The organism is Massilia sp. NBRC 108631, assembly GCF_059704565.1.
In genome coordinates this window covers 1-57,671 of record NZ_BAAKJE010000019.1, presented here as the reverse complement: position 1 = coordinate 57,671, position 57,671 = coordinate 1, and the positions used below count along the sequence as shown (strand labels likewise).

The 57,671-nt window shown below is 65.9% G+C and carries 48 protein-coding genes (1 of these 48 running past the window's edge); 30 read left to right on the top strand and 18 right to left on the bottom strand.

Annotated elements, in window-relative coordinates; genetic code table 11:
- From AC6H42_RS01870 to AC6H42_RS01840, 7 genes are all read left to right on the top strand, one after another.
- Positions 1–384: the 3' portion of a LuxR C-terminal-related transcriptional regulator gene (locus AC6H42_RS01870; RefSeq protein ID WP_057156623.1), read on the top strand. The gene continues 294 nt to the left of window position 1, outside the view; the window shows 384 of its 678 coding nt (coding positions 295–678); the start codon falls outside the window, past its left edge; the stop codon is at positions 382–384.
- A 9-nt stretch (positions 385–393) separates the two neighbouring features.
- Complete coding sequence (locus tag AC6H42_RS01865; protein WP_057156624.1) at positions 394–1,836, top strand: catalase; 1,443 nt, start codon at positions 394–396, stop codon at positions 1,834–1,836.
- 159 nt (positions 1,837–1,995) lie between these two features.
- A complete protein-coding gene (locus AC6H42_RS01860) occupies positions 1,996–3,942 on the top strand; it encodes a serine protein kinase (RefSeq protein WP_497547293.1) in 1,947 nt (648 codons plus the stop codon).
- Complete coding sequence (locus AC6H42_RS01855) at positions 3,939–5,279, top strand: DUF444 family protein (RefSeq protein ID WP_497547292.1); 1,341 nt, start codon at positions 3,939–3,941, stop codon at positions 5,277–5,279. Before AC6H42_RS01860 ends, AC6H42_RS01855 begins: the two co-directional genes overlap by 4 nt.
- Positions 5,276–6,544 (top strand): SpoVR family protein, encoded by a 1,269-nt coding sequence (locus tag AC6H42_RS01850; RefSeq protein ID WP_497547291.1) that lies wholly within the window; start codon positions 5,276–5,278, stop codon positions 6,542–6,544. The genes AC6H42_RS01855 and AC6H42_RS01850 overlap by 4 nt, the downstream gene beginning before the upstream one ends.
- 80 nt (positions 6,545–6,624) lie before the next feature.
- Complete coding sequence (gene prsT / locus AC6H42_RS01845; protein ID WP_497547290.1) at positions 6,625–9,414, top strand: XrtA/PEP-CTERM system TPR-repeat protein PrsT; 2,790 nt, start codon at positions 6,625–6,627, stop codon at positions 9,412–9,414.
- Positions 9,415–9,629: 215 nt separating this feature from the next.
- Positions 9,630–10,577 (top strand): PEP-CTERM sorting domain-containing protein, encoded by a 948-nt coding sequence (locus AC6H42_RS01840; protein WP_497547289.1) that lies wholly within the window; start codon positions 9,630–9,632, stop codon positions 10,575–10,577.
- Here the strand turns inward: AC6H42_RS01840 and AC6H42_RS01835 are convergent.
- On the bottom strand, positions 10,574–12,220 hold the full coding sequence (locus AC6H42_RS01835; protein ID WP_497547288.1) for an FAD-binding oxidoreductase: 1,647 nt from the start codon (positions 12,218–12,220) through the stop codon (positions 10,574–10,576). The two genes, AC6H42_RS01840 and AC6H42_RS01835, sit on opposite strands and share 4 nt — an antisense overlap.
- A gap of 2 nt (positions 12,221–12,222) precedes the next feature.
- Positions 12,223–12,969 carry an N-acyl amino acid synthase FeeM domain-containing protein gene (locus AC6H42_RS01830; protein ID WP_497547287.1) on the bottom strand — a complete coding sequence of 249 codons (747 nt, stop codon included), beginning with the start codon at positions 12,967–12,969 and terminating at the stop codon, positions 12,223–12,225.
- Between the two features lie 288 nt (positions 12,970–13,257).
- Between AC6H42_RS01830 and AC6H42_RS01825 the strand changes: the two genes are divergently transcribed.
- From AC6H42_RS01825 to AC6H42_RS01810, 4 genes are all read left to right on the top strand, one after another.
- Positions 13,258–14,190 carry an EDSAP-1 family PEP-CTERM protein gene (locus tag AC6H42_RS01825; protein ID WP_497547286.1) on the top strand — a complete coding sequence of 311 codons (933 nt, stop codon included), beginning with the start codon at positions 13,258–13,260 and terminating at the stop codon, positions 14,188–14,190.
- Between the two features lie 129 nt (positions 14,191–14,319).
- Positions 14,320–15,843, top strand: coding sequence for an XrtA system polysaccharide chain length determinant (locus AC6H42_RS01820; protein WP_497547285.1), 1,524 nt, complete (start codon positions 14,320–14,322; stop codon positions 15,841–15,843).
- A 72-nt stretch (positions 15,844–15,915) separates the two neighbouring features.
- Positions 15,916–16,701, top strand: coding sequence for an XrtA-associated tyrosine autokinase (locus AC6H42_RS01815; RefSeq protein ID WP_497547284.1), 786 nt, complete (start codon positions 15,916–15,918; stop codon positions 16,699–16,701).
- Positions 16,685–17,806, top strand: coding sequence for a glycosyltransferase (locus AC6H42_RS01810; RefSeq protein ID WP_497547283.1), 1,122 nt, complete (start codon positions 16,685–16,687; stop codon positions 17,804–17,806). The genes AC6H42_RS01815 and AC6H42_RS01810 overlap by 17 nt, the downstream gene beginning before the upstream one ends.
- Positions 17,807–17,830: 24 nt before the next feature.
- Here AC6H42_RS01810 and AC6H42_RS01805 read toward each other — a convergent pair whose 3' ends face one another.
- The 5 genes from AC6H42_RS01805 to AC6H42_RS01785 are packed head-to-tail and all read right to left on the bottom strand — an operon-like array spanning position 17,831 to position 25,409.
- Entirely contained in the window at positions 17,831–19,045 is a 1,215-nt protein-coding gene (locus tag AC6H42_RS01805; RefSeq protein ID WP_497547282.1) for a hypothetical protein, read from the bottom strand.
- Between the two features lie 2 nt (positions 19,046–19,047).
- Positions 19,048–20,577 (bottom strand): MBOAT family O-acyltransferase, encoded by a 1,530-nt coding sequence (locus AC6H42_RS01800; RefSeq protein WP_497547281.1) that lies wholly within the window; start codon positions 20,575–20,577, stop codon positions 19,048–19,050.
- Positions 20,567–21,781 carry a glycosyltransferase family 4 protein gene (locus AC6H42_RS01795; RefSeq protein ID WP_497547280.1) on the bottom strand — a complete coding sequence of 405 codons (1,215 nt, stop codon included), beginning with the start codon at positions 21,779–21,781 and terminating at the stop codon, positions 20,567–20,569. The genes AC6H42_RS01800 and AC6H42_RS01795 overlap by 11 nt, the downstream gene beginning before the upstream one ends.
- A gap of 11 nt (positions 21,782–21,792) precedes the next feature.
- Positions 21,793–23,319, bottom strand: a complete 1,527-nt coding sequence (locus AC6H42_RS01790; RefSeq protein ID WP_497547279.1) for a lipopolysaccharide biosynthesis protein — start codon at positions 23,317–23,319, stop codon at positions 21,793–21,795.
- Positions 23,316–25,409, bottom strand: a complete 2,094-nt coding sequence (locus AC6H42_RS01785) for a glycosyltransferase (protein ID WP_497547278.1) — start codon at positions 25,407–25,409, stop codon at positions 23,316–23,318. Before AC6H42_RS01785 ends, AC6H42_RS01790 begins: the two co-directional genes overlap by 4 nt.
- Positions 25,410–25,538: 129 nt before the next feature.
- Here AC6H42_RS01785 and AC6H42_RS01780 point away from each other — a divergent pair, with 129 nt between their 5' ends.
- Genes AC6H42_RS01780 through AC6H42_RS01770 form a run of 3 tightly spaced genes read left to right on the top strand, consistent with a single transcriptional unit; the run spans position 25,539 to position 27,151 of the window.
- Positions 25,539–26,291: a GNAT family N-acetyltransferase gene (locus AC6H42_RS01780; protein WP_497547277.1), complete on the top strand. Its 753-nt coding sequence runs from the start codon at positions 25,539–25,541 to the stop codon at positions 26,289–26,291.
- Positions 26,270–26,515 (top strand): acyl carrier protein, encoded by a 246-nt coding sequence (locus AC6H42_RS01775; RefSeq protein ID WP_497547276.1) that lies wholly within the window; start codon positions 26,270–26,272, stop codon positions 26,513–26,515. The genes AC6H42_RS01780 and AC6H42_RS01775 overlap by 22 nt, the downstream gene beginning before the upstream one ends.
- A gap of 3 nt (positions 26,516–26,518) precedes the next feature.
- Positions 26,519–27,151 carry a tetratricopeptide repeat protein gene (locus AC6H42_RS01770; protein WP_497547275.1) on the top strand — a complete coding sequence of 211 codons (633 nt, stop codon included), beginning with the start codon at positions 26,519–26,521 and terminating at the stop codon, positions 27,149–27,151.
- 17 nt (positions 27,152–27,168) lie between these two features.
- Here the strand turns inward: AC6H42_RS01770 and prsR are convergent, their stop codons facing one another.
- The 3 genes from prsR to AC6H42_RS01755 are packed head-to-tail and all read right to left on the bottom strand — an operon-like array spanning position 27,169 to position 32,169.
- Positions 27,169–28,518 carry a PEP-CTERM-box response regulator transcription factor gene (gene prsR, locus AC6H42_RS01765; RefSeq protein WP_497547274.1) on the bottom strand — a complete coding sequence of 450 codons (1,350 nt, stop codon included), beginning with the start codon at positions 28,516–28,518 and terminating at the stop codon, positions 27,169–27,171.
- A gap of 37 nt (positions 28,519–28,555) precedes the next feature.
- Positions 28,556–30,772, bottom strand: coding sequence for an XrtA/PEP-CTERM system histidine kinase PrsK (gene prsK / locus AC6H42_RS01760; RefSeq protein WP_497547273.1), 2,217 nt, complete (start codon positions 30,770–30,772; stop codon positions 28,556–28,558).
- Entirely contained in the window at positions 30,769–32,169 is a 1,401-nt protein-coding gene (locus tag AC6H42_RS01755; protein ID WP_497547272.1) for a TIGR03013 family XrtA/PEP-CTERM system glycosyltransferase, read from the bottom strand. Before AC6H42_RS01755 ends, prsK begins: the two co-directional genes overlap by 4 nt.
- 223 nt (positions 32,170–32,392) lie before the next feature.
- Between AC6H42_RS01755 and nadB the strand changes: the two genes are divergently transcribed.
- Positions 32,393–34,006: an L-aspartate oxidase gene (gene nadB, locus AC6H42_RS01750; RefSeq protein ID WP_057156626.1), complete on the top strand. Its 1,614-nt coding sequence runs from the start codon at positions 32,393–32,395 to the stop codon at positions 34,004–34,006.
- On the opposite strand, the gene AC6H42_RS01745 is transcribed toward nadB, so the two are convergent.
- The gene (locus tag AC6H42_RS01745) at positions 34,003–34,770 is read right to left on the bottom strand and encodes a substrate-binding periplasmic protein (RefSeq protein WP_497547271.1); all 768 of its coding nucleotides are present in this window, start codon (positions 34,768–34,770) and stop codon (positions 34,003–34,005) included. The two genes, nadB and AC6H42_RS01745, sit on opposite strands and share 4 nt — an antisense overlap.
- A 69-nt stretch (positions 34,771–34,839) precedes the next feature.
- Between AC6H42_RS01745 and AC6H42_RS01740 the strand changes: the two genes are divergently transcribed.
- Complete coding sequence (locus tag AC6H42_RS01740) at positions 34,840–35,382, top strand: GNAT family N-acetyltransferase (protein ID WP_057156779.1); 543 nt, start codon at positions 34,840–34,842, stop codon at positions 35,380–35,382.
- Positions 35,383–35,389: 7 nt separating this feature from the next.
- On the opposite strand, the gene AC6H42_RS01735 is transcribed toward AC6H42_RS01740, so the two are convergent.
- A complete protein-coding gene (locus tag AC6H42_RS01735) occupies positions 35,390–37,477 on the bottom strand; it encodes a 3-hydroxyacyl-CoA dehydrogenase NAD-binding domain-containing protein (RefSeq protein ID WP_497547270.1) in 2,088 nt (695 codons plus the stop codon).
- 342 nt (positions 37,478–37,819) lie between these two features.
- On the opposite strand from AC6H42_RS01735, the gene AC6H42_RS01730 reads away from it, so the two are divergent.
- The 4 genes from AC6H42_RS01730 to AC6H42_RS01715 are packed head-to-tail and all read left to right on the top strand — an operon-like array spanning position 37,820 to position 42,550.
- Positions 37,820–39,514 (top strand): methyl-accepting chemotaxis protein, encoded by a 1,695-nt coding sequence (locus tag AC6H42_RS01730; protein WP_497547269.1) that lies wholly within the window; start codon positions 37,820–37,822, stop codon positions 39,512–39,514.
- A 3-nt stretch (positions 39,515–39,517) separates the two neighbouring features.
- Positions 39,518–40,348, top strand: a complete 831-nt coding sequence (locus AC6H42_RS01725) for a CheR family methyltransferase (protein ID WP_497547268.1) — start codon at positions 39,518–39,520, stop codon at positions 40,346–40,348.
- Positions 40,345–40,908 (top strand): chemotaxis protein CheD, encoded by a 564-nt coding sequence (locus tag AC6H42_RS01720; protein WP_497547267.1) that lies wholly within the window; start codon positions 40,345–40,347, stop codon positions 40,906–40,908. The genes AC6H42_RS01725 and AC6H42_RS01720 overlap by 4 nt, the downstream gene beginning before the upstream one ends.
- Positions 40,895–42,550 (top strand): chemotaxis protein CheW, encoded by a 1,656-nt coding sequence (locus AC6H42_RS01715; protein ID WP_229418265.1) that lies wholly within the window; start codon positions 40,895–40,897, stop codon positions 42,548–42,550. The genes AC6H42_RS01720 and AC6H42_RS01715 overlap by 14 nt, the downstream gene beginning before the upstream one ends.
- Positions 42,551–42,562: 12 nt before the next feature.
- Here the strand turns inward: AC6H42_RS01715 and AC6H42_RS01710 are convergent, their stop codons facing one another.
- The 6 genes from AC6H42_RS01710 to AC6H42_RS01685 form a co-directional block, all read right to left on the bottom strand.
- Positions 42,563–43,258, bottom strand: coding sequence for an ABC transporter ATP-binding protein (locus AC6H42_RS01710; protein ID WP_497547302.1), 696 nt, complete (start codon positions 43,256–43,258; stop codon positions 42,563–42,565).
- 41 nt (positions 43,259–43,299) lie between these two features.
- Positions 43,300–44,052 (bottom strand): ABC transporter ATP-binding protein, encoded by a 753-nt coding sequence (locus AC6H42_RS01705; RefSeq protein WP_057156629.1) that lies wholly within the window; start codon positions 44,050–44,052, stop codon positions 43,300–43,302.
- Positions 44,049–45,329 (bottom strand): branched-chain amino acid ABC transporter permease, encoded by a 1,281-nt coding sequence (locus AC6H42_RS01700; RefSeq protein ID WP_497547266.1) that lies wholly within the window; start codon positions 45,327–45,329, stop codon positions 44,049–44,051. The genes AC6H42_RS01705 and AC6H42_RS01700 overlap by 4 nt, the downstream gene beginning before the upstream one ends.
- Complete coding sequence (locus tag AC6H42_RS01695; protein WP_057156631.1) at positions 45,326–46,270, bottom strand: branched-chain amino acid ABC transporter permease; 945 nt, start codon at positions 46,268–46,270, stop codon at positions 45,326–45,328. The genes AC6H42_RS01700 and AC6H42_RS01695 overlap by 4 nt, the downstream gene beginning before the upstream one ends.
- Before the next feature lie 135 nt (positions 46,271–46,405).
- A complete protein-coding gene (locus tag AC6H42_RS01690) occupies positions 46,406–47,635 on the bottom strand; it encodes a branched-chain amino acid ABC transporter substrate-binding protein (protein WP_057156784.1) in 1,230 nt (409 codons plus the stop codon).
- Positions 47,636–47,692: 57 nt separating this feature from the next.
- A complete protein-coding gene (locus tag AC6H42_RS01685; RefSeq protein WP_497547265.1) occupies positions 47,693–49,342 on the bottom strand; it encodes a 3-(methylthio)propionyl-CoA ligase in 1,650 nt (549 codons plus the stop codon).
- Positions 49,343–49,541: 199 nt separating this feature from the next.
- Between AC6H42_RS01685 and AC6H42_RS01680 the strand changes: the two genes are divergently transcribed.
- The 10 genes from AC6H42_RS01680 to AC6H42_RS01635 all read left to right on the top strand — a co-directional run bounded on the left by AC6H42_RS01680 (position 49,542) and on the right by AC6H42_RS01635 (position 57,590).
- Positions 49,542–51,032 (top strand): protein adenylyltransferase SelO, encoded by a 1,491-nt coding sequence (locus AC6H42_RS01680; protein ID WP_497547301.1) that lies wholly within the window; start codon positions 49,542–49,544, stop codon positions 51,030–51,032.
- A gap of 14 nt (positions 51,033–51,046) precedes the next feature.
- Complete coding sequence (gene msrB / locus AC6H42_RS01675; RefSeq protein ID WP_057156634.1) at positions 51,047–51,445, top strand: peptide-methionine (R)-S-oxide reductase MsrB; 399 nt, start codon at positions 51,047–51,049, stop codon at positions 51,443–51,445.
- Between the two features lie 51 nt (positions 51,446–51,496).
- Positions 51,497–52,129, top strand: coding sequence for a septation protein A (locus AC6H42_RS01670; RefSeq protein WP_057156635.1), 633 nt, complete (start codon positions 51,497–51,499; stop codon positions 52,127–52,129).
- Positions 52,126–52,398, top strand: a complete 273-nt coding sequence (locus tag AC6H42_RS01665; RefSeq protein ID WP_057156636.1) for a BolA family protein — start codon at positions 52,126–52,128, stop codon at positions 52,396–52,398. Before AC6H42_RS01670 ends, AC6H42_RS01665 begins: the two co-directional genes overlap by 4 nt.
- Before the next feature lie 94 nt (positions 52,399–52,492).
- Entirely contained in the window at positions 52,493–53,272 is a 780-nt protein-coding gene (locus tag AC6H42_RS01660) for a peptidylprolyl isomerase (protein WP_057156637.1), read from the top strand.
- A gap of 90 nt (positions 53,273–53,362) precedes the next feature.
- Positions 53,363–54,139: a peptidylprolyl isomerase gene (locus AC6H42_RS01655; RefSeq protein WP_057156638.1), complete on the top strand. Its 777-nt coding sequence runs from the start codon at positions 53,363–53,365 to the stop codon at positions 54,137–54,139.
- Positions 54,140–54,218: 79 nt separating this feature from the next.
- The gene (locus tag AC6H42_RS01650) at positions 54,219–55,775 is read left to right on the top strand and encodes a methyl-accepting chemotaxis protein (RefSeq protein ID WP_497547300.1); all 1,557 of its coding nucleotides are present in this window, start codon (positions 54,219–54,221) and stop codon (positions 55,773–55,775) included.
- Positions 55,776–55,875: 100 nt separating this feature from the next.
- On the top strand, positions 55,876–56,535 hold the full coding sequence (locus tag AC6H42_RS01645) for a DNA alkylation repair protein (RefSeq protein WP_497547264.1): 660 nt from the start codon (positions 55,876–55,878) through the stop codon (positions 56,533–56,535).
- A gap of 80 nt (positions 56,536–56,615) precedes the next feature.
- Positions 56,616–57,395: a class II aldolase/adducin family protein gene (locus AC6H42_RS01640; RefSeq protein WP_497547263.1), complete on the top strand. Its 780-nt coding sequence runs from the start codon at positions 56,616–56,618 to the stop codon at positions 57,393–57,395.
- Positions 57,396–57,404: 9 nt separating this feature from the next.
- The gene (locus AC6H42_RS01635; RefSeq protein WP_057156642.1) at positions 57,405–57,590 is read left to right on the top strand and encodes a 4-oxalocrotonate tautomerase; all 186 of its coding nucleotides are present in this window, start codon (positions 57,405–57,407) and stop codon (positions 57,588–57,590) included.
- Positions 57,591–57,671: the final 81 nt, after the last annotated feature.

The following is a 57,671-nucleotide window of genomic DNA, read 5'->3' as shown; positions in this document are numbered from 1 at the left end:
CTGCAAGGCTGCAGCGCCGAGGAGCTGGCCAAGGCGGCACGCCTGCTGAGCCAGGGCCTGCGCTACCTGAGCGAGGCGGTGACGCGCTGCGTGGCCGACAGCCTGAGCCGCGAGTCGCTGACCGGCCGCGAAACGGACGTGCTGCGCCTGCTGGCCCAAGGCTGCTGCAACAAGTCCATCGCGCGCGAACTGGGCATCGGCGTGGGCACCGTGAAGACGCACGTCAAAGGCCTGATGAGCAAGCTGGACGCCACCGCCCGCACCCACGCGGTGGTGGTGGCCACGCAGCGCGGCCTGATCGGTCCCAGCCAGCGCGCCACCGCCCCCAAGAACATCATGCCCCGTCCCCAGAACAACGGTTTTCACAACGCAGCACTACAGTAAGGATAATTTATGAACAAGCTGACCACGGCTTTTGGCGCGCCGGTTCCCGACAACCAGAATATCCAGACCGCCGGCCCGCGCGGCCCGGCCCTGCTGCAGGACGTCTGGTTCCTGGAAAAGCTGGCGCATTTCGACCGTGAAGTGATCCCGGAGCGGCGCATGCACGCCAAGGGCGCCGGCGCCTACGGCACCTTCACGGTGACGCACGACATCACCAAGTACACCAAGGCCGCGCTGTTCTCGCAAATCGGCAAGCAGACCGAACTGTTCGTGCGCTTCTCGACCGTGGCGGGCGAACGCGGGGCGGCCGACGCCGAGCGCGACATCCGCGGCTTCGCCATCAAGTTCTACACCGAGCAGGGCAACTGGGACCTGGTGGGCAACAACACGCCGGTATTCTTTCTGCGCGACCCGCTCAAGTTCCCTGACCTGAACCACGCCATCAAGCGCGACCCGCGCAGTGGCCTGCGCAGCGCCAACAGCAACTGGGACTTCTGGACCCTGCTGCCGGAAGCGCTGCACCAGGTGACGGTGGTGATGAGCGACCGCGGCATTCCGCGCAGCTATCGCCACATGCATGGCTTCGGCAGCCACACCTTCAGCTTCATCAATACGCAAAACGAGCGCTACTGGGTGAAGTTCACCCTCAAGACGCAGCAAGGCATTGAGAACTTCAGCGACGCGGAAGCCACCGCGCACATCGGCGCGGACCGCGAAACCCATCTGCGCGACCTGTACGACAGCATCGAGGGCAAGAACTTCCCGAAATGGACGCTGTTCGTACAAGTGATGCCGGAAAAGGAGGCGGCCACCTGCCCTTACAACCCGTTCGACCTGACCAAGGTCTGGCTGCACAAGGACTACCCGCTGATCGAGGTGGGCGTGCTGGAGCTGAACCGCAATCCCGAAAACCACTTCGCCGAAGTGGAGCAGGCTGCGTTCAATCCTGCCAACATCGTGCCCGGCATCAGCTTCTCGCCGGACAAGATGCTGCAAGGCCGCCTGTTCTCCTACGGCGACGCGCAGCGCTACCGCCTGGGCGTGAACCACGCGTCGATCCCGGTCAACGCGCCGAAGTGCCCCTTCCACAGCTACCACCGCGACGGCCAGATGCGGGTGGACGGCAATATGGGCGGCGCCACGCCGTACGAGCCGAACAGCTACCAGGAGTGGGTCGAGCAGCCCGACTTCCGCGAACCGCCGCTGGCGCTCGAAGGCGCGGCCGACCACTGGAACCACCGCACCGACGACGATTACTACACACAGCCGCGCCTGCTGTTCCAGCTGATGACGCCGGCCCAGCAAACGCTGCTGTTCGAGAACACCGCGCGCGCCATCCTGGGGGCCTCGCAGCAGGTGATCGACCGCCATGTCGGCAACTGCACCAAGTGCGACCCGGCCTACGGCGCCGGCGTGGCTGCCGCCATCGCGCGTATCCACAACGTCGCGTAGTCGGAGCGGGCCGCAACGGTCCGCCGGGCGGGTTGGCAGGGATGCCTCCCGCCGGCTCGCCGAACCCGGCACGCCCAAAAAGTTCCCCTCTTCCGCTTGACGCTCCTCAGTCCGCTCCATGCCGGCTGGCGGATACTTAGCCAACTGGAGGAGGACGCCGTGGCGCATCATCAACAATTCCTGGACAGCTTGCACGCCAGCGGGCAATGCCCGCGCGCCGAGCCTTGGCGCGGCAACTTCAGCCAGTTCATCGAGCAGGTACTGGCTGCCGAGCCCGGCGCACCCGCCCTGCTGGCGCGCAATTCCCACCAGTACATCTGGGACATGCTGCGCTGGAGCGGCGCCGGCCACAACGCTGGCGACAAGGGTTGCGCACAGCCCGGAAGCACGCTGTTTTCCGGCGAACTGTTTGGACTGGACGAGGCGCTGGGCCGCGTTGCCGCCTATTTCCAGGCTGCCGCGGCCGGCTCCGAAGTCGGCCGCCGCCTGCTGTTGCTGCTCGGCCCGCCGTCCGGCGGCAAATCCACCCTGGTGATCCTGCTCAAGCGCGGCCTGGAGGAGTACAGCCGCACCGACGACGGTGCGCTGTACGCCATCGCCGGCTGTCCGGTGCACGAGTCGCCGCTGCACTTGCTGCCGCACAGCCTGCGCGGCGCGTTCCGCGACACCTATGGCGTGACGGCCGAGGGCGAGCTTTGTCCGCACTGCCGCGCGCGGCTGGAACGCCAGCATGGCGGCGACTTTCTGCACATGCCGGTGGAACGGCTGTTGCTGTTGGAGGCGGACCGCTGCGGCGTGGGCACTTACGCGCCGCACGACCCCGCCACCGCCGACATGGCGGACCTGGTCGGTTCGGTCGACCTGTCCAAGGTTGCCGAAGTCGGCGACGAGGGCGATCCGCGTGCGTGGTCCTGGTCCGGCGCCGTCTACGCGGCCAGCCGCGGCCTGCTGGAGATGATAGAAATCCTCAAAGCCAAGCGCGAATTCCTGCACCTGCTGCTGACGCTGACGCAGGAAAGGAATGTCAAGGTTGCGCGCTTCCCACTGATCTACCTGGACGAGACCATCGTGGCGCACACCAACCTGGCCGAATTCCGCCGCTTCGTGCAGGAGAGCGAAAACGAGGCGCTGCTGGACCGCATGGTGATCGTGCAAGTGCCTTACACGCTGAACTACCGCGAGGAGGCGCGCATCTACGCCAAGCTGATCAAGTCCGCCGCGCCGGCCTTCCGCGACGCGCACCTGGACCCGCACGCGCTGCATGCGGCCGCCGTGTTCGCCGTGCTGAGCCGTCTTGCCGACAGCGAAGGCAAGGAAGACGAACTGGTGCGCAAGGTGCGGCTGCACGCCGGCGAAGACGTGGACGGCATGCACCGCAGCGCTGCGGCCCGCACCCGGGAAGGCGCGCTGGACGAGGGCCTGTCCGGGGTCTCCCCGCGTTTCGTCGTCAACGCGCTGTCGCACGCCATAGTCCAATCCGGTAACCGCAGCCTGGGCGCCATGGAAGTACTGCTGGCACTGAAAGACGCGATCGACAGCGACGCCCGCATCGACGCGCGCAGGAAGCGCTGCTGGCTCGAGCATGTGGTGCTGGCGCGCAAGGAGTTCTACAACGCCTGGGTCAAGGAGGACGTGCACCGCGCACTCTTCGTCTGCTTCGAGCGCGAGGCGCAAGACCTGCTGGAGAAGTATCTGGACGAAGTGGAGGCGATGCTGGACAACCGCCAGGTCACCGACCCCATCAGCAACGATGAACGGCGGCCGGACGAACGCTTTCTGCGCGCGGTGGAGGAAAAGATTCACGTCAGCGAGGCCGGCAAGCAATCGTTCCGGCAGGAAGTGGTACGCAAGGCCATGGGTGCCTACAAGCGCGGCGAGCAGTTCAGCCTGGGCAACCACGCGGCGCTGCGGGAAGCCATCCAGCAATACCTGTTCGATCAGCGGCGCGACGTGCTGCGGCTGGTCAGCTCGGACCGCCGCCCGGACGATGGCACGCGGGCGCGGGTGGCGGCGGTGGAACAGCGCCTGGTGGACGAGTACGGCTACGACGGCCACAGCGCGCGCGAAGCGCTGTGTTACGTCACCACCTTGCTGGCGCAGGAATGAGCGCGCCGCATGCCAGATGGTATGAACTGTTCGCACGCGGCGAGCGCGACTGGCTGCGCCACAACCGGAAGGTGCGCGAAGCGGTGCGTGCTTATGTGCCGCAGTTGCTGGCAAGCCCGGACCTCATGTCCGGCCATCCCGACCGTCCGGTGCGGGTGCCGCTGCACTTGCTGGAGCACGCCCGCTTCCGCCTTGCCAGCCTGTCCGACGGCGAGCGCGGCGCGGGCCAGGGCACCGGCCGCCCAGGCGACATGCTGCGCCCCGGCCGCGATCCTGGCGGCCCGGATGGTGGCAGCCCGGCAGGCGCCGCCGGCCCCGCACCGCTTGGCGGCAGCAGCGGTACGGACGGCGCGCCGGGCACGGACGCCGGCGACGGGGCATTGAGCGGCGCTGGCGGGCATGCCGGTCCCGGCTACAGCCTGCGGGTGCAACTTGAGTTCGCCGCCAGCGATATCATGGATTGGCTGTGGGAGGAACTGGAACTGCCTCTGCTGGTGCCCGGCCCCGGCCAGGGGACGGACCCGGCTGATGCGCGCAATGGCTGGAGCAAGCAAGGCGCGCCGTCACAGCTGGACCGGCGCCGCACCGTCATGCAGGCCGTCAAGCGCCGTGCCGCCTACCGCCCGCCGGGACTGGCGGGACGGGGAGCAGGAGCCGAGGCCAGGCCCGGCCAGGCGCCCTGCGCCGGGCCGGCCGCCTTGCCAGCGCCGGACAACGGCCCGCCGCCTTTTGTCAACGACGATTTGCGCTTCCGGCAGGCGCTGCCCAAGCCACACGCGGCCGGCAAAGCCGTGGTGCTGTTTGCCATGGACGTCTCGGCCAGCATGACGTTGGCCGAGCGCAAACTGGCCAAGACCTTCTTCCATTTCACGCTGCACGGCCTGCGCCGCCGCTACCGCGACGTGGCGGTGCGCTTCCTGGCCCATACCACGCGTGCCTGGGAATTTCCGGAACGGGACTTCTTCCAGATCGCGGGCGAAGGCGGCACCCAGGCGTCCAGTGTATTCGCGCTGGCGCACGCTATTGCGCGTGGCGACTACGGCGGCGGCCGCTACAACACCTACCTGTTCTACGCGTCGGACGGCGAGAACTCCAGCGAAGACCGCGTTGCCGCCAGCCTGGCGCTGGCGGCGCTGTCGCCCATGTTGAACTACATGGGCTATGTGGAAACCGCAGCCGGTCCGACGCGGCAGGACAACACAGCCAGCGAGCTGCATCGCCTGTTCGCCGCCCGCAAGCAGGCGGGCGACCCGGTCGCAAGCTGCGTGCTGCGGGAGCCGGACGATGCCTGGACCGCGATCCGCTGCTTTTTCCGCCATGGCGAAGCGGCGGCATGAACGCCTGCGCAGCCGCCTTCGAGACGCTCGCAGCCGAACAGGGCCTGCAATGCGGCCCCGTGATATTCGAACGCGTGCCGCAGAGCTTCATGACGGAAATGGCGATCTACGGGCTGCCGGTGCGCATGCGCCACTGGTCCTACGGCCTGCGCTACCTGCGCCAGATGACCATGCAGCACATGGGCCAGTCGCGCATCTACGAAGTCATGTTTCCGGGAAGGCCATGCCGCGCCTACTTAATGGACAGCAACACCGAGGCGGAGAACGCCCTGGTCACGGCCCACGTACTGGGCCATGCCGACTTCGTGCACCGCAACGCCTTGTTCGCCGGCTTCATGCAGCAGGCAGGCGGCGGCATCGTCGAGCAAAGTGCGGCCCGCGCCAGGCGCATCGAGCGCGCGGCCAGGCTGCACGGGCAGCCGGCGGTGGACGCGGTGCTGGATGCCGCGCTGGCGCTGGAAGCGCACGTCGATCCCCATCCTCCGGATGACCTCCTCGGCATCCCAGCCACGGCCCCGGGCGCAGTCCGGGCGGCGCTGCCCGAACCAGACCTGCTGCGCTTCATGGCCCGCCACGCCCCATCGCTGCAGGACTGGGAGCGCGACATCCTGCTCGCCGTGCGCGAGGAAGCGCTGTACTTCTACCCGGTCTACGCCTGCCAGATCATGAACGAAGGCTGGGCCTCCTACTGGCACGCGCGCCTGCTGCGCGACGCGGCATTCCTGCCGACGCAGCTGTACCTGGACGCTATCCGCGCCCATTCCGACATCGTCCGTGCCTGCGGCGACGGCCGCTCCGCCCTGCAGCTAAATCCCTACCACCTCGGTTACGCGCTGTGGGAGCACATCATCGACCGTCACGGCCTGGCCGAGGCGCGCCGCATCTGCCGCGACGAGGACGACTTCGGCTTCATCCGTAACTACCTCGACCGCGACATCGCCGAGCGCCTGCAGCTATTCGTCTACGAGCAGGACAAGGACGGCGCCGCCTGGCTGGCGACCCGCGACTTGCACGCATTGCACGAAGCGATTCTCGCGCCGCGCTACCACTACGGCGTACCCAGCATCGCAGTACAGTCGGTCGGCGCAGCCGGCCGGCTGACGCTGGAGCACGACCATGTGCGGGACGGACGCGGGCTGGCACTGCCGCAGGCCCAGCGTGTGCTGGCTTACCTCACGCGCATCTGGCGCCAGCCGGTGGAGGTGCTGACGATAGACGCGCGCGGCGCCAAAGTTTGCCTGCGGGCGAGTCCCGACCAGGCCTGAACTGGTTCATTGAGGCCGATCAACAAGCCCTGGCCGGCAAGCGCCTACGCTGGAGCCCTACGCCCGTCCCCGGAGAAATCATGGTCAACTCATCCCTGCCCCACGCCGGCCGCGCGCCTGTGCTGCGCCGTTGCCTGCGCGCCAGCCTGGCCGCCGCCCTGCTCGCCATCTGCCTGCCCGCCTGCAAAGACAAGCCCGACACGCCCCGTCTGCTCGCCGAAGCGCAGGCCTACCAAAAGAAGGGCGACAGCAAGGCTGCCATCATCCAGCTCAAGAACGTGCTGCAAGCCAATCCCGAACACCCCACCGCCCGCGCGCTGCTGGGCGATTTCTACCTGGAGGGCGGCGACGTGCCGTCGGCCGAGAAGGAGTACCGGCGCGCGCGCCAGGCCGGCATGGCCGATCCGGAAATCCTGCCACGCCTGGCGCGCGTCCTGCTGTTGCAGCAGCAGTTCCAGGCTGTCCTGACCACGCTGCCGGACGCGCCGCCGTCGGCCGACCTGATGGCCTGGCGCGCCTATGCCCTGCTGGGCTTGAACCGCCGCGCCGACGCCGCCCAGCTGCTGGACGCGGCGCTGGCGGCACAGCAGGACAACACCCTCGCGCTGCTGGGCCAGGCCCGCATGGCGCTGATGGACGACGATACCGCGCGCGCCGGCGTCCTGGCCGGGCAGGCCCTCGCCAGCCATCCGCAAGATGTGGACGCGCTGCGTTTTCGCGCCGACTTGCTGCGCGTGCAGGGCAAACCGGCCGAGGCCCGCGCCAGCTACGAGCACATCCTCAAGCTGCGGCCGGCCGACCTGCAAACCCGCATCGATATCGCCAGCCTGCTGATCCAGGATGGCAAGTACGCCGACGCCAAGGCCCAGCTGGCGCGCGCCCGCGCGCTGACGCCGGCCAGCCTGCCGCTGGTGTTTACCCAAGCCCTGCTCGATTTCCGCGAGCAGCGCAACGCCGCCGCGCTGGAACAGTTGCAGCTGGTGCTGCGCGCGGCGCCGGACTACATGCCCGCCGTGCTGCTGGCGGGGGCGGTGCAGTACGAATTGAATAACAACACCCAGGCCGAACAGCACCTGCGCCACTTCCTCGACAACGTGTCCGGGCACCTGTACGGCAGCAAGCTGCTGGCCGCGACGCTGCTGCGCAACGGCAAACCCGCCGAAGCGATCGCCTTGCTGGGGCCGCTGATCGAGAAGTATCCGCAGGACGCGGAACTGCTGGCCGCCGCCGGCGACGCCCACATGCGCCTGCAGCAGTTCGGCAACGCCGCCGGCTACTTCCAGAAGGCGGTGGAACTGGCGCCTGGCGCGCCATCGCTGCACACGGCGCTGGGGGCGAGCCGGCTGGGCATGGGCGACAGCCAGCGCGCGATTTCCGAACTGGAGCGCGCCAGCGGCCTGGATAGCAAAACCCCGCGCCCGGGCATCATGCTGGTGGTGCTACACATGCGCAACAGGGACTTCCCCAAGGCGATGGCCGCCGTGGCCGCGCTGGAGAAGCAGGACAACAACCCTGCCGTGCAGAACCTGAAAGGCGGCGTGCTGCTGGCCAGCCAAGACTTCGCCGGCGCGCGGCAGGCCTTTCAGGGGGCGCTGTCGCTCGATCCGGCCTATCTGCCCGCGCTTGACAACCTGGCCCAGCTGGACGTGCTGGACCACCAGCCGGAACGGGCGCGCCAGCGCTACGAGGCGGTGCTGGCCAAGGACAAGAAGAACGTCGCCGTCATGACCGCGCTGGCGCGGCTGGCCACCGGCCAGGGCAAGACCGGCGAGGCGATCGGCTGGCTGGAACGCGCGCAACGCGAACACCCGGACGCGCTGCCGCCCGCCATGCTGCTGGCCAACTACTACTTGCGCGCCGGCGAAACCCTGAAGGCACTGACGCTGGCGCAGAAGCTCCAGGGCAGCAACCCCGCCAGCGCCGACGTGCTTGCCTTGCTGGCGCAGGCCCAGACCGCCGCAGCCAGCCATGAAGCCGCACTCGACAGCTATAAGAAACTGGCTGTGCTGCAGCCGGATTCGGCCATGGTGCAGATGCAGATTGCCGGCGCCAATATGGCGCTGCGCCAGTTGCCCGAGGCGCTGACCGCGTCGCGCAAGGCGCTGGCGCTGCAGCCGGACAATGGACTGGCGCAGCTGACGACGGTGCGCCTGCTGGTGGAACAGGCGGCCTGGACGGAAGCCTTCGGCATCGCCCAGCAAGCCCAGAAGCGCAGTCCGAAACTGCCGCAGGGCTACAAGCTGGAAGGCGATATCCTGATGGCGCAAGGCCGGGCTGCGCCCGCGCTCAAACTCTATGAGCAGGCATATACGCTGCAGCCCAGCGGCCCCACGGTGATCGCCGTCCACCGCGCGCTCGAGGCGCTGGGACGCAGGCAGGATGCCACCGCGCGCATGCTGCAGTGGCTGAAGGAACATCCGCGCGACGCGGCGGCGCGCATTTACCTGGCCAGCGCGCTGATGAACGCGCAGGATTACGCGGGCGCGGCGGCGCAGTACGAAAAGATCGTCGAGGCCGACGCCGGCAACGTGATGGCGCTAAACGACCTGGCATGGTCGCTGCAGCAACTGAAGGACAAGCGCGCACTCGCCTTCGCCGAACGCGCGCACAAGCTGGCGGCCGCCAACCCCGCCGTCAGCGATACACTGGGCTGGGTGCTGCTGGAGCAAGGCCAGCCGGAACGTGCCCTGCCACTGCTCAAGCTGGCCAGCGATGCGGCGCCGCACGCCACCGAGATCCGCTTCCACTATGCCACCGCGCTGATGAAAAGCGGCGACAAGCCGGCCGCGCGGCGCCAGTTCGAGCGCCTGCTGGCGGACAAATCCTTCGCGCGGCACAGCGAGGTGCGGGCCTTGCTGCCGCTGCTGTAGGCGCAACGGCAGGCGAACCGCGGTCCGAACGCAGGCGAACCGGACAGCGCCGGCCGCGATGCCTTCCGGCCGCAGCTGCGTCGCTTTTGCTTACACGCACGCGCCGCAGTTACAGGAAAGCATGCGCGGACCCATGTAGCACGGGCGCCCTGCAGCGCGGCGCACCGTTGGCGCGCATATTGCTAAGTAACTGCCAAGTAGTTACATGAGAGTCCATGAGCCACCAACCACAGGAGTTCATCATGCTTAGCTTGGCCGTTATACGCAACGCGCTGTGCTGTCTGTCCGCCGTCCTGGCGCCGCTGGCCGCGGCGGCGCCGCTCGCTCCCTTCGCACTGACCAAATCCGGCGCGGTGGAGATCAGGTACAGCGGCTACCAGGCCGCCAGTGCCGACCACCAGCCCGCCACGGCCGGCGTACTGCGGGAGTCAGGGTTCGCGGCCGGCTATCTGACGTCGATCACCGGACTGGACAACCCATCCGACAGCTTTTGGCATCAAAGCCAGAATAACCAGAGCATTTCCTTCATGATGTATGGCATGGGCGACGCCAGCAGCGCGCCCGCGACCGGCGGCCTCGGCAAGCGTACCTACAGCGTGGGCTGCACCAACGCCGCCTTCGGCTGCGACGGGCTGATCCACCTGGACTTCTACCTCGACCAGCAAATCGGCGGCACCAACCCCGGCTTCGGCTTGGGCGGCGTCAAGGCCAGCGACCGCCAGGGCTTCGGCAAGCTCCAGGGCATCACCGACGGCGAGCTGCTGATGAGCTGGGTATTCGCGCCTGGACTGGTCAACGGCCCGGTGGCCGGCATGAGCGACCCCGGCTTCAATCCCTACTCGACCACGCTGTTCCAGGAATTCGACGGCATGCCTATCCCGGCCTACGGCACCGGCGCCTATCTGGCCGACTGCGTGTCCGGCCCCGGCTGCCTGTACTTCCGCAGCGGCAGCAACGCAGGCGGCGCCGATTTCTTCGGCATCAACACCTTGACACGCACACTGGCCGGCTCCATCGTGGCGCAGAACGGCTGGAGCACCCGGATTGCCAATCCGGTCGTCGCGCAGGTCGCGCTGCCCGAGCCGGGCATGCTGGCGCTGATCGCCGTGGGCTTGCTGGGCCTGGCCATGCGCCGCCGGCGCGGCGGGCCATGCGCGCCCTAGCCTGGCCCCGGCTGGTAGCGCCCGGGCGCGATGATGCCTTGCGGATCCAGCGCAGCCTTGATGCGCGCTACGGTGCGCCAGTAGCTGTCGCCGCCGCCATCGAGGTCGGCCATCGACTGCAGGCCCACCCGGTACGGCACGTAGCCGGCCTGCATGACGGCGTCGAACAGCTGGCGGTAGCACTGCATCGCGCGGGCTGCCTCGTCCGCGTCGTCCTTGTCGTAGGCCACCGTCAGCACGCCACCCAGCGCGCGCTCGTTGATCATGCTGAAGGTGGCAAACAGGTCGAAGCCGTGCAGCTGGAAGATCGGTTCGGCCAGCGCATGCACACGCAGCAGTTCGTCGCCGCGCATGGGCAGCACCGGCGATACCCACAACAAGCCGCAATTGTCCAGCGCCGGGTTGGCGTTGGCGGGAAAGCCCGGCGGCAGGCCGCCGCGCCGCCGCCAGTAGGCGCCGGCAAGGAAGCGCCCGTTCGGCAGGCCCTTGTTCATGTCAAACAGCGAGCGGCCCAGCGCGACGCGGGCTTGCAGGCGCCGGCCTGCCGGCCAGCGCGCCAGCAGGCGCGCCAGCCACGCGCCCATGGCCAGCTTGCGTTCGTCAATGAACTGCGGCCGTGCGCTGGTGTGCCGCAGGGCGCGCTGCACGGCGCGCCGCGCGCAGGCCACCTGGCAGGTGCTGCCGTAGAGCGCGCCGGACACGGTCCAGGCGCCGACGCCGGCCTCTTGCCGCAACTGCTGGCGCAAGGCCGCCGGCAGCGGCGCGGCGCCGCCGGCGCGCTGGTGCGGATAGGTCATGCCGCCCGAGATCACGCGCAGGTCGTTGCCGATGTGCAGAATGCTGCGCAGGGTGCCATCCAGCCGCAACGGCCGCAGCGCGTCAATCACCGCTGCAATGTCTTCGTGCCGCTCGACGCTGCACAGAAAATGGTTGATGGCGTCGGTCTTCGGCATCAGCCACAGCCCGACGCAGGTGACGATGCCGAAATTCGACTGCGTAAACAGGCCGTCCAGCCACGGTCCCAGGCCATAGGGGAACACGCGGCCGTTGCGCGCGCCGGAAAAGTGGCCGAAGCCGGTGTGCAGCACTTCGCCGTCGGCCAGCACGATCTCCATGCCGCACACGTTCTGGAACCGGTTGCCATAGGGGCTGTGGCCAAAGCCGCGTTCGAGGATATTGCCCAGCAGGCTGGTGTCCGGTCCGGCGCCGGTGCTGTCCATCCACAGTGGCAAGTCTGCCGACAGCAGATACTGCGCCAGCTGCTGCTGCGTCACGCCCGGCTCGATCACCACGTAAGCCAGGCGCGCGTCGACTTCGCGGATGCGGTTCATGCCGCTCAGGTCGACGATCACCTGGCCCGGCGCGGGCGCGCACGCGTCGCCGTAGCCCCAGTTGCGGCCGGTGCTGATCGGGTACAGCGCGAGGCGCCGCGCGGCGGCGATGCGCACCAGGGCCTCCACCTCGCCGCGCGTGCGCGGGCGCAGCACGGCCGCCGGCAGCGTGCGCCATGAGGCCGTGCTGCTCGCATACGCCGCCAGTGTGGCGCCGTCGTCCAGCACCCGGGACGCGCCCAGCAGCGCGCGCCACTCCGCCAGCGCAGCCACCAGCGCTTGCTCCTGCCCTTCGGCAGCCGTGGCGGCCATGGCTAGTTCCTGCCCTGCACCAGGCGCGAAGTGATGCCGGGCTCGTCCCAGATGGGAAAGAAATAGGGATAGAAAGAGCGCTCGGCGGTCTGCTGCTCCATCAGGCCGCCGAACTTGCGGATCTGTTCACCCATATAGCCCAGGTCCAGCCGCAGCAGCACGGCGGGCGCACCCACCCTGCTGCAATCGCGCTGGCCGCCGAAGTCCTGGAAGCCCAGCATGCGCTTGTAGAACATCACGTGGCGCGGATTGACTTCGATGACATAGTCGCTGAAGCCGTGGATGTTGTGCGCATAGATATAGGAGATGTGGATCAGCGCGGCGAACACGCGCTTGGACACGCCCTTGTCGATCGCCAGCCGGGACGGCTCGCACAGTCGCCGCTGCCGGGTGCGCAGCAGGTCCAGCTTGTCGCGGAAATTCTCGTCGGCCGGCAGGCCCAGTTGCGGATCGTCCAGGCACAGCGACATGGTGCCCACGGTAACGCCGCCGGTTTCCGCATACAGCGTGATGCGGTTCAGCACGTGGTGCGCCGACGGATCGACGTCATAGCCGCGCCAGCCGTACATTTTTTTTAACAGCAGCGTGGCGGCTTCGCGCCGCCCGCGTGAGTTGGCCATGCGGATATGAAAGATTTGCTGGTCGATCGGATGATCGAGTGACGTGTCGGCCAGCCCTTCGCCAACCACCAGGTCGCTCAACCCGGTAGTCGCGTCAAAGGAAATGATGGTGTCGTCTTCTTGGTGCACGCTCGCGCTCCTTTGCTTGTCATTTTGGCGACCAGCTCCCGAATGGCGAGCTGGGCTCATCCAGTCAGACAAGCAGATCTGCAGAAAGTTCCCCTGCGCGCAGATTTTTTTGCAGAGGCCGCCAGGCGCACTGTCGCTTTCCTTGGCAAAGCCTGCCGCGCTCCGCGCAAGAAGATCGCAAGCAACTGATTTTTAAAGAGAATTTTTCCTGGCACGGATGCTGCTGTAAGAGCCCCAACGGCACACCACGGCCGTCAACCTCGAGTCTATTAAAAGGAGTAGCACGTTATGAACATCATCAAGAAAGGTCTCCTGTTCACAGTCATGGCAGCCAGCCTGAGCCTGACGGCAGCCGGCACGGCGCAGGCGGAAACGTTTGCCTCGTCCATATTGAACATCAGCAACTTCCGTCTGCTGCACGCCAGCGGCGCCGCCTTCAGCACGGCCGACTTCGCCACGCTGACCGGCACCAACGATGCCCACGCGACCGCCGGGCTGAACGGCGTATTCGCCAACGACGCCGATTCGCGCAGCATCCTCAATCCGGTGCCGCCCAACGTCGCGCAGCAGTGCCTGGGCGCCTGCCCGCCGGTGCCGCCCGACACCTACACGCCCATCGCCGGCCTGCCTCCCATCACCAACACCTACGGCCACGCCGACCAGCGCCTGACCGGCTCGTCCATCATCGTCAACGGCAATCCGGCCGGCGCCAATGCATCGACCCGCGCCGACGCCTCCACCGCCGTCAACGCCGTGGCCTCGGGCAATTCCGACGTCGGCACCTCGACCACCTTCTCCTTCGTACTGGGCGCGGCCGATACCATGACCATCGCCTTCGACGGCGATCCCTACACCCGCGCGCTGGTCACGCCCGGTTCCGGTCCGACCTCGAACGCCAATGCGCGCCTGTCCTGGTCGATCAACATCGTCAACATCACCACCGGCGTCAACGTGCTGTCCTATGCGCCCAACGAGCTCAACGGCCTGAGCAACGTCAGCGCCACCGACGGCGCGCCGAACGATCTGATCTATGCGCCGGGGTCGTCCTTCTTCACCGCCACCACGCCGCTGCTGGTGGTCGGCCAGACCTATCAGATCACGATCCAGCACAACTCGCTGGCCAACGCCTTGCAGCAGGAACTGCCGGAACCCGGCACGCTGGCGGTGCTGGCCGCAGGTCTGCTCAGCATGTCTTTGCTGAGCCGCCGGCGCCAGCGCTAGCCGCGCGCGCGAGCGCAACGCCGCAACTTGACGCGGCTCAAGCGGAACGCAGTTACAGCCTGAGCCGCGATAAGCCGCTCCTATAATCGGACAGCAGGAAGCAACCGCCGAACTTGAGGAGCCAGTATCATGGAAGAGTTCATCAACCAGCTGCTTACACACGTACGCGGCATCTGGAAATACCGCTGGCCCGCAGTCGGCGTGGCCTGGCTGGTGGCAGTCGGAGGCTGGATCAAGGTCGCCACGCTGCCCGACAACTACCAGACCTCCGCGCGCGTCTTCGTCGACACGCAGACCGTCCTGAAGCCGCTGCTGCAAGGAATGACCAGCGTGCCGAACGTGGAGCAGCAGGTCGCCATCATGAGCCGCACGCTGTTAAGCCGGCCCAATATCGAACGCGTGATCCGCATGGTGGACATGGACCTGAGCACCGCCACGGCGCGCGAGCACGAGCTGCAAATCGAGGACCTGCTCACCAGGATCAAGATCGCCAGCACCGGCAGCTACGACATCTACACCATCAGCTACAGCAACAGCAATCCGCGCCTGGTGCGCGACGTGGTGCAGTCGCTGCTGACCATCTTCGTCGAGGGCAGCTTCAAGGGCAAGAAGGGCGAGTCGCAGAAGGCCGTGCAGTTTATCGACGACCAGATCAAGGCCTACGAGGACAGGCTGGTGGCGGCCGAGAACACGGTCAAGGAGTTCAAGATGGCGCACAGCGCGCTGCTGCCGCGCCAGGGACTGGACTACGGCTCCCAGCTGCAGATGTCGTCGGACGCGCTCAGCGGCGCCCAGCTCGAGCTGATGGAAGCGGAACAGTCGCGCAACGCGATCCGCGCCCAGACCACCGGCGACGAGCCCATCCTCGGCGACCTCAGTCCCACCGAAATCGTCAACCCCGAGATCGACGAGCGCATCGCCTCGCTGAACAAGAACCTGGACGCGCTGCTGCTGCAGTACACCGAGCTGCATCCCGACATCGCCTCCACCCGCCGCCTGGTGGCGCAGCTGGAACAGCGCAAGGTCGAGGAGAACAAGAACAAATCGGCCGCCGCCGACCCGGGCAAGAACTTCAGCCCCATGCTGCAACAGCTGAAGGTGGCGCTGACCGAGGCCGACGCCAAGGTGGCCGCCGCCAAGGTGCGGGTGCAGGAACTGGCGGCGCGCCATGCGCGGCTGGAGGCGCAAAGCCAGGCGGTGCCGGAAACCGAGGCCCAGCTGGCCCAGTTGAACCGCGACTACCAGATCAACAAGGAAAATTACGAGAAACTGATCAGCCGGCGCGAAGTGGCCAAGCTGTCGGGCGACCTCAGTTCCACCACCGAAATGATGAGCTTCAAGATCATCGACCCGCCCACGGTGCCGATGCGTCCGATCGGCCCGAACCGCCCGCTGCTGTACAGCGGCGTGCTGCTGGCCGCACTGGCGGCGGGCATCGCCACGGCGCTGCTGATCACACAGATCCGCCCCACCTTCCTCAGCCCGGCCGAACTGCGCTCGTTCACCGGACTGAACGTGCTAGGCACCGTCACCATGAACTGGACCCCGGAGCAAAAGGTCAAGCGCCGCCACGGCCTGGCCGGCTTCGGCGCCGCCTTCGGCTGCCTGCTGATGTTCTACGGCGGCGTGCTGGCCAATGCCCTGCTGGTCTAGCGCGCGGCACCGGCCTCGTGCCGGCGTTCATCCCCGCCCTGATTCCATCCCCCATCTTCGCCGGAGGCATACATGACCGTACACGACAACCTGGACGCCGCCGTCGAGCGGCTGACAACCGACCGGCCCGCGCGCAGCCAGCGCAGCGTCACGCTGGACCTTGAGCGCATGACGCAGATGGGCATGGTCACCCACGAGGGCGGGCGCACGCCTGCGGCCGAGGACTTCCGCATCATCAAGCGCCCGCTGCTGCGCAACCTGCGCGGCGACAGCACGCCGCCGATCCGCAACGGCAACCTGATCGTCGTCACCAGCGCGCTGCCGGGCGAAGGCAAGACCTACTGCGCCATCAACCTGGCCATGAGCATCGCCATGGAGCGCGACATCACGGTGCTGCTGGTGGACGCCGACGTGGCGCGCCCGTCGGTGCTGAAGGTGCTCGGCCTGGGGACCGAGCCTGGCCTGATGGACATCCTGCTGAACGACGAACTGGAGCTGGCCGACGTGATCCTGAAAACCAATGTGCCCGCGCTGAGCATCCTGCCGGCCGGGCGCAGCAACCGCCACGCCACCGAACTGCTGGCCAGCCGCAGCATGAGCACGCTCCTCAGCGAAATCGCCAACCGCTACGCCGACCGCATCGTCATCTTCGACTCGCCGCCGCTGCTGATTACCACGGAAGCGAGCGTGCTGGCCTCGCAGATGGGCCAGGTGGTGATGGTGGTCGAAGCCGAAACCACCACCCAGAATGCGGTGCGGGAGGCGCTGCGCCTGCTCGACTCGTGCAAGCACATCAACCTGATCTACAACAAGATCAAGGCCTTTCCGGGCACCGAATACTATGGCTATTACGAATAGGCTGGCCGGGCGCCAGGGCGCGGCCGTCCATGCCCCCATGGTGCTGCACCTGGTCGAGCGCCTGCCGGCGGACGGCCGCGACGACAGCCTGTTCAAGCTGCTGCGGCAAATGCCGGCCGGACGCTACCGCCACGTGGTGCTGACGCTGCACGGCGATGCGGAATACGAGCTGCGGCACGACGGCGCCACCGTGCAGGTAATGAGCTTGAACCAGGCTGGCGGCCTGGGCTGGACGGCCTGCTTGCGCCTGTTCCGGCTGCTGCGCCGCCTGCAGCCGGACCTGATGCACACCCGCAGCCTGCGCGCCCAGCTGCTGGCGGCGCTGGCGGGCATCCGGATCCGCCTGCCCAACGCGCAGCCGGCCTCCAGCCTGCCGCCGCGCCACGTGCTGGGCAACTGGCTGGCCGATACCCTGGGTGCTTGCCAGATCCGCATCCATCCGGACCACGGCGCCATCGACAGCACCCAGTTCCACCCGCGCCTGGGACCGGCCGCCACCTCGATCGGACCGCCCGGCTTCCTGTGCGAGAACGCATTCGTCATCGGCGCAGTGGGACCGATGGACAGCGCGCAGGACCACCTGTCGCTGGTGCAGGCTTTCCTGACCATGGTTACCGAGCAGGACCGAAACGACACCCCGCTGCGCCTGATCATCGCCGGCGACGGGCCCTGCCGCGACACATGCAAAGCCGTGCTGTGCGCGGCCGGCATGGCCCATCTGGCGTGGCTGCCCGGCAACCGGGACGACACGGCGCGCCTGATGCGTTCGATGGACGTGTTTGTGGCGCCGGCCCCGCATCCGCCGCCTTGCGGCAGTGGCAACCTGCGCATCCTGGAAGCCATGGCGAGCGGCTTGCCGGTGGTGGCGGTGATGGCCGGCGCCAATCCGCAACTGGTGCAAGCCAGCTGGACCGGCACCCTGGTGCCGCCCGGCACGCCCGACCTGCTAGCCGACGCCATCGGGGACTACTACCGCATTCCCGGCCTGGCGCGCCGCCACGGCCAGCGCGCGCGCCGCCTCGTACTCGCCCACCACAGCCTGGCTGCAGTGGCCGACCGCTACCTCGCGCTATACGACACCCTGCTGGCGCGCGAAGCCCGCTGAGCGCGCCACGCCGGGCACAGCAGGCTAGCGCGCCGCTTGCTGTGCGCCGCGCTTGAATGGCGGCTGCGACGCCGCCATCGCCTCCACGGCTGCCTGCCGGGCCAGCGCGGTTTCCACGCCATGCCGCGCGTGATAGCGTTCGCGCGCGGTGCGCATCAACGCCAGGTGCGCCGGTAAACTGGCCGGCGTCAGCTCGGCGCCGAAGCCGTCGGCCGCCGCCGGCGCAGCGCCGAGCAGGCGCGCCAGTATCATGCGCCCCACGTTCTCGCGGTAATGCGACGGCTCCCAGTAGTTCGCCATGTCGGCCTGCCCGCTGGCCTGCGGCACCGGCTCCGTCGTCACGCTGTTGTAGCCGGAAAAGTCGTGCAGCGTCACGTCACAGCCGCGCGCCCGGCGCTCGCTGGCCGCCTGCGCCAGCGCGTGCATCCAGGACGCCATCGTGTCCCCCTTGCCCGCCCAGTACAGCGCGTCCTGCATGGACGCATGCGTGGGGTTGATGTACAAGCGCACCCGGGTGCCCTTGTTGCACAGCGCATCGACGCGGCCCTGGAACACCGCCAGTGCCTCTGCCGACGGCCCCCCGCCGCGCACGAACTCGCGCAAGCGCGGCAGCACAGCGGCGGCGGTGCCGCCTTTTTGCGCAAAGCGGTGCTGCAAGCACAGCGCGTCGCGCTGGCCGAGCAAGGCCAGGCTGGAACGGCATACCGGCTCGTAGCTGCCGTTCAGCACCTGCAGCGTGTCGCCTGCCATCTCCAGGCTGACAGCGCGTTTCAGATTGAGCAGCAGGCGCCGGGCGAGATAGCCGTCGCCGCTGGCCAGCAGCGCCTCGTCCAGTTCGCTATTTCCCACCTCCAGCGAAAACGATGGCGCGTCCAGCCCCCACACCAGCGTGTCCAGTTTCGCCACCTGCGCCGCGTGGTGCGCCATCATGCCAGCCTCGTTTACGGTGGCGCCCGATAGCGCCGCGTTGAACACGGGGCGCCCGCCGAACAGCGAAGGATGCGCCGGCAACGCCACCTCGGTGCGCGAATTGCCCACATAAACCACGGCCGGCTGATAGCGCGCCAGCGCGTAGGTCTTGGCCCACGCGCCCAGCCGTTCACGCACCGGCCGCAGCGCCTGCACCGGCGGCGTGTCCCATTGATGCGTCAGATAGGGATCGACCGCGTAGTTGAGCGCGGCCACGGCGCCCACTACGCTGGCCGACACGCCGAGGAACAAGCTCAGATAGGCGCGCATGGTCAGAACTGGAAGTAGAGGAATTCGGACACGCGGTTCATATTGAACACGCAGCAGATGAACAGGGTCGCCAGCGCCACGCTCCAGCCGCGGCTGGGGCGCCAGGCCCGCCCTGGAACGGCGCGAAATATTCTTTCAATGCAGGGCCGGTGGTGACAGAATATTTCCTGTGTGTTGGGCGCGCCAAACGCCAGCACGGCGGCCGCCAGCAAAGCCGGCAAGCCTGGCCCGTCCAAGGATATCCACCGCAGGCCGCCGAACTCCGGCTGCAAGCCGAGTCCGGCCAGCGGCGCGGCCAGTCCCTGCAGGCTGCGCGGCAACGATACGCCATTGGCGCCCGCCAGCGCGCCGAGGATGTCGCCGGCCGTCGCCAGGTCGGGGGCGCGGAACAGCACCCACCCCACCATCACCGCCAGGAAAGTGAGCGGCGCGGCCCACCACCGCACGGCGGCTTCGGCAGCGGCCGTGCGTCCCGGCCCGGCATTGCCGCGCCAATGCCGCCAGCCCTGGTGCAGCACCAGGTAGCAGCCGTGCAGCGCGCCCCAGGCAACAAACGTCCAGCCGGCGCCATGCCACAGTCCTCCCAGCACCATGGTTGCCAGCAGGTTGACATAGCGGCGCACGCGTCCGGCACGGTTGCCGCCCAGCGCGATATACAAATAGTCGCGCAGGAACCGCGACAGCGTCATATGCCAGCGGCGCCAGAACGCGCTGATGTTGTGCGCCTTGTAGGGCGAGTTGAAATTGAGCGGCAGCCGCACGCCGAACAGCAGCGACAACCCGATGGCCATGTCCGAGTAGCCGGAAAAGTCGAAGTACAGCTGGAAGGTATATGCCAGCACCCCTATCCACGCCTCCACCAGCTGCGGATGCGCACCGGCCGCAAACACCGGCGCGGCCAGCGGCGCCAGCGTATCGGCCAACAGCACTTTCTTGGCCAGGCCCACCACGAAAATCGACAGGCCGACAGCGAAGTAGGCGCTATGCGGCCGGGCGTTGGCCGGATCGCCGAACTGCGGCATCATTTCCTTGTGGTGCAGCACCGGTCCCGCCACCAGGTGCGGGAAATAGCTGACGAACAGGACATAGTGGACGAAGCGGCCTACCCTTACTTCGCCCCGGTAGCAATCGACCAGGAAGGCAATCTGCGTGAAGGTAAAGAAGGAAATGCCGACCGGCAGCACGATATTCCAGCCGGCCCAGGCTGCGCCGTCCGGCATCAGTGCGCCGATGAAGAAATTGGCGTACTTGTAGTAAGCCAGCAGCAGCAGGTTGGCGGCCAGCGCGGCGGCCAGAATGCGCTTGCGCGCGGGCTCGGCAGCGCGCGCGATCAGCACGCCGGCGCCGTAGTTGCCGCAGATGGATGCCAGCAGCAGGGGCAGATAGCGCAGGTCCCAGTAGCCGTAGAAGAACAGCGACGCCGCCGCCAGCCAGGCCATGGCCCAGCGCGGGTCGATGCGGCCAAGCAGGAAGTAGCCCGACAGCACCAGCGGCAGGTAGAGGAAGAGGAAGCTGAACGAATTAAACAGCACGCCCGGCTCCCGGCGCAGCGCGGCCCTTCCCGTGCGCGCGGTCCAGGCCAGCAGCCGCTGCCCGGTCCCATCCCGCCATCGCAGCGCCGCCCGGTTTGCCGGCGACTAGGCGCGCTTCATCACCGGCCAGGGCCGGAACCGCGTCCCCGCCCAGCTTCGGCGCCGCCAGCTCGGCGTAGCAGCCGGCAATTTGCGCCGCCACCCGCTGCCAGGTGTAGTGCGCCACCAGCGCCTGCACCTGCGCGCGGTCCGGCCGCGCCGCCATCAGCTGGGCCACGGCGCCGCGCTGCGCCGCGCTGTCGTCCCACGCCACTTCCTTCAGCGCAAAGCCGCTGCCGGGCAGGCACAGCGCGTTTTCCTTGGTCAGCACCACGGGCGTGCCGGCCGCCAGCGACTCCAGCACCGACAGCGGCAGCACTTCGCCCTGGCTCGGCAGCGCCACCACGGACGCTGCCGCGTAAGCGCTGGCCAGCATGGGGTCGTCATGCGGCAGCTCCCCCAGCCAGCGCGCCCACGGCAGTGCCAGCACATTCTTCAGGTAAGGCTCGCACTCGCGCGCGGCGTGGCCGATCAGCACAACCGGCAGCGCGCAGCCGGCCAGCGCTTGCACCAGCCCCAGCTGGTTCTTATACGGCGAGATGCCGCCCACCATCAGCACGAACGGCCCGTCGATGCCGGTGCGGCGGCGGAACAAGCCGGGATCGGCGGAGAAGAACTGCGGTGCTATGCCGTTGGGGAATACGCGGATCTTGGCGGCAGCGATCTGGAAGCCGTCCATGATGGCCGTGCGTTCCGCCTCGCCCAGCGCAATCACCAGCTGCGCCAGCTGCAGCGCGCTCTTCATCTGCGCGTAGCTGGTTTGCACGTTCCAGGCCGTCAGGCGCCCGGCAAGCCGGTCCGCCATCCGCGCGCGCAAGCCGCTGGCACGGTTCCAGCCGGGCGACACCAGCGGCGAGAGCACCACCGGCACCGCCATCTCGCGCGCCGCTTCGACCACGCGGTGGTTGCCGTTGATGGCGGCAAACACGTGTATGACATCGTATTCGTCCAGCCGATTGCGGTTGGGGTCGGCCAGCTCGACATGCAGGCCACGGCCATCGACTTGGCCCAGCTGGTTCAGCGCGGCGATGGTCTCGCGCACTTGCACCTGCAGTCCGCCTTCACGCTGGAACAGCATCGGATAAGACAATATGCCCACACGCATCGCCGCCTCCTTCAGTTGGTGTCCCAGAATCGCCAGCGGCGCCGGAGCGGTGCGCGGCGCGCCCTGGAGCGCAGCCGCAGCTGCAGCGTGCCGCACAGCTGCAGCAGCTCGGCGGCCAGCGCATGCTTGAACCACAGCACGCCGGCCACCCACAGCAGCAGCGCCCCGAAGCCGGCGGCCAGCAGCTGCAACAGCCCCGCTGGCAGCGCCATGCGCGCAGCCAGCGGGGCCAGCACCGTCAAGCCCGCCAACGCAGCGCTGCGCACCACCGCCGCGCACTGCGGTCTAAAGGGCAGCCCGCCCAGCCGCGCCAGACAGCGCCACGTCAGCCAGCTGCGCGCCAGCGTGCCGGCCAATACGCCCCAGGCCACATAATCCAGGCCCAGCGGCGCGGCCACCAGCAGCGCCGCGATGCGCAGCGGCACCGACACCGCGTCCAGCCGCGCCTGTGCCCGCACGTGTCCGCCCGCCAGGAACAGATAGCGGGCCATGCTGAACATGCTATACAGAGCGGAAGCGCCGCACATGACCTGGATCAAAGGCACTGCGGCGTCCCATTGATCGCCGTATAACAAACGCACCAGCGGCAGCGCCATCAGCCCCAGGCAGGCAAAAAATGGCCAGGCCAGCGCAGTCATGCAGCCGATGGTCTTCAGGTAGGCTTGCCGCGCGTCCTGTCCGGCGCGCGACTGCGACGCGTACAGCGCGTACGCCACCGGCGACACCGCGCTGGTGATGGCCTGGTTGAAGATGCTGATGACGCTTTGCGCCTTGCCATAGATGCCGGCGCCCGCCATGCCGATCAGCTTGCCCACGATCAGGTCCGGCGCCGCCACGCCGGCCTCGTCGATCAAGCCGCCCCCTGCCGCGTAGCCGCCGAAACGCAGCACACCGCCCGCGCCACGCCAGTGCGGCAGCCATGGCAGGCCGGGCGGCCGAACCGCCATGCTGGCCAGCAGCGCCGCGCCACTGGCGGCCACCGCGCCGCAGGCCAGGCTAAGGCTGCCCCAGCCTTGCCAGGCCAGCCAGATCGAACCAGCCGCCTGCGTTGCCGCGCCGCTGGCGTTGATGGCGAGGATGGCGCCGAAGCGCATTTGCCGCCGCAGCATGGCGATCGTGAGCGCGGTAAACGGCACCATCAGGAAATTCAGCGCCAGCAACTGCAGTACCGGCCGCAAGCCCGGCGCGCTGTAAAAGCGCGCCAGCGGCGCGGCCGCCAGCAGCACCAGCAGGCCCAGCGTCCAGGCGCTGCCCACGCTGACGCACAGCGCCGCCCTCAGCTTGTCCCGGGTCAGCTCCTTTTCCTGCATCAGGTACTGGCCCACGCCGAAATCGCGCAGCACCTGGGCCAGGCCGGCCAGCACGGCGGCGATCGAATACAGGCCGACCTCGGACGGTGTCAGCAAGCGCCCCAGCACCATGCTGCCGCCCAGTGCCAGGCCCAGCAAAATGTAGCGCTCGCCAAACGACAGCGCCAGCGAACGCCGCACGGCCATCGGGGCCGGCGGCGCCGCCGGCGCTTGCGCCGGCCTGCTCACACCAGCCCGCGGTAAAAGGCGTGCACCATCTGGCCGACCTGTTCCTGGCTGTACAGGCGCTCGACTTCGTGCCGTCCGCTGCGCCCCATGCAGGCGCGACGCTGCGGGTCGCGCAGCAGCGCCGCCACCGCGCGGCTCAGCGCATCCGCATCGTCCAGCGGCGCCAGCAGCCCGCCGGCGCTGCCGCGCAACACATCGGCCGTTCCCGGCACGTCGGTGCCGACGGCCGGCACGCCGCACGCCATGGCTTCGATGGTGGCAATGCCGAAGCCCTCGTTACGGCTCAGCAGGATATGCACGTCCAATCCCGGCAGCAAGCGTTCGACCGCGTGCTGGAATCCGGCGAACACCACGTACTCGGTCAGTCCCAGCTCGGCCGCCTGGCGCCGCAGCGCCTCTTCCAGCGGCCCCTCGCCCACCAGCACCAGGTATAGTTGCGGAAACTCCGCCCTGAGCGAAGCGAGCAGTGCCAAGGCCGCGTGGGGCCGCTTCTGGTCCGCCAGCCGCGCCACCGAACCGATCACCAGGCTGCCGGGCGGAATATGCCAGCCGCGTCTGGCCTCGGCGCGCAGTGCGCAAGACGGCCGGAAGCGCCGCGTGTCCACGCCGTTCGGTATCACCGCCAGCCGCGTGCCGGTCGGGATGTAGGGATGGTACAGCGCCATGAAGTGCTGCAGCGCCGATTCCGACACCGCGTAAATGCCGCGCACCGCGCTGAAGGCCTGCGTCAGCAAAGCGCGGTGCCATGCGCCATACTCCACCGGCGGGAAGGCGTTGTGCACGCTGATCACGGCTGGCAGGCCGCAGCGCTGCGCCAGCCACAGCGCCGAGGCGCCGTAGCCGGTCCAGCAAAAGGCCACGTGCACCAGGTCGGCCCGGTAGCGCACCAGCGTGCGCCGGGTCCACAGCGCGGCGCGCAGCCGGTTCAGGCGGCGCCAGCGCCATTGCTCAAAAAACAGCGGCACGCTCAGCACCGAGGCGGCGATGCGCTCGGCCCGCAAGTCGCGGCGCCAGGCGTCGCTGCCCGGGAAGCGGTGCAGCGCCAGCGTGCTGTCGCAGCCGGCCGCGTTCAGGAAACGCGCCTCTTGCGCCATGCGCATCTCCATGCCGCCCAGCGCGCCGGAGTAGCCGGTGATCAGCACCCGGCGTCCGCTGCCCGGCTGGCGGCGCCAGGCCTCGTACAGATACCCGCGCAGATACGCAATTTCCCAGCGCCGCAGGAATTGCTGGTCCGTATCGCGCAGCAGCAGCGCACGCGCCAGGCCCATGCCTTCCAGCGCCAGCCGCTTCCACATCCAGCGCGGCACCCGCAGCAGATAGGGATACGGGCCGCGCCCCGCATGGCTGTCCTGCCGGAATTTGCCCCGGCCAAAGCGCCAGGCCCGCGCCAGGATGTGACCGGCCTCGGCCTGGTGCGCGCGGATATGGTGCGCCACCCGCGCCGCCGGGCAGAACCACGGCAGGAAGCCGGCCTCGCTCAGGCGCCGTGTCAGCTGGGTCTCGCTGCCCATCGCGTATGCGCCGCCGTTCGGTCCCACGCTTTCATCGAAACGGTAGCCGGCCTCGAACACCGCGCGCCGCACCGCCATGTTGGCGCCCCACACCAGCCCGGGAAACACCGGCCCCTCCGGCAAGCTGGGCGAGGTGATGCCGAAGGTCATGCCCAGCGGTACCAGCCGCAGCACCCACTCCGGCGGCGGTTCGGCCCAGTCGGCGACGATGCTGCCGCCAAACACCGCGTAGCCGGGCTGGGCCTGGGCCGCTTCGGCCAGGCGCAGCAGCCAGTCCGGCGCCGGCGTGGCATCGTCGTCGGTAAACACGAACAGCCCGCCGTCGGGTTCAGCGTGCGCCAGGGCGCAGGCCAGGGCGCGGTTCAAGGCCACGTTCTTGCCCGGCCGCGCCTCATGCAGGCAGCACAGGGGCAAGCGCCCGGCATGGCTGTCGAGAATGGCGCGGGTCTGGTCGGTGCTGCCGTTGTCGACCACCAGCAAGCGCCAGCCCTGCGGCGGGATTGCCAAGGCGCAATACGCTTCCAGCACACGCGGCAAGGTGGCGGCGCCGTTGCGGGTCGCCATGATTACGGTAAGCAAGGCGGTTCTCCCCGGTTCGATGGTGCTAACCAGTCTACGGAGCGGCTGCCTGTTGCTCTTTGCGCTTACTCAAACCAGTGCTTGCGCCACCGCAAAGTACCATCCGCCGAGCCGGAGTCAAATGATCCGATGAAGACCGCAAACCGACTCCGCCGCACCGCCGCCCAGCTCGGCTGGCTCAATACCCTGTGCTACGGGCTGGACCGCCTGCTGTCCCGCCTCGGCTGGCGCCTGCGTAAGTACTACTTCGTGGCCCAGCCCATTGCGCAGTCCGCCGCTCCGCGCAAGCCGCGCAAGCCGGCGATCCCGGAGCGCGGCGCCATGTTCACGGTGCGGCTGGCCAGCGCCGGGCGCGACGTCCCGCTGGCCCATCCGCGGCCCCGCGCGGTGATCAGCCAGCGCTTTGCGCAGGGCGCGCAAACGCTGCAGGCCTGGCACGGCGACCAGCTGGCCGGCTTCCTGTGGTTCCTGCCGCACGCCTACCAGGAAGACGAGGTGCGCGCGCGCTACCGCCTGGCGTCGGCCCAGTCGCTGTGGGACTTCGACGTATACGTGGCGCCCGATTACCGGCTTGGCCCCTTGTTCCGCCGCCTGTGGAGCGAGGCCCATGCCATGATGCGCAGCCAGGGCATGCGCTGGACCTGCAGCCGCATTTCCGCCTACAACCCGGCCTCGCGCGGCGCCCATGCGCGGCTGGGCGCGGTCACGCTCGGTTCGGCCGTCTTCCTCACCTGCGGCGCATGGCAATGGACCTTCGCCACCCAGGCGCCTTATTTTCACCTGTCACGCAACCCCGCCGCCTTCCCCGAGCTGCTGTTCGACACCAGCACGCTGGAACCCGGCGCCAACCCGGAGCCGCCATGCCCTGTCTCGACGAACTGAACGACATCCTGCGCACCACGCTAGCGCTGCCGGCGCTGTCCATGGAAGCGGCCACGCCGCTGCTGGGCGCGCTGCCCGAACTCGATTCAATGAGCGTGGCCAGCGTCATCGCCGCGATCGAGAGCCAGTTCCACATCCAGGTCGAGGACGACGAAATCAGCGCCCGCCATTTCGAAACCCTGGGCAGCCTGGCTGCCTTCGTGCAATGCAAGCTCGCGGACTAGCCCATGAAACCGAATACCGCCATCTTGCTCGCTTCCGGCCTCGCGCTGCTGGCCCTGATCGCCGCAGCGGCGCCGGCCCGCGCCGACTGCCCGCCCTACGTCAAGACCGAGGTCGGCGGCGACTACAACGACGCCAACGACCGCCAGGATTTGCAGGTGGTCGAGAGCTACCATTTCACGCCCGCCGTGGAAAGCCTGAAGCATGGCAACCGCAGCTATCTGGGCGGCGACCTGTCGTACACGCTGGAGCACTTCCCGAATCACCCCCGCGCGCTGAGCTCGCTCGCCAAGCTGGCGCTGCGCGACAAGAACATGCAGCCGCAGGGCGCCAAATTCAGCGCCGACTGCTTTTTCCAGCGCGCGCTGGGCTACCGGCCCAAGGACGCCAAGGTGCATTCCATCTATGCCGGCTTCCTGCTGGCGCAGGACAAGCTTGACCTGGCGCGCGAGCACCTGGACATCGCAGTGCAACTGGAGCCGGAAAACGCCACCAGCCACTACAACCTGGGCTTGCTCCATTTCAAGAAGAAGGACTACGCCGCCGCGCGCCAGTCCGCCGAGCGCGCCTACAGCCTGGGCTTCCCCCTGCCCGGCTTGCGCAACAAGCTCACCGCTGCGGGCCAGTGGCGGGACTAGGCCGCGCCGGAGGGCGCCTACTTGATGCCGTGGTGGCTCATCAGGTCATATAGCGTCGGGCGGCTGACACCCAGCAGTTCCGCGGCGCGCAGGATGTTGCCGTCCACCCGCGCCAGCGCCTTGATCATTACCCTGTACTCGGCCGCGTCGCGCGCGCGCCGCAGATCGATGTTCTCCTCTTCCTGGCCCGCCACATGCGGCAGCCCCAGGTCTTCCAGCGTGATTTGCGATCCTTCGGCCATGATGACGGCGCGCTTGATGCAGTTTTCCATCTCGCGCACATTGCCCGGCCAGGCGTAGGCATCGATCGCGGCCAGCGCCTCCGGCCGGAAGTGCAGCGTGGGCCGGTGTTCGCTGACGCAGAAGCGGTTCTTGAAATGCTGGGCCAGCAGCACCCGGTCGCCCTCGCGCTCGCGCAGCGGCGGGATCGCCAGCACGATTTCACTCAGGCGGTAGTACAAGTCCTCGCGAAACTGCCCCTGCTCGGCCAGCGCCTTCAGGTTGCGGTGCGTGGCGCACACCACCCGCACGTCGACCGCGATCTCGGCCCGGCCGCCCACCCTTTCAATCACCCGTTCCTGCAGGAAGCGCAGCAGCTTGGCCTGCAGCGGCGCCGCCATGTCGCCGATCTCGTCCAGGAAGAAGGTGCCGCCATGCGCCAGCTCGATCTTGCCCAGGGTTTGCCGCACGGCGCCGGTGAACGCCCCTTTTTCGTAACCGAACAACTCGCTCTCCAGCAAGTGCTCCGGGATCGCCGCGCAATTGATGGCGACGAAGCGCCGCTCGCGGCGCCCGCTGAGCCGGTGCAGGCCGCGCGCCACCAGTTCCTTGCCGCAGCCGGAGTCGCCCAGCAGCATCACGCTGGCCGACGAGGGCGCCACCTTCTCCACGCTGCGGCACACCTTGAGCATGCCGGGATCGCGGCTGATGATGCCGGCCAGCGGTGAGTCGGCCTCGATCTGCAGCATGCGCTGGTTGTCCTGCTGCACGCCGTGCAGGAAGAAGGCGCGCTGGATCACCAGCCGCAGCAGGTCCGCATCGAGCGGCTTTTGCTGGAAGTCGTAAGCGCCCATGCCGACCGCCTTCAGCACATTGCCGCGGTCCTGATTGCCGGACAGGACGATGACCTTGGTCTCCGGCGCCGCCGTGATGATGTCGCGCAGCAGCGCCAGCCCCTCGGAGGCGCCGTCCGGGTCCGGCGGCAGGCCGAGGTCCATGGTCACCACGCAGGGCTGGTGCCGCCGCAGCTGGGCCAGCGCCTGCTCGCGCCGGTCCGCGACCAGCACGTCGTATTCGTCCAGCCCCCAGCGCAACTGCTTCTGCAAGCCCGGATCGTCCTCCACCACCAGCAATTTCTTTCTTGGCATGGTCGCTCCACAAATGTCCAGATAGGTCCAGATAGGGTCAGGCCGCCGCCTCGGCCACGGCGTACAGCGGCAGCGACACCCGGAACGTGGTGCCGCGCCCGCACTCGCTGCTCACTTCCAGCCGCCCGCCGATGCCGCCCAGGTATTCGCGGCTTTCGAACACGCCGATCCCCATGCCCGCCGCCTTGGTGGTGTCGAACGGCCGGAACAGGCGCTCGCGGATGAATTGCTCGCTCATGCCGGCGCCACTGTCGGACAGTTCGATCAGCGCGCTGTCGCCGTCGCGGCGCAGCAGCAGCGTCACACTGCCGTCGGGCGGCGTGGCTTCGATGGCGTTGAGGATCAGGTGGCCCAGCACGCGCTCCAGGCGGGTCCAGTCAGCCACCACGTGCAGGCTGGGGTCGAGCACCGTCAGCTGCGGGCGCGGCCGGGCGGCGGCGCGCGCCTGCACCGCTTGCGCCAGCACCTGGGCCAGCGGCAGGGGCACGTTGCGTTCCGGCGTGTCGCCGCGGCTGAGCTTTTGCAGCAGCAGCGTCATCTTGCGCACCGAATGGGCCAGGGTGTCCAGCATGTCCTGCTGGAACTGCGGATTGGCCTTGTGGCGCCCGGCGTTGGCCAGCAGCAGCGACAGCTGCGACACCAGGTTCTTCAGGTCGTGCACCACGAATGCCGACATGCGGTTGAGCGACTCGAACTGGCGCGCCACGGCCAGCGCATCGGACGATTCCTGGTGCGCCAGGTAACTGGCGGCCTGGCTGCCTGCAATCTTGAGCAGATCGCGCACTTCCCAGTTCAGCTCCAGCGCGGTGCGCGGCTGGGTCAACGCCACCAAGCCATACAACCGCCCGTGCAGCATCAGCGGCACCAGCAGCCACAGCTGCGGCACGCCCTGCAGCCACAGCGGCAGCTCCAGTCCGGCGTAGCGCTCCGGCTGCGCCAGGGTTTCCGGCACGTCCAGCACCCACTGGCGCTGCTCGAGAAACTGGCAGAAGGCGGCGCTGGTGTCGCCGTGCTGCCGCGCCAGGTTCCAGCTGGCCGCCGCCTCGCAGCGGTCGCCCGCCGTGTCGTGCCGCCGCAGCCACAAGGCCCCGGCTGGACTCTCCACCAGCGCGGCCAGCGCCTGCACCACGCGCAGTCCCAAATCCGGCCCATCCAGCGACAGCGTGCGCGTAAAGCGCTGCCACTCCTCGCGGTAGTCGAAACCGGTCTGGTAAAAATGTTTGCTGATGAACACTTTTGCGCGGGCGCGCATGGCGCCGGAGAACAGCACGCCTGCCAGTACGATAGCCGCGCCAGCCATCCATGCGGCTTGCATCAGCGGCCCCCAGGCCCCGCCGAAGCTGCGCAAGTACCAGGCGCAGCCAGCCATGGCCAGCAGGTACAGGGCGCTGCCGATCAGCGCTGCCGAGCGGAACAGCATCTGCCGAGACAGCGCCAGCCCTACCGTCCAGCGCGGATTGCGCGCAGCCGCCACCGCCAGCAGCGCCGCCGCGAAAGCGCACACCAGCCCGCGCGCCGCCCACAGCTCGCCGCTCATGCGCCGGAACAGCAAGGCGTCGCTGTACAGATAGAAATCGTACGCCAGCATCAGGCCAATGCCGAGACAGGCAAACTTGATGGCCCAGCGCTCGTGCGGCGGCGTACTGCGGTAGAGATGTTCCAACAGCAGCAGTCCGCCGACCGCCAGCACCACGTGGCAGATGAGGGGCAACAAGGCGTCGCGCGCAGCCGGCGCAGCGGACGGGCCGGCGGACGATGCGGCCTGCTGCGCGGTCTCTTGTGTTGCCTGCTGTGCTGCCAGTGGTGCCGCCGCCCGCCCGCCGGCCAGCTCACCATAGGCAAGCGGCAGCAGCGCCACCGCCACTGCCGCCGCCAGCAAGCCCCTGCGGGTGGGACCGCTGCGCGTCAGCAGCGACAGCAGGAATGCCAGCCAGGCGATGGTGCGTGCCGCCTCCAGCGCCTCTGCTACCGGCATCAGCCAGCCTGGCTGCGGGCGCGCGCCCCCCGTCACGGTGCCGGCAACGGCCGCCGCCATCGCGCGGCCCTCCGCTGCAGCGCCGGAGAACGCCGCAGCGGCGGCCGCCGCCGCCCACAGCGCCGTCAACAGACAGGCAGCGACCAGCGGCGTGGCGTGGCGGCCCTGGCGCCATCCGGGCAGCAGCAGCGCCGCCAGCAGAAGGAAGGTGAACGCCGCCAGGGCGTGGCTGGCGCCGGCGGCGAAGGGCGCGGACAAGGTGACCGTCTGCAGCATCATCGGCTCCCCTTGCCCAGCAGCACAACCTGCACCGTGTCGATCAGGATCAGCAGGTCGAGGAACAGACTATTGTTCTTTACATAATACAAATCGTATTGCAGCTTGCGCACCGCGTCGTCCACCGAGGCGCCGTACTGGTAGCGCACCTGCGCCAGCCCGGTAATGCCCGGCTTGATGCTGTGGCGCACATTGTAATAAGGCACCTGTTCGCCCAGCTGCCCGACGAAATACGCCCGCTCCGGACGCGGGCCGACAAAGCTCATCTCGCCGCGGAACACATTCAACATCTGCGGCAGCTCGTCGATGCGCAGCTTGCGTATCCAGTGCCCAACCCGGGTCACGCGCGGATCGTCCTGCGCGGCCCAGCGCGGCTTGCCGTCGCCTTCGGCGTCGCTGCGCATGCTGCGGAACTTCAGCACACTGAACAAACGCCCGTCCTTGCCCACCCGCTCCTGCTGGTAAAACACCGGTCCGCCGTCCTCGGCCACGATACAGGCCGCCGCCAGCAGCATCACCGGCATGGCGGCCAGGCAGATGGCCCCGCTCGCGGCCAGATCGAATGTGCGCTTCACACTTGCACGGAGGAAACTCTGGTCGAAGCCGCCGCCAAAGATCAGGTAGCTCGGCTGCAATGTATCGATGCGGATCTGGCATGCTTCGCGCTCGAAGAAGGCGGCCGCGTCCACCACCCGCACGCCGCCCAGCACACATTCGAGCAATTGCCGCACCGGGTAGGCGCCGCCGCGCCGGTCGCCCAGCGACACCACCACCTCGCCTGCGCCGTGCGCGCGCGCCAGCTCCAGCAGCGACGGTCCGGCCGGCAACAGGCAGGATACGGCCACCCGGCGCTCCTCGCCCGGCACCGACACGCAGCCCACCACGTGAAAGCGCTGAAAGCCTTGCTTGCTGACCGCCAGTTGCATGCATTCCTGCGCCAGCGCGCCATCGCCCAACAGGATCAGCCGGTCTGCCATGCGGTCGGTGCGCACCGTGGAAAACAGCAGCAGCCGGGTCAGCAGCACCGTCGCGCCGCCCAGCAGGAAGGCGAACGCGCCCAGCTGCGCCACGCGCAGTGCGGGCAGCATGCTGGACAGCGCGCTCAGCATCCCGAACGCCAGCAGCAGCGCCGGCACTATGCGCAGCAGCGTCTGGCGCAGCGCGTGGCCCGGGTGCAGCCGGAAGTCGGACTGGTACATGCCCAGCGTGCCCATGCTCAATACGATCAGCAGTGCAAACAGCAGCGCGCTCCAGTACACGCTGCCCGGCTTCACGGCGCGCTGCGCCTCGGCCAGCCAGGCCAGCGACGCCAGCCCGGCCGTGGCCAGCAACAGCATCACCTCCATCAGCAGCAGGATAAAGGCCATGCGCGGAACATAATGGTTGAAGATACGGATCACGGCTCACTCCCGCGCCCGTCGGATGGGCGCCCGCGCCACCGCGCCTGCAGTGGTTCAGCCATGATGCCGCGCACATTCGGCATGCGTCTTGAGCCGCGACAAGCCCGGCGCGCAGCAAACCCGCGCCAGATCAACATCGTGCGTAAAAATGGCCGGCGCATGACGCCTGGCGGCAAATCGTCTATAGTCTTGCTTCCCTACTCAGCAATGTGAACCGTGAACCATGAAATTTGATGTTGCGATTGTCGGCAGCGGCCTGGCCGGCCTGTCGGTGGCCTTGCACCTGGCCGAAACGCGCAAGGTGGCGATTATTTCGAAACGCGAGCTGCTGGATGGCGCCAGCAACTGGGCTCAGGGCGGCATTGCCGCCGTGCTCGACTCGGGCGACAGCCACGACCAGCATATTGCCGACACCCTGGTGGCGGGCGGCGGCCTGTGCGACGCCGATGCCACCCGCTTCATCGTGGAAAACGGCCGCGCCGCCATCGAATGGCTGATCGAACAGGGCGTACCCTTCACGCGCGACGACAGCGCCGAGCTCGGTTTCCACCTGACACGGGAAGGCGGCCACAGCCAGCGCCGCATCATCCACGCCGCCGACGCCACCGGCCACGCGGTGCAGGTCACGCTGGAACAAAAAGTACGCGCCCACCCCAACATCAGCCTGTTCGAGCACCACTGCGCGATCGATCTGATCACTTCCGACAAGCTGGACGCCAAGTCGCAGCACCGCAACCTGCAGCCCAAGTGCCACGGCCTGTACGTGCAGGACGTGCGCAGCGGCGAGGTGCACACCGTTGCCGCCGAGCACACCGTGATGGCCACCGGCGGCGCCGGCAAGGTTTATCTGTATACCACCAACCCGGACACCGCCAGCGGCGACGGCATCGCCATGGCATGGCGCGCGGGCTGCCGGGTCGCCAACATGGAATTCATCCAGTTCCATCCGACCTGCTTGTACCACCCTTACGCCAAGTCCTTCCTGATCACCGAAGCGATCCGCGGCGAAGGCGGCCTGCTGAAACTGCCGCCCGAAGCGGGCCCGGCGGCCGGCATGCGCTTCATGCTGGCGCACGACGAGCGCGCCGAACTGGCGCCGCGCGACGTGGTGGCGCGCGCCATCGACTTCGAAATCAAGAAACGCGGCCTGGATTATGTGCACCTGGACATCAGCCACAAGCCGGCCGCCTGGCTGATCGAGCACTTCCCCACCATCTATGCGCGCTGCCTGGAGCTGGGCATCGACATCACCAAGGAGCCGATCCCCATCGTGCCGGCCGCGCACTACACCTGCGGCGGCGTGGTAACCGACCTGCAAGGCCGCACCGACCTGCCCGGCCTGTACGCCGTGGGCGAAACGGCCTGCACCGGCCTGCACGGCGCCAACCGCCTGGCCTCGAACTCGCTGCTGGAATGCGTGGTGATCGGCCGCGCCTGCGCGCAAGATATCGAAAGCAAGGAACGGGTGGGCGCCCCTTACCTGCCGGACTGGGACGAGAGCCGGGTGACCGATGCCGACGAGGAAGTGGTGATCGCCCACAATTGGGACGAGCTGCGCCGCTTCATGTGGAACTATGTCGGCATCGTGCGCACCACCAAGCGCCTGGAGCGGGCGCAGCACCGCATCGCGCTGCTGAAGGAAGAGATCGACGAGTACTACCGGAATTTCCGCATCACCAGCGACCTGCTGGAGCTGCGCAACCTGGTGGACGTGGCCGGCCTGATCGTCAACAGCGCGCTGCAGCGCCGCGAGAGCCGCGGCCTGCACTTTAGCCGCGACTATCCGGAAACGCTGCCGAAGGCGCTGCCCAGCATCCTGACGCCGACCCGGCGTTAAGGAATATCCACGTCGTAGCGCAGGCTAAGGCGCTTCAGCTCGCCGCTTTCGATCAAGGCGTCGAACGCGCTGTCAAAGCTGGCGCGGATGGCGTCGTGGCTGGCGCGCCTGGGAAAGGCGAAATAGCCGTCCTGCACCTGGATCACCTGCGGCAGCGCCAGCACCTGCCCGTTCAGCTTCAGCGCCGCCAGCACCGGCTCGGTATTGCGCCGGTTGCTGGCGAACAGGGCCACATGCTTGTAGGTCAGCATCAGCAGCCCGTTTTCCACGTTGTTGGCCACGCTGATGCGCAGGCGCGGACGGGCCGCGTCGAAGCCGGCGCCGTAGGCCCAGCCGTTCATGACCACGATGGATTTGCCTTCCAGCGCCGCGTAGTCGCCCTGCCAGCCGTGCCCCGCGCCGGCCAGCGTGTAAAACACCATGTCGTCGCGGTAAAAGGCCGAACGCGAAAACGCCATCCGCTCCAGCCGCTCGGCCGATTTGTAGGGCCCGACCAGAATATCGGCCAGTCCCTGCGCCACCATGGCCTGCGCCCGCGCCCACGGATACAGCTCGAAACGCACCGTGTCCTTGTTGCGGCGCGCCACCATGCGCACTATGTCCGGCCCCATGCCGGTAAATTCGCCGTCCGCGCGGCGCTCGTACACGCGCTCGAAATGGGCGCCGACCACCACCAGCTCGCGCGCACCGGCGCCGGCCGCCGCCAGGGCCAGCGCCAGGACCAGCGCGGCAGCCGCCGCGGCCGGATTGAGTAGTCTGTGCATTGAATCTCCTATGCGCACATGATACCCAAGAGCATGGACTAGTCAAAAGAATTGCATTAACGTATGGTCATGACAACACATGACCACCTTCGCGCCGCCCGCCTGGACGACGTCCCCCGCATGGAAGCGCTGATCGCCGAGGCCGGCATTGCGCTGAGCGCGGGCTACTATACCCCGGAGCAGGCGCAGGCGGTAACGCGCCACGTGTTCGGGGTGGATACCCAGCTGATCGAGGACGGCACCTATTTCATTATCGAGCGCGACGGGGAGGCGGTGGCCTGCGGCGGCTGGAGCAAGCGCGCCACGCTGTTTGGCGCGGACCGCACCAAGACCGGGCCGGACCGCCTGCTCGACCCGGCGCACGAGGCCGGCCGCATCCGGGCCTTCTTCGTGGCGCCGTCGGCCGCCCGGCAAGGCTTGGGCCGAATGCTGATGGAGCATTGCCAGCGCGCAGCGGCTGCGCAGGGCTATCTGACGCTGGAACTGGCGGCCACCATGCCCGGCGTGCCGCTGTACCTGGCCAGCGGATTCGAGGTCGTCGAACCGTTTGAAATTACGCTGCCGGGCAGCGTCAGCGTACCGCTGGCCCGGATGCGCAAGCCGATAGGCTAGCGTCCGCTCAGGCGTTGAAGCCCTTGCCTTCGGCAGCGAGCTTCACCAGCAGCGGCGCCGGCTTCCACGCTTCGCCGTGGCGCCCGCGCGCCAGGCGCTCTATGGTGCCCAGCACGTTCGGCAGGCCCACTGTGTCGGCGTAGAACATCGGACCGCCACGGTGCAGCGGGAAGCCGTAGCCGGTCAGGTAGACCATGTCGATATCGGAAGCGCGCATGGCAATGCCCTCTTCCAGGATCTGCGCGCCTTCGTTCACCAGCGCGTACACCAGGCGTTCGACGATCTCCTGGTCGCTGATCTTGCGGCGCACCACGCCGATGTCTTGCGAATGCTTGACGATCATGGCGTTGACCTCCTCGTTCGGATAGGCCTTGCGGTCGCCTGCCTTGTAATCGTACCAGCCGCCGCCGGTCTTCTGGCCATAGCGGCCCATTTCGCACAGCAGGTCGGCGGTCTTCGAGTAGGTGATCTCGGGCGATTCCACATAGCGGCGCTTGCGGATGTACCAGCCGATGTCGTTGCCGGCCAGGTCGCCCATGCGGAACGGCCCCATGGCGAAGCCGAACTTTTCCACCGCCTTGTCCACCTGCTCCGGCAAGCAGCCCTCTTCCAGCAGGAAGCCGGCCTGGCGGCTGTACTGCTCGATCATGCGGTTGCCGATGAAACCATCGCACACGCCCGACACCACGCCGGTCTTCTTCAGTTTTTTCGACAGCGCCAGGGTAGTGGCCAGCACGTCCTTGCCGGTGGCCTTGCCGCGCACGATTTCCAGCAGCTTCATCACGTTGGCCGGGCTGAAGAAGTGGGTGCCGATCACGTCCTGCGGACGCCCGGTGAAGGCGGCGATCTGGTCCACGTCCAGGGTCGATGTGTTCGACGCCAGGATGGCGCCCTGCTTCATCACCTGGTCCAGCTTGCGGAACACGGCTTCCTTCACGCCCATGTCCTCGAACACGGCCTCCACCACGATATCGGCGTCGCCGATTTCCTCGTAATTCATGGTGCCGCTGATCAGGGCCACGCGCTGGTCGAACTTCTCCTGCGTCAGCTTGCCCTTCTTCAGCGTGTTTTCATAGTTCTTGCGGATCGTGGCCAGGCCCTTTTCCAGCGCCTCGGCCTTCATCTCCAGGATGGTGACCGGGATGCCGGCATTGGCGAAGTTCATTGCAATGCCGCCGCCCATGGTGCCGGCGCCGATCACGGCAGCCTTCTTGATGGCGCGGATCGGGGTGTCGGCCGGCACGTCCTGCACCTTGCTGGCCTGGCGCTCGCTGAAGAAGGCGTGGCGCAGCGAATTCGATTCGCTGGTCTGGATCAGCTTGAGGAAGCGCTCGCGCTCGAACTTCAGGCCGTCCTCGAACTTCATGCTCACCGAGGCGGCCACGCATTCCACGCATTCCAGCGGCGCCGGGAACGGGCCGGACATGGCTTTTACCGTATTGCGCGAGAACTGCAGGAAGGCTTCGTGGTTCGGGTAGTCCACCTTGCGCTCGCGCACTGTCGGCAGCGGGCGCGCATCGGCGACTTTGCTGGCGAAGGCAAGCGCCGATTCCAGCAAATTGGCGTCGGCCGCGAACACTACGTCGAAGATGGCGGTCTTGGCCAGCTTCTCGGACGCCACCGGGGTGCCCGAGACGATCATGTTCAACGCCATTTCCAGGCCCAGCACGCGCGGCAGGCGCTGCGTGCCGCCGGCGCCGGGCAGCAGGCCCAGTTTCACTTCCGGCAAGGCAATCTGCGCGCCCGGCATGGCGACCCGGTAATTGCAGCCCAGCGCCAGCTCCAGCCCGCCGCCCATGCAAACGGTGTGAATGGCCGCCACCACCGGCTTGGTCGATTCCTCCACCGTGCGGATCAGGGAATGCAGGCTGGGCTCGGCCAGCGCCTTGGGCGAGTTGAATTCCTTGATGTCGGCGCCGCCGGAAAAGGCCTTGCCCGCCCCCGTGATGACGATGGCCTTGACGGCATCGTCCGCCAGCGCCTGCTGCATCCCCTGCACCGCTGCGCTGCGGGTGGCGTGGCCCAGGCCGTTGACCGGCGGGTTGTTCAGCGTGATGACGGCTACGGAGCCGTGAACCTGGTATTCGGCACTCATGTCTCTTCCTTCTTGTAAGTGTAAATGTTCAGTGGGGAGCGGCTTGCTAAGGCCTCACTATACCTCAAAAAAACGCACGGTCGTGTTATTTTTTGACGGGTGCGCAAGCGGCGGCGCGCCACCCATGCCATCCTGCAAATCGTTTCGCAGGAAACATACACCGTAATTGATCATTCTCTATATGCCGCTTGCCTTTATGTTGTACCGGGAAAATAATGATGAGGATCAATTTGCTGTGCGCCGCAATATGAATTCTCACCAAATATAACAAGTGGTTATCAATCCGCTAGTAACACATCCTGTTATAACGCAGGAATTAACATTTAAGGAATCGCCATGGACATGAATGCCCCTAGCCAAATCCAATCCCAAGACCTGGATCTGCAAGCAATCAACGCCGCGCTGAACCGTGTACAGGCCGTGATTGAATTCGACCTGGAAGGCAATATCCTGCATGCGAACGAGAACTTCCTGCGCACGCTAGGGTATACGCTGGAGGAAGTACAAGGCAAGCATCATTCCATGTTCTGCGAACCGGAATACGTGAAGACGGCCGAGTACCGCAACTTCTGGCTGCGCCTGGCTGCCGGAGAATTCGAGCAGGCCGACTACAAGCGGCTGGGCAAAGGCGGCCGGGAGATCTGGATCAGCGCCTCCTACAATCCCATCATGGACGGCAGCGGCAAGCCCTACAAGGTGATCAAATTCGCCACCGACATCACCGCCGCGCGCCAGCGCAGCGCGGAGTACGAGAGCAAGCTTACCGCCATCGGCAAGGCCCAGGCAGTGATCGAGTTCGACACCAATGGCTGCGTACTGGAAGCCAATGAGAACTTCCTGAAAGTAATGGGATACACGCTGGAAGAGATTCAAGGCGAGCACCATCGCATGTTTTGCGAACCGGACTACACCAATAGCCTGGAGTACAAGAAATTCTGGCAAAAGTTAAATCGGGGTGAATTCGATTGCGGCCGCTACAAGCGGATTGGCAATGGTGGCAAGGAAATATGGATACAAGCCACATATAATCCTATTCTGGATTTGAATGGCAAACCATATAAGATAGTGAAATTTGCCAGCGACGTCACCGAGCAGGTACGACTGGAACACAGCACCAAGGTCAAGGCCGAGTCCGACGGCCGCAAGGTCGACCTGCTGCTGGCCTCCGTGGCCAAGGCCGCGCAAGGCGACCTGAGCTGCAACGTGCAGGTGGAAGGCGACGAACCGCTCGACGAACTGGGACGCGGCATCGGCAAAATGATCACCGACCTGCGCGGCGTGATCGGCAAGGTGGTGACCTCGGCGGGCAGCTTCGCGCAAGCCTCGCAGGCCATCGCGGAACGCTCCAGCGGCGTGGCCACCGGCACCCAGGCCCTGGGCGCCACCGTGGAACAGATGAACGCTTCCATCGACGGCTTGACCAATTCCATCAACTCGATTGCCGAAAACACCGGCAATGCCGACCACCTGGCCAAGGCCACCCAGCACGAGGCGGAAGCGGGCGCCAAGGCGGTGGCCAAGTCGATCGAAGCGATGGAGCTGATCAACCGCTCCTCCGAGGACATCGGCGAAATCGTCAAGGTCATCAGCGAGATCGCCAACCAGACCAATATGCTGGCCTTCAACGCCGCCATCGAGGCGGCGCGCGCGGGCGAGCACGGCCTGGGCTTCTCGGTGGTGGCCGACGAGGTGCGCAAGCTGGCCGAGCGCTCGTCCCAGGCCACCAAGGAAATCTCCAAGCTGATCAACGAGTCGGTCAAGCGCGTGACAGCCGGCAGCGAGATCTCGCGCCAGGCCAGCGACGCCTTCGACAAGATCGTCAGCGGCGTCTCGCGCACCACGCTGGCCATCTCGGATATTGCCAAATCGGCCAACGAGCAGCTGCTCACCGCCAAGGAGGTGAGCACCGCCATCCAGTACATTGCCGAGGAGACGGAAAAGTCGGCCGCCAACTGCGACAGCATTGCCCGCTCCACGGACAAGCTGAAGCAAAGCGCGACCGACCTCAACCACATCGTGTCCGGCTTCGTGGTGTAGGCCGTGGCCAGCGTTGCCGAACTCAGCCCCGTCACACTGGCGGCGCTCATTGCGCTGGTGCGCAAGCACACCGGCATCGCCATGAACGAGCGCAAGAGCGTGCTGCTCGAGCGCCGCCTGCGCCCGCGCATGGCCGCGCTGGCGCTGGGCAGCTACCAGGCCTATATGGAGCGGGTCGAGAGCGACCGCAGCGAAGTGCCGCACTTTATCGACCTGGTAACCACCAACGACACGCAATTCTTCCGCACGCCGCACATTTGGGAGTACCTGGCCAAGCGCTTCCTGCCCGAGTGGCAGCGCAGCCATCCGGACCAGTGCCTGAACATCTGGTCCGCCGCCTCCGCCAGCGGCGAAGAGCTGTATTCGGCCGCCATGCTGTGCGAGGAATTCCAGCTCCTGCACGGCCCTCTGCGCTATCGCATCCTGGCCACCGACATTTCGCAGCAGATGCTGGCGCTGGCGACGGCCGGCCAGTACGGCGGCCGCTCGGTGGAACGGCTGCGGGCCTCGCACCCGGCCCTGTATGCACGCTATTTCGTGTCCAACACGGCTGGCGCCCGCGTGCGGGACGAGCTCAAGCGCAACGTCACATTCTGCCGCCACAACCTGCTGCAGCCGCTGCGGCCCGCCCAGCAGTTCGACCTGATCCTGCTGCGCAACGTGCTGATTTATTTTGACGCGGAACACCAGCAGACCGTGCTCGACTGCGCGCGTCCCAGCATGAAACCGCATGCCCGCCTGATCCTCGGCGAATCCGAAAGCATCCAGCGGCTGGCGTCGGACTACAGCTACGACGCTCCCATGATCTACTCCCTGCGCGCGGGCCAGCCATGACCGCACCGCACGCCAACCAGGCTTGCCTCGACGACAAGCCAGCCCGCGACGCGCTTGCCGGGGAGGCGCTTGCCGGCGGTGAACTGCTGCAAGTCGGCATCGGCCAGCTGAAGGTGGCGGGACGCGCCGGCCAGCTGCAGGCCGTGCTGGGCTCCTGCATCGGTATCGCCTTCATCTGGGAAAAAGGCGGCCGCTGCGGCCTGGCGCACTGCCTGCTGCCCGAACCGCGCGGCGCATGCGAAGCCGCCACCGGGGCCCGCTACGTCAGCCAGGCCGTGCCGTCTCTGCTGCGGCTGATGGGCGCGCGCCAAGCGGACTATCCCGACATCACCGTGGTGCTGGCCGGCGGCGCCAGCATGCTCTGCTCCAAGCGGCTCTGCGTGGGACAGGAGAACGCCGCGGCCGCCCGCAAATACCTCGGCCAGTGCGGCCTGGAGGTGCGCTACTGCGAGCTGGGCGGCCGTCACGGCCGCCAGCTGCTGATCGACTGCGCGCGCCACAGCTACATCATCAAGGACATTACGCCATCGCGCCAGGAAGCCATCCATGAACACCATTGAAAACCTGAACATCCCGCTGCCACCACCCGGCGACGGCGCCGGCCCGCTCCCTGCGGGCACGATGAGCGAGCTGGCCAGCGCCGCCGCCAATGCCGCCGCCGTGGCCGCCTCGGCCGTCAAGGCCGCCTCTGCCTCGGCCGCGGCGACCGAGTTGTACGGCTCCTTCTTCCTCGGCCCCGACGAATTCGCGCTGCCTGCAGTCTGCATCCGCGAAGTGGTCAACCTGCCCGCCAAGATCAGCGCCCTGCCGCTGTCGCCGGCCTACCTGGAAGGCATGTTCACGCTGCGCGGCACGGTGATCCCCATCGTCAACCTGGCACGCCTGTTCAATCCCGGGGCGGGCCCGGCCGTGGCCGGCAACAAGGTCGCTATCATCGAGCACCAGGACGTGCTGGTCGGCATGCTGTTCGACGACACCGGCGAGATCCTGCGCGTACGCCCTGAACAGCGCAGCGTGCTGCAGTACGCGCCCGGCGCCACACCCGGCGTGATCGCCGGCGCCATCCTGCTCGACCAGGGCAACCGCCTGCTGCAGGTGCTGGACGCGAACCAGCTGGTGCGCATCGAAAACGTGCCGCAGGTGCTGTCGCTGCGCGCCAGCGGCCAGCAGCGCCTGCAGCGCGCGCAGGCGCAGGGCGAGCGCCGCCGCTGCGTCAGCTTCCGCTCGGCAGGCACCAGCTTCGCCTTCGAGATGGCTGCCATCCAGGAAATCGTGCGCGTGCCGGAACTGCAGCCTTCGGTACTGGCCGGCAAACTGTGCCTGGGGCGCATGAACTTCCGGGGCAACCCGGTCGCCGTGGTCGACTTCGCCGCCTTGCTGAGCGCCGGCGCGTCCACCCGCAGCAGCGACGCGGCCGACCCGGACCAGCGCATCGTGGTCACCCGCATCGGCGACGCCACCATCGCCTTCCTGGTCGACTCGGTCGACAGCATCATCCATTTCTACAACGACGACGTGCTGCCTATCCCGCTGCTGAGCAAAGCGCGGGCCGGGATGTTCGGCGGCTGCCTGTCGCGGCCCGATGCGCGCCCCGAACAGCACGACGTGATCCTGCTGGACCACGCCGGCATCTTTTCCCACAGCGAGATCGCCGAAATGCGCCAGGGGCACGCCAACCTGTACCCGCTGGACGGCCAGCATGGCGCCGCTCACGGCAAAGGCAGCTGCCACGGCGCCCGCAAGGTCTATCTCACCTTCCGCATCGAACAGGCATTCGCCGTGGAAATCACGCAGGTGCGCGAGATCATCAAGTTCTCCGACAACATCACCCGCCCGCCGGGCACCCCCGACTACATGCGCGGCGTGCTCAACCTGCGGCAACTGATGGTCAGCGTGATCGACCTGCGCAGCCTGTACGGCATGCCGAACATGGAGCCGACCGAACAGTCGCGCATCCTGATCGTCGAACGCGGCCAGGAACGCTACGGCCTGCTGGTGGACGGCGTGGAAGACATCATCACCGTCACCGACAGCCAGCGCTTCGCAGCGCCGCGCCTGATGCGCAGCGCAACGGCCGGCGCCAGCCTGCAAGGCGACACCGCCGAAGTGATCAACATCGAGAAAGACGACGGCAGCCGGCTTTCCTTCAGCGTTTTCGACTGCGGCAGCCTGATCGACAAGCTGGCCCGCCTGCTGCCTTAGCCCGCCGTTCCGCTACACCTCCAGCCACTCCTTGCGCACGGCCGCGTCGGCGCGCAAGGCGGCCGGCGTGCCCTCGAACACGATGGCGCCGTGGCCCATGACGTAGACGCGCTGCGAAATCTCCATCGCAATGGCCAGTTTCTGTTCCACCAGCAGCACCGAGATGCCGCGCTCCTTCAGCGCCAGCAGGTATTCGGCCACCAGCGCCACGATCTTCGGCGCCAGCCCCTCGGTCGGCTCGTCGATCATGATCAGGTCCGGATCGCCCATCAGCGTGCGGCACAGGGTGAGCATCTGCTGCTCGCCGCCCGACAGCACGCCGGCTGCCACCGCGCGCCGCTCCTGCAGGCGCGGGAACATGCGGTACATGTCGTCCAGGCTCCAGCGGCCCGCCGCGCCGCTCTTCTTCTGTCCCAGCACCAGGTTCTGCTCCACGGTCAGCGTCGGGAACACGTCGCGGTTCTCCGGCACGTAGCCCAGGCCCTGGTGCGCGATCTGGTAAGCCTTCAAGCCCAGGATCTCCCGCCCCTTCAGCTTGACCGAGCCGGTGGCGTTGACCTGTCCCATGGCCGCCTTCACCAGCGTCGAACGCCCGGCGCCGTTGCGTCCCAGCAGGCTGACGATCTCGCCCGGCTTCACGTGCAAGTCCACGCCGTGCAGCACGTGGCTCTTGCCATAGTAGGCGTGCAGCTGGCGGATATCGAGCATGCGGTCCTCGCCCATGCGTTCCGGGTTCATGCCTTCCACCGTCATGCCGCCTCCTCGTGGCCGCCCAGGTAGGCCGCCTGCACTGCGGCGTTGCCGCGTATGCGTTCCGGCGTGTCGCAGGCAATCACTTCGCCGTACACCAGCACCGCGATCTTGTCGGCCAGGCCGAACACCACGCTCATGTCGTGCTCCACCATCAGCAGCGTCTTGCCCACAGTAACCTTGCGGATCAGCTCCACCGCCGCGTCCGACTCGGAGCGGCTCATCCCGGCGGTCGGCTCGTCCAGCAGGATCACGCCGGCGCCGCCGGCGATGGTGATGCCGATCTCCAGCGCGCGCTGCTCGGCGTAAGTCAGCACGCCGGCCAGCACGTGGCGCTGGCGCTGCAGTCCGATCTCCTCCAGCACTTGCTCGGCCCGCTCGTGCGCATCGCGCAGCTTGCCCAGCCGGTGCCAGAACGAATACTTGTAACCCAGCGACCACAACACAGCGCAGCGCAGGTTCTCATATACCGACAGGTTGACGAACAGATTGCTGATCTGGAAGCTGCGCGACAAGCCCAGCCGGTTGATCTGGTACGGCTTCAGGCCGCTGATGCGCTGCCCGTTCAGCCGGATCTCGCCGCTGCTCAAAGGAAAGCGCCCCGAGATCAGGTTGAACAGCGTCGACTTGCCCGCGCCGTTCGGCCCGATCACCGCACAGCGCTCGCCCTGCGCTATGTTCAGATTGGCGCCCCGTATGATCTCGGACTTGCCAAAGCGCTTGCGCACGTCCAGTAATTCCAGTGCCATCATCGCGCGCTCCTCGTCTGCAATGCAATCGCCGCGCAGGATTCGCCCCACGCCTCGGCAAACACCGGCTGCGCCTTGCGCCAGGCCAGTATGCTGGCCACCAGCAAGCCGCCCGCCACCGCCCACGGCAGCACGGCCTTGGTGTCGACGGCCATGCCGAACAGCTGCTTCACGCTGCCGTTGGCCGATTCCAGCGTCAGGTGGTACAGCATCTCCACCCCCGCCACGAAGCCGATCAGCCCCGGCAGCACCGCCAGGCAAACCCAGCCCAGTGGCCGGGCGACGCGGCCGAATTGGCCGAACTTTGCCGCCCTCAGCAGCAGCATGATCAGGCTGCCCAGCCCGCCCGGCGCGTAGCGCACCAGCAGCACGAAGAACAGGCCCAGGTACAGCTGCCAGGCCGGCGTGAAGTCGGACAGCAGCACCGAGAACAGGATGCCGACGATGGCCCCCAGCAGCGGCCCGAAGAAAAAGCCGATGCCGCCGATGAAGGTGAACAGCAGGATGCTGCCGGATCGGATGGCGCTGACGTTCTCCGCGCTGACGATCTCGAAATTGATCGCCGACAGGCCGCCGGAGACGCCGGCAAAGAAGGACGACAGGATCACCACCAGGTAGCGCACCCACTGCGTGTCGTAGCCGATGAACTCCACCCGTTCCGGATTGTCGCGCACGGCGTTGATGATGCGGCCCAGCGGGGTGTGCGTGTAGGCATAGACGGCGGCGGTGCAGACAAACAGCCAGAACGCGATCAGGTAGTAGACCTGGATCTGCGGCCCGTACGTGATGCCCATTACGGCCCCGCCGATCACGCGGTTGGTGGTGACCCCGCCTTCACCGCCGAAAAAGCCCGGGAACATCAGCGAACTGGCAAACACCAGTTCCACCAGCCCCAGTGTAATCATGGCGAACGTGGTGCCGGCCTTGCGCGTGGTGACGTAGCCGAACAGCACGCCGAAGCCCACGCCCGCCACGCCGCCCACCAGCGGGATCAGGCTGGTCGGGACGGGCAGCTGGCCCGCGCCGGCCATGTTCATGGCGTGGATGGCGAAGAACGCGCCCAGGCCGGAATACACCGCGTGGCCGAAGGACAGCATGCCGCCCTGCCCCAGCAGCATGTTATAGGACAGGCCGAAAATCATCACCGTGCCCATCTGCGACAGCAAGGTCAGGCCGCCGCCCTTGCTGAACACCAGCGGCGCGGCCAGCAGCAGCAGTGCGTAGCCGCTCCACACCAGCCAGCGGCCCAGGTTGAGCGGGGTATATCGTAGTGCTTTCATTCGCGCGTCCCCATCAGGCCCTTAGGGCGGAAGATCAAAATCAGCACCAGCAGCAGGTACGGCAGGATGGCCGCGCTCTGCGCTATGGTCACGTTCAGCAGCGCGTAGGCCGGTGTATCGGGCGTGACGGCCACGCCTGTCCAGCCCAGCAGGTGGGCCAGCGAATAGTCCAGCGCCACGGCCGTGGTCTGCATGATGCCAATCAGCAGCGATGCGACGAAAGCGCCAGCCAGCGAGCCCATGCCGCCGACCACCACCACCACAAAGATGATGCTGCCCACGGTGGCCGCCATGGCCGGTTCGGTGACGAAGGCGTTGCCGCCGATCACGCCGGCCAGCCCGGCCAGCGCGCTGCCGCCGCCGAATACCCACATGAAGATGCGCGGCACGTTGTGGCCCAGCGCTTCGGCCGCTTCCGGGTGCGTCAACGCGGCCTGGATCACCAGGCCGACGCGGGTGCGGGTCAGCACCAGCCAGATGCCGCCCAGCATGGCCAGCGCGACCACCATCATGAAGGCGCGGTAGGCCGGGAAGCTGGTCGAAAACAGCGTGAACAGCGGGCCGTCCAGCTCCTTGGGGATGGCGTACTGCACTGCCGCGCGGCCCCAGATCAGCTGCACCAGCTCCACGATCAGGAAGGACAGGCCGAAGGTAAACAACAGCTCGGGGATGTGGCCGAACCTGTGCAGCGGCCGCAGGCCGTAGCGCTCCACCAGCGCCCCCAGCAAGCCGACGGCGATAGGCGCCAGCAGCAGCGCCGGCCAGAAGCCGACCACGCTGCTGATGGTGTAGGCGATGTAAGCGCCCAGCATGTAAAAACTGGCATGGGCAAAGTTCAGCACGCCCATCATGCTGAAGATCAGCGTCAGTCCGGAGGACAGCATGAACAGCAGCAGTCCATAACTGATGCCGTTAAGCATAGTAAACAGGGTAAATTCCATTGAGGCTCCACGAGAACTCGTAGGGCGGGTTGGCGCGGTGCGCGTCCCCCCTGGTGCCGGCGCGACGACGGGCGGTTACGCGCCATGCGCTAACCCGCCCTACAGCCGCGGCCGGCTGACACCGGCGGCCGGCGGTCAGCCCGGCCGTTTCATCTGGCACGAGGTCGGCTGGCCGGCCACGTAGGCATCGATCTTCTTGTCCATCTTCCAGCCGTAGCCGGTGTTCTCCTGGTCGTACTTGACGTCCTTGCCGTTGACCTTGGTCCAGGTGCCGATATACAGCGGCTGCTGCAGCTGGTGATCCTGCTTCTGCATCATCACGCCGCCGTTCAGCGACTGCGCCTTCATGCCTTCCAGCGCGAACGCCACCTTCACCGGATCGGCGGTCTTGGCGGCCTTGATGGCCTGCGACAGCATGGTGATGATGACGTGGGTCTGCGCGGCGTAGTAGTCGTCGTTGTACTTGGCCTTGAATGCCTCCACCACTTCCTTGCCGTTGAAAGTTTCGTTGTTGATCATCCAGTTGCCGATGATCTTGGTGCGCTCGGCGCCGGCCGCGCCCATGGCCGTCGGCACGCCGGTGGTGATGCCGTAGTAGGTGTAGAAGTTGGCCTTCAGGTCCGCGTCCTTGGCGGCGCGCACCAGCAGCGCCAGGTCGGCGCCCCAGTTGCCGGTGATGACCGAATCGGCGCCGGACGCCTTGATCTTGGCGATATAGGGCGAGAAGTCTTTCACCTGCCCGATCGGGTGCAAATCGTCGCCGGCGATCTTGATGTCGGGCCGCTTGCGCGCCAGGTACTCCTTGGCCGCGCGGCTGACCGCCTGGCCGAAGGCGTAGTTCTGGCCGATGATGTAGACCGACTTGATGTTCTTGTCCGGCGCCATGTAGCTGGTAAGCGCCTCCATCTTCATGTCGGAATTGGCGTCGAAACGGAAATGCCAGAAGCTGCACTTGCTGTTGGTCATGTCCGGATCGATCGCCGCGTAGTTCAGGTAGACGATTTCCTTGCCCGGATTGCGCTCGTTGTGCTTGTTCACCGCGTCCAGCAGCGCCAGGCCCACGCCGGAGCCGTTGCCTTGCGTGATGTAGCGGTAGCCCTGGTCGATGACCGCCTTAAGCTGGGTCAGCGATTCCTGCGGGCTGCCCTTGTTGTCGAAGCCGTTGACTTCGATCTTGTTTTCGCCGGCCCACTTGCCCTTGGTGGCCATGTCGGCGATCAACTGGAAGCTTTTCAGCTGGTTCTGGCCGACCGGGGCGAACGGGCCGGAGAGCGGATCGATGAACGCGATTTTCACGGTCTCGGCCAGCGCGGCCGTGGACAACAGGGTAAGGCTGACAGCAACAGCGAGCTTGCGGTAGGTCATGGTCTCCATCCTTCTTTTGTAGTTGTGGTTGTCCATCTTGCAGCGTCGATTACAACTTTATGCCGTAGGCAGTTTGTACTCCTTATATTGCTCACGCAACTTGTTTTTCTGCACTTTTCCGGTGCCGCCCAGCGGCAGCGCGTCGGCGAAGACCACGTCGTCCGGCAGCCACCACTTGGCGATCTTGCCGTCATAAAAGGCCAGCAACTCCTCGCGGCTCACCTCCATGCCCGGCTTGCGCACGATCACCAGCAGCGGGCGCTCGTCCCATTTCGGGTGCGCGATGCCGATGCAGGCCGCCTGCATCACGGCCGGGTGCGACACGGCGATGTTTTCCAGGTCGATGGTGCCGATCCACTCGCCGCCGGACTTGATCACGTCCTTGCTGCGGTCGGTGATCTGCATATAGCCGTCGGCGTCGATGGTGGCCACGTCGCCGGTCGGGAACCAGCCGTGCTGCAGCGGGTCGCCGCCCTCGTCCTTGTAGTAGGCGGCGATCACCCACGGACCTTTGACCATCAGGTGGCCGTAGCTGCTGCCGTCCCACGGCAATTCCTTGCCGTCGTCGTCGACGATCTTCATGTCCACGCCGTACACCGCGTGGCCCTGCTTGAGCAGGATCTTGCGCTGCTCGTCCTGCGGCAATTCCAGGTGCTTGCCCAGCAATACGCCAGCCGTGCCCAGCGGCGACATCTCCGTCATGCCCCAGGCATGGATCACCTCCACGCCCAGCTCGTCCATCAGGGTGTTCATCATGGCCGGCGAGCATGCCGAGCCGCCGATCACCGTGCGGCGGAAACTGCTGAATTTCAGCTTGTTCTGCAGCATGAAGTTAATCAGGCCCAGCCAGACCGTCGGCACGCCGGCCGAGAAGGTCACTTGTTCGGCCTCGAACAGCTCGTACAGCGACTTGCCGTCCAGCGCCGCGCCGGGGAACACCATCTTGGCGCCGCTCAGCGGCACCGAGTACGGCAAGCCCCAGGCATTCACGTGGAACATGGGCACCACCGGCAGCACCACGTCGCGCGAAGTGACGTTGAGCGCATTCGGCAGCGCCGAGCCGTAGGCATGCAGCACGGTCGAGCGGTGCGAATACAGTGCACCCTTCGGATTGCCGGTGGTGCCGGAGGTGTAGCACAGCGTGCAGGCGGAGTTCTCGTCGAACAGCGGCCAGGTGTAGTCGTCCGAATGGCTGGCGATCAGGTCTTCGTAGCACACCAGGTTGGGAATCCTGGTCTCGGCCGGCATGCGGTCGCGGTCGCACATCAGCACGTAGTGCTTGATCTGCCTGCAATGCGCGGCCACCGCCTCCACGGCGGGCAGGAAGGTCAGATCAAACATCAGCACCTGGTCTTCGGCGTGGTTGATGATGTAGGCGATCTGTTCCGGGTGCAGGCGCGGATTGATGGTGTGCAGCACGGCGCCGGAACCGGACACGGCGTAGTACGCCTCCAGGTGGCGATAGCCGTTCCATGCCAGCGTGGCGACCCGGTCTCCCAGCGCGATGCCCATGCCGTGCAGCGCATTGGCCAGGCGGCGCGCGCGCTGGTGGCAGTTGCGGTAGGTGTAGCGGTGGATGTCGCCCTCGACGCGGCGCGACACGATCAGGCTGTCGCCGAAATGGCGGGCAGCGAATTCCAAGATGCCGGATACAAGCAGGGGCTGATTCATCATCTGCCCCATCAGCGGGCTCTGCGGAAGCGACATTCTGTCTCCTAGGTAACTTTGTCTTTTATGTTATTTCCAAGCGCGAACCCATATTCGTACGTCCGTGCTATTTTCGTCAAACTGTTTCCATGCTGCAGTGCAGCAAACGCCACATTTCGCTGGTCCAGGGGAGCGTTACCAAGTGTAACTGGAATGGCAATGCCCGTGCCACCGCCTAGAATCCCCTCTGTGCGTTAAAATTTGGATTTCACCCACCGCCACTGGAACCGTCATCAAAAAGCTGCCTCTGGACAACTCGTTTGCGAGTCTCCCGCCCTCTTTCTACACCCGCCTGATGCCGACACCGCTGCCCGCCCCCTATATGGTGGCGGTCAGTCCGCCGGCAGCGGCCCTGATCGGCCTGGACGCCGCTGCGCTGGCCGAGCAGCAAGCCATCGACATCCTGGCCGGCAACGCGGTACCCGACACCGCCCAGCCGCTCTCGGCGGTGTATTCAGGCCACCAGTTCGGCGTGTGGGCCGGCCAGCTGGGCGACGGCCGCGCCATCCTGCTGGGCGACGTGGCCACGGCCAACGGTCCGATGGAGCTGCAACTGAAAGGCGCCGGCCTGACGCCCTATTCCCGCATGGGCGACGGGCGCGCCGTGTTGCGGTCATCGATCCGCGAATTCCTGTGCTCGGAGGCCATGGCCGCGCTTGGCATCCCCACCTCGCGCGCGCTGTCCGTCACCGGCTCGGACCAGGGCGTGATGCGGGAAACCGTGGAAACCTCGGCAGTCGTGCTGCGCATGGCGCCCACCTTCATCCGTTTCGGCTCGTTCGAACACTGGTCCAGCCGCCAGCAGCCGGCGCAGTTGAAAGTGCTGGCCGACTACGTGATCGACCGCTTTTACCCGCAGTTGCGCACCGAACAGTATCCATACGCGGCATTCCTGGCCGAAGTGACACGCCGCACGGCCGAATTGATGGCCCAATGGCAAGCGGTCGGCTTCATGCACGGCGTCATGAATACCGACAATATGTCCATCCTGGGCGAAACCCTGGATTACGGCCCGTTCGGCTTCATGGAAGCCTTCGACAGCGGCCACATCTGCAACCACAGCGACCAGCAGGGCCGCTACGCCTACGGCATGCAGCCGCAAATCGGCCACTGGAACTGCTATGCGCTGGGCCAGGCGCTGCTGCCGCTGATTAACGATGTCCCCGCCGCCCAGGCTGCGCTGGACGTCTACCAGCCCGCTTTTGCCGCCAGGATGGACGCCCTGCTGCGCGCCAAGCTGGGCCTGGCGACCGAACAGGACGGCGACCGCGAGCTGATGGACGCCATGTTCGCGCTGCTGCAGGAAAATCACGCCGACTTCACCCTGTTCTTCCGCACCTTGAGCAATCTCAAGACCGATACCGATGAGCAGGACCATGATCTTCGGGATGCGTTCATCAACCGCGAGAGCTTCGACGCCTGGGCCAAGCGCTATCGCGCCCGCCTGCGCGCCGAGCACAGCGACGACGCCGCCCGCAAAGTTGCAATGGACGCAGTGAACCCCAAATACGTGCTGCGCAATTACCTGGCGCAAGTCGCAATTGAGAAAGCGCAAAATAAAGACTTTACGGAAGTCGAACGTTTATTGTCAGTTTTGCTGCGCCCATTCAACGAACAGCCAGAAAATGAACGATACGCGGCTTTGCCGCCGGACTGGGCCAGCCATTTGGAAGTTAGCTGTTCTTCTTAAGAAAGTTTTAAACAATGAACGATAAAGTCGTCAAAACCGATGCCGAATGGCGTGCCCAGCTGGACGCAATGGAATACCAGGTGACCCGCCACGCGGCCACCGAGCGCGCCTTCACCGGCAAGTTCTGGGACCACCACGAGCACGGCATTTACACTTGTGTCTGCTGCAACACGCCATTGTTTGCATCCGATACCAAGTTCGACTCCGGCTGCGGCTGGCCTAGCTATTTCGAGCCGCTGAATCCGGCCAACGTAACCGAGGTGGTGGACCGCTCCCATGGTATGCTGCGTACAGAGATCATTTGTGCCGTCTGCGACGCCCACCTGGGCCACGTCTTCCCCGACGGCCCGCCACCTACCGGATTGCGCTACTGCATTAATTCCGCTTCGTTGCGCTTCGACCCGCAAGATTGACCACCAACGTAATTAACCAGCGTCAATAACAACCATAACAACGGCCTCACCATGAAAATCCTGTTCGACTTCCTTCCGCTGCTGGTCTTCTTCGGCTGCTACAAACTGGGCGGCATGCATCCGGAAGCGGCGCAAGCCTTCGTCAACAACTACATGAGCAGCCTGCTGTACGACGGCACGGCGACGGCAGACCAGGCGCCGATGGTGATCGCCACCATGGCCGGCATCCTGGCCAACGCGGCCCAGATCGTTTACCTGAAGCTGCGCGGGCGCAAGGTCGATTTCATGCTGTGGCTGTCGCTGTTCCTGTTTGTCGTGTTCGGCGGCCTGACCATTTATTTCCACGACGAGATCTTCATCAAGTGGAAGCCAACCATGATCTACTGGTGCTTCGCGATCGGCCTGCTGGTGGCGCGCTACTCGTTCAAGAACAACCTGATCCGCAAAGCCATGGGCGCGCAACTCACCTTGCCGGACGAGGTGTGGGAAAAGCTCAACCTGTCATGGACGCTGTTCTTCGCCGCATTGGGCGCCATCAACCTGTTCGTGGCCTTCGTGCTGTTCAAGTCCGACTTCTCTTCCTGGGTCAGCTTCAAGGCTTTCGGCACCACCGGTTTGACATTCGCCTTCATTATCGTCCAGACTATTTACCTCGCTAAATATATGAAGGACGAAGAAGCATGACCGATCCGCGCATCGCCAAGATTGAACAGCGCCTGCGCGCCGCGCTCCAGCCCGCTGAACTGGTGCTGGAAGACGAATCCGCACTGCATGCCGGCCATGCCGGCGCAGCCTCGGGCGGCGGCCATTACCAGCTGCGTATCGTTTCCGATAAATTCGAAGGCCTTAAACTCGTCACAAGACATCGACTCGTGTATGATTCCGTGCACGATATGATGCGTGGGGAGATACACGCATTGGCCATTACCGCACTGGCACCGTCTGAAGTATGATATGCGCGGAGATTTGGAAACAATGAGAGACAACGCGATCACACAAAATCCGGCTCTCCGCAATTAAGAACTTTACCCCTTAGGATTTGAAATAATGAATTTGAAGCCAGCCCGTCTGCTGATCGCACTTATCGCTGTTGTTGCGGCACCCGCTATTGCCCAGAACCTGGCCGTCGTCAACGGCAAGGCTATCCCGTCGTCGCGCGTGGATGCGGTCGTCAAGCAAGTTGTTGCCCAAGGTCAGCAACCGGATTCCCCACAGCTGCGTGAAGCAATCAAGAAAGAAATGATTGGCCGCGAAGTGCTGATGCAGGAAGCGGAAAAGCAGGGTTACTCCAAGAACGCCGACGTCAAGGCCCAGCTGGAGAACGCACGCCAGGCCATCTTCATCAACGCCCTGGTTGGCGAATACGTGAAGAAGAACCCGGTCAAGGACGCCGACATCAAGGCTGAGTACGACAAATTCGTTGCGCAAACCGGCAACAAGGAATACCACGTTCGCCACATCCTGACCGAAACCGAAGCCGAAGCCAACGCCGTCATCGCCAAGCTGAAGGGCGGCGCCAAGTTCGAAGAACTGGCCAAGACCTCGAAAGACACCGGCTCCGCGGCCAATGGCGGCGACCTGGACTGGGCGACCCCATCGTCCTTCCCGAAAGTATTCTCGGACGCCTTCGTGGCCCTGCAAAAAGGCCAGGTTACCGAGAAAGCCGTACAGACCCCGAACGGCTTCCACGTGATCAAAGTCGATGACGTGCGCGAAGCCAAGCTGCCTACCCTGGAAGAAGTGAAGCCGCAAATTTCGGACGCGCTGACCCAGAAGAAGCTGCAGGCTTACCAGGAAGAACTGGTCAAGAAAGCCAAAGTTCAGTAATTAGTCGGCAGTAAGGAACGGCGCCCTTGTGGCGCCGCTATCATTTGGGCTATGCGCACTGCGCTCCCGTGTTTTTTATAGGATGTGATAATGATTTTGAAGCCAGCCCGCCTGTTGTTAGCCCTGATTGCTGTCGTTGCAGCCCCGGCATTCGCACAAAACGTTGCTACCGTTAATGGCAAGGCCATTCCTGCATCGAAAGTTGAGACCATCGTCAAGCAAGTCGTCGCCCAGGGCAAACAGGCCGATTCCCCGCAACTGCGCGAAGCCATCAAGAAAGACCTGATCGGCCGCGAAGTACTGATCCAGGAAGCCGACAAGCAAGGCGTCGGCACCCGCGCCGAAGTCAAAGCCGCGCTGGAAAACACCCGCCAGAGCATCATCATCAACGCCATGCTGGCCGACTACGTGAAGAAGAACCCGGTCTCCGATGCCGACATCAAGGCAGAGTACGACAAGTACAAGGCACAGGTAGGCGACAAGGAATACCACGCCCGCCATATCCTGGTTGAAACCGAGCAGCAAGCCAAGGACATCATCGCCAAGCTGAAAGCCGGCGGCAAGTTCGAAGAGCTGGCCAAGCAGTCGAAAGACGGTTCCGCCAACAACGGCGGCGACCTGGACTGGGCAGCCCCATCGTCCTACGTCAAGCCCTTCTCCGACGCCATGGTGGCCCTGAAGGACGGCCAGATCACTGAAACCCCGGTGAAATCGCAGTTCGGCTATCACGTGATCAAGCTGGAAGGCTCGCGCGCCGCCAAGCTGCCGTCGCTGGACGAAGTCAAAGGCCAGGTGGCAGAAGCGCTGACCCAGAAGAAAGTTGCCGCTTTCCGCGAAGAGCTGATCAAAAAAGCAAAGATCCAGTAATCTTTGCCTGAAGTTGTATCGGAAATGGCACTTGCACCAAAGTGCCATTTTTCATTTGGGGCGCACAAGGCTACTATTGATGCACGACAACAATAGCAGGAGTGCTTCCGTGAATCTGAAATCCAAAATGACGCTGTGCATAGGCATGGTCTGCCTGTTCTTCGTCTGCGCACTCGGCGTCGCCCTGCAGGGCATGCAGGCCGCCAAGAACCAGTTCCAGAGCTTCCTGGAGCAGGACCAGGCCCTGCTGATGACCGCCACCAATATGTACGCGCAAGGCCTCCAGATGGGCCAGGCGCTGCGCAACGTGGTGCTGGACCCCGCCAACAAGACCGGCCACAAGAACCTGGAAGACGCGGGCGCCGCCTTCAAGGAACACAGCACCACCGCACTCGAGCTGGCGCGCGACAATTCCGCCAACCTGGCCATGTTCCAGAAAGTCTCCGAGTTGCGCAACAAGCAAGCCACCCTGCAAGCCAAGGTCGCCACGCTGGCCAAGGAAGACCAGGCCGCCGCCATCGTCACCCTGAACAAGGAAGAGACGCCGGTATGGCGCGAAATGCGCACTCCGCTGCTCGAATTCATCAAACAGAAGAACGCCGAAGTCAAAGAGACCAAGGCAGCCGTGGTCAGCTCCACCCACCGCATGCTGTTGATCAGCGTCTCGCTCGGCGTTGCCGCCGTGCTGATCGGCGCCGGCATTGCCATCTGGCTGTCCCGCAACGTCATGCACCAACTGGGCGGCGAACCGGACTATGCGGCCAAAACCGCGCACCGCATTGCCAGCGGCGATTTCTCCGTGCGAATTGAAACCGCGCAAGGCGACAACAGCAGCCTGCTGTATGAGATTAAACGGATCCAGGACCACCTGGCTGCCATGGTGCAGCAAATCCGGGCCGGTACCGATACGATTGCCCTCGCCTCCCAGGAAATCGCTTCCGGCAATCTGGATTTGTCCAACCGCACCGAAGAACAAGCCGGTTCATTGGGCCGTACTGCTTCCTCGATGAATCAAATTACCGCGACCGTCAAACAGAATGCCGATAACGCACGCCAGGCAAATGGACTTGCCGCATCCGCTTCCGAGGTTGCACTGAAAGGCGGCGATGTGGTGGAGGAAGTAGTTAAAACCATGAGCTCGATTAACGACTCGTCCCGCAAGATCGTCGATATTATCGGCGTAATCGACGGTATCGCATTCCAGACAAATATCCTGGCATTGAATGCAGCAGTGGAAGCGGCAAGGGCTGGTGAGCAAGGGCGAGGTTTCGCGGTGGTCGCATCCGAAGTCCGGAATCTCGCACAGCGTTCCGCAGCCGCAGCGCGCGAAATTAAAGGCCTGATTGACGATTCAGTTCAGAAAGTGGACGCCGGCAGCCGGCTGGTGGACCAGGCCGGCACGACGATGCAGGAAATCGTCAATAGCGTCAAACGGGTGACGGATATTATGGCCGAGATCAGCCACGCCAGCCAGGAACAAACAGCGGGCATTGAACAAGTTAATATCGCCATTAGCCAGATGGACCAGGTCACCCAGCAGAATGCCGCGCTGGTGGAAGAAGCCGCTGCAGCGGCGGCGTCGATGCAGGACGAGTCATCCAATCTCGCCCAGGTGGTAAGCCGCTTCAAGCTATAAGCCCGCTGCGCGGCAACGGCGCTCTGCGGAGCGCCTTTTTTTCGCCTATCCGATACCAGATTCCGGCATGATCAAGCCAGCTTCTGGCATACTTTAGCCCATGAGCACCGAATTTCTCCAGCAAGTGCAGGCCGCGCTGCAATCTATCGCCGATCCGGACCGAGCAAAAGGAATGCGCGCCTATATGCGCGATCAATTCGAGTACCTGGGCGTCCCAGCGCCGGCGCGCCGCACCGCTTTGAAAATGCAGTTGCGCCAATTAACAGGCAGCGGGCCCGCCCATCTGATTGCGCTCGCAAATAAATTATGGGACCTTCCCGAACGCGAGTACCAATATGCCGCGCTGGACCTGCTGGACATGCACCGCAAAGAACTCGGCATAACAGATATTCCCGCCCTGCTCTCCCTCGTCGTTAAAAGATCATGGTGGGATACTGTGGATGCATTAGCCGGCATCATAGGCAAAGTATTACGCGGCCAACACGAATATATGGACGATGCACTGGCCCATGAGAATTTCTGGATGCGCCGCATCGCCCTGCTGCACCAGCTTGGCTGGCGCGGCAATACCGACAGCGGCAAGCTCTATGCATATTGCCTCGCACTAGCGCATAAAAAGGAATTCTTTATCCAGAAAGCGATTGGCTGGGCACTGAGGGATTATGCACGTCACGCCCCCGATGAAGTTCGCGCCTTCACCCGGAAGCACAAGGACTCGCTGCCCGCACTCAGCTACCGCGAAGCCAATAAGCATATCTGACAGGGATATATTCCGCAGCGCATGGCAACCATTACGTCCGGCGCATTAGCAAGGCAAAGGCGGCCTGCTATTCTGTCCCGATGGACAGACTCTCTACATCAGGCCAGGCCGCATTAACGCCGCCCGGCATCACCAGCCCCGCCGAATGGCAAACGCGGATTGATCTCGCGGCCTGCTACCGGCTATGCGCCCGATTCGGATGGGACGACGGCATATACACCCACATATCAGCCGCCGTTGCCGGCGAGCCGGGGCACTATTTAATCAACCCCTTCGGATTCCGTTTCGACGAAATCCGCGCCTCCAATCTGGTCAAGGTGGACCGCAGCGGCAATATCGTCTGCCGCTCCCAGCACACGGTCAACAAAGCCGGCTTCACCCTGCACGGCGCGGTGCATGCAGCCCGTCCGGACGCAGCCTGCGTCATGCATCTGCATAACCCCAGCGCCATCGCGGTCGGCATGCAAGGTCCCGGTTTGCAGCCGCTGTCGCCCTACGCCCTGCGCTTCTACGGCGAACTCGCCTACCACGACTACGAAGGCCTGGACATGACGCCAGCCGAACAAGCGCGCCTGACGGCCAATCTGGCCCGGCACCCCGCCATGCTGCTGCGCAACCACGGCAGCATGACGATCGGCCGCACCATAGCCGAAGCCTTCGTGCTGATGCAAACGCTGGACCAGGCCTGCCGTGTCCAGCTGCTCGCCCAGTCCGCCTGCATGCCGCTCCGCCAACCCAGCGAAGCCGTGTGCCTCAAGGCGCAGCGCGAGCTGGTTGGCGACGGCAGTCCAGAAGGCCAGCTCGAATGGCCGGCCCTGCTGCGCCAGCTCGACGCCACCACCCCCACCTACCGCACCTGAGGAGCCGCCATGCCCACCATCAACGTCCAGCTCTTCGAAGGCCGCAGCCCCGAGCAAAAGCGCGCCTTCGTCAAAGCCATCACCGAAGCCACCTGCGCCACGCTGGGATCGACACCCGACTCCGTGGACGTCCTCATCCATGAAGTCAAGAAAGAGCACTGGGCCACTGCCGGCCGCCTCTGGTCCGACGAATAAAGTTTCCGAAAACACAAATGGGGTCAGGGTTAATTATTTTTGAAATGTTTCAAAAATAATTAACCCTGACCCCATTTTGCT

What these genes read in the sequence shown, in the direction of transcription:
- AC6H42_RS01805 (WP_497547282.1), bottom strand. Translation starts at nt 19,045, where the DNA reads ATGCGCGCCTATCTGAGCTTGTTCCTCGGCGTGTCGGCCAGCGTAGTG.
- AC6H42_RS01645 (WP_497547264.1), top strand. Translation starts at nt 55,876, where the DNA reads ATGAGCACCGAATTTCTCCAGCAAGTGCAGGCCGCGCTGCAATCTATC.
- AC6H42_RS01770 (WP_497547275.1), top strand. Translation starts at nt 26,519, where the DNA reads ATGAAACCGAATACCGCCATCTTGCTCGCTTCCGGCCTCGCGCTGCTG.
- AC6H42_RS01715 (WP_229418265.1), top strand. Translation starts at nt 40,895, where the DNA reads ATGAACACCATTGAAAACCTGAACATCCCGCTGCCACCACCCGGCGAC.
- AC6H42_RS01650 (WP_497547300.1), top strand. Translation starts at nt 54,219, where the DNA reads ATGCACGACAACAATAGCAGGAGTGCTTCCGTGAATCTGAAATCCAAA.
- AC6H42_RS01825 (WP_497547286.1), top strand. Translation starts at nt 13,258, where the DNA reads ATGAACATCATCAAGAAAGGTCTCCTGTTCACAGTCATGGCAGCCAGC.
- AC6H42_RS01780 (WP_497547277.1), top strand. Translation starts at nt 25,539, where the DNA reads ATGAAGACCGCAAACCGACTCCGCCGCACCGCCGCCCAGCTCGGCTGG.
- AC6H42_RS01655 (WP_057156638.1), top strand. Translation starts at nt 53,363, where the DNA reads ATGATTTTGAAGCCAGCCCGCCTGTTGTTAGCCCTGATTGCTGTCGTT.
- AC6H42_RS01690 (WP_057156784.1), bottom strand. Translation starts at nt 47,635, where the DNA reads ATGACCTACCGCAAGCTCGCTGTTGCTGTCAGCCTTACCCTGTTGTCC.
- AC6H42_RS01745 (WP_497547271.1), bottom strand. Translation starts at nt 34,770, where the DNA reads ATGCACAGACTACTCAATCCGGCCGCGGCGGCTGCCGCGCTGGTCCTG.
- AC6H42_RS01855 (WP_497547292.1), top strand. Translation starts at nt 3,939, where the DNA reads ATGAGCGCGCCGCATGCCAGATGGTATGAACTGTTCGCACGCGGCGAG.
- AC6H42_RS01720 (WP_497547267.1), top strand. Translation starts at nt 40,345, where the DNA reads ATGACCGCACCGCACGCCAACCAGGCTTGCCTCGACGACAAGCCAGCC.
- AC6H42_RS01795 (WP_497547280.1), bottom strand. Translation starts at nt 21,781, where the DNA reads ATGCGTGTGGGCATATTGTCTTATCCGATGCTGTTCCAGCGTGAAGGC.
- AC6H42_RS01730 (WP_497547269.1), top strand. Translation starts at nt 37,820, where the DNA reads ATGAATGCCCCTAGCCAAATCCAATCCCAAGACCTGGATCTGCAAGCA.
- AC6H42_RS01640 (WP_497547263.1), top strand. Translation starts at nt 56,616, where the DNA reads ATGGACAGACTCTCTACATCAGGCCAGGCCGCATTAACGCCGCCCGGC.
- prsK (WP_497547273.1), bottom strand. Translation starts at nt 30,772, where the DNA reads ATGATGCTGCAGACGGTCACCTTGTCCGCGCCCTTCGCCGCCGGCGCC.
- prsT (WP_497547290.1), top strand. Translation starts at nt 6,625, where the DNA reads ATGGTCAACTCATCCCTGCCCCACGCCGGCCGCGCGCCTGTGCTGCGC.
- AC6H42_RS01775 (WP_497547276.1), top strand. Translation starts at nt 26,270, where the DNA reads ATGCCCTGTCTCGACGAACTGAACGACATCCTGCGCACCACGCTAGCG.
- AC6H42_RS01850 (WP_497547291.1), top strand. Translation starts at nt 5,276, where the DNA reads ATGAACGCCTGCGCAGCCGCCTTCGAGACGCTCGCAGCCGAACAGGGC.
- AC6H42_RS01665 (WP_057156636.1), top strand. Translation starts at nt 52,126, where the DNA reads ATGACCGATCCGCGCATCGCCAAGATTGAACAGCGCCTGCGCGCCGCG.
- AC6H42_RS01695 (WP_057156631.1), bottom strand. Translation starts at nt 46,270, where the DNA reads ATGGAATTTACCCTGTTTACTATGCTTAACGGCATCAGTTATGGACTG.
- prsR (WP_497547274.1), bottom strand. Translation starts at nt 28,518, where the DNA reads ATGCCAAGAAAGAAATTGCTGGTGGTGGAGGACGATCCGGGCTTGCAG.
- AC6H42_RS01865 (WP_057156624.1), top strand. Translation starts at nt 394, where the DNA reads ATGAACAAGCTGACCACGGCTTTTGGCGCGCCGGTTCCCGACAACCAG.
- AC6H42_RS01735 (WP_497547270.1), bottom strand. Translation starts at nt 37,477, where the DNA reads ATGAGTGCCGAATACCAGGTTCACGGCTCCGTAGCCGTCATCACGCTG.
- AC6H42_RS01705 (WP_057156629.1), bottom strand. Translation starts at nt 44,052, where the DNA reads ATGATGGCACTGGAATTACTGGACGTGCGCAAGCGCTTTGGCAAGTCC.
- AC6H42_RS01660 (WP_057156637.1), top strand. Translation starts at nt 52,493, where the DNA reads ATGAATTTGAAGCCAGCCCGTCTGCTGATCGCACTTATCGCTGTTGTT.
- nadB (WP_057156626.1), top strand. Translation starts at nt 32,393, where the DNA reads ATGAAATTTGATGTTGCGATTGTCGGCAGCGGCCTGGCCGGCCTGTCG.
- AC6H42_RS01815 (WP_497547284.1), top strand. Translation starts at nt 15,916, where the DNA reads ATGACCGTACACGACAACCTGGACGCCGCCGTCGAGCGGCTGACAACC.
- AC6H42_RS01835 (WP_497547288.1), bottom strand. Translation starts at nt 12,220, where the DNA reads ATGGCCGCCACGGCTGCCGAAGGGCAGGAGCAAGCGCTGGTGGCTGCG.
- AC6H42_RS01740 (WP_057156779.1), top strand. Translation starts at nt 34,840, where the DNA reads ATGACAACACATGACCACCTTCGCGCCGCCCGCCTGGACGACGTCCCC.
- AC6H42_RS01685 (WP_497547265.1), bottom strand. Translation starts at nt 49,342, where the DNA reads ATGTCGCTTCCGCAGAGCCCGCTGATGGGGCAGATGATGAATCAGCCC.
- AC6H42_RS01840 (WP_497547289.1), top strand. Translation starts at nt 9,630, where the DNA reads ATGAGCCACCAACCACAGGAGTTCATCATGCTTAGCTTGGCCGTTATA.
- AC6H42_RS01820 (WP_497547285.1), top strand. Translation starts at nt 14,320, where the DNA reads ATGGAAGAGTTCATCAACCAGCTGCTTACACACGTACGCGGCATCTGG.
- AC6H42_RS01635 (WP_057156642.1), top strand. Translation starts at nt 57,405, where the DNA reads ATGCCCACCATCAACGTCCAGCTCTTCGAAGGCCGCAGCCCCGAGCAA.
- AC6H42_RS01710 (WP_497547302.1), bottom strand. Translation starts at nt 43,258, where the DNA reads ATGCTCGATATCCGCCAGCTGCACGCCTACTATGGCAAGAGCCACGTG.
- AC6H42_RS01700 (WP_497547266.1), bottom strand. Translation starts at nt 45,329, where the DNA reads ATGAAAGCACTACGATATACCCCGCTCAACCTGGGCCGCTGGCTGGTG.
- msrB (WP_057156634.1), top strand. Translation starts at nt 51,047, where the DNA reads ATGAACGATAAAGTCGTCAAAACCGATGCCGAATGGCGTGCCCAGCTG.
- AC6H42_RS01670 (WP_057156635.1), top strand. Translation starts at nt 51,497, where the DNA reads ATGAAAATCCTGTTCGACTTCCTTCCGCTGCTGGTCTTCTTCGGCTGC.
- AC6H42_RS01810 (WP_497547283.1), top strand. Translation starts at nt 16,685, where the DNA reads ATGGCTATTACGAATAGGCTGGCCGGGCGCCAGGGCGCGGCCGTCCAT.